The sequence below is a fragment of the Variovorax sp. Varisp85 genome (genome assembly GCF_047304045.1).
Classification (GTDB): domain Bacteria; phylum Pseudomonadota; class Gammaproteobacteria; order Burkholderiales; family Burkholderiaceae_C; genus Variovorax.
This window is the reverse complement of sequence record NZ_JBGLYN010000004.1, coordinates 1-55,542: the sequence shown is the minus strand read 5'-3', so window position 1 is coordinate 55,542 and position 55,542 is coordinate 1. Positions and strand designations below refer to the sequence as shown.

At 67.1% G+C, this 55,542-nt stretch carries 55 protein-coding genes and 1 pseudogene; 35 read left to right on the top strand and 21 right to left on the bottom strand.

From position 1 onward, the window contains the following. Positions 1-14 precede the first annotated feature (14 nt). From ACCC97_RS03155 to ACCC97_RS03095, 13 genes are all read right to left on the bottom strand, one after another. Positions 15-284, bottom strand: coding sequence for a helix-turn-helix domain-containing protein (locus tag ACCC97_RS03155; protein WP_007829247.1), 270 nt, complete (start codon positions 282-284; stop codon positions 15-17). Continuing rightward, a complete protein-coding gene (gene epsC, locus ACCC97_RS03150) occupies positions 281-1,192 on the bottom strand; it encodes a serine O-acetyltransferase EpsC (protein ID WP_007829248.1) in 912 nt (303 codons plus the stop codon). Before epsC ends, ACCC97_RS03155 begins: the two co-directional genes overlap by 4 nt. Before the next feature lie 34 nt (positions 1,193-1,226). Next, on the bottom strand, positions 1,227-1,706 hold the full coding sequence (locus tag ACCC97_RS03145; protein ID WP_007829249.1) for a rhodanese-like domain-containing protein: 480 nt from the start codon (positions 1,704-1,706) through the stop codon (positions 1,227-1,229). Positions 1,707-2,260: 554 nt separating this feature from the next. Further along, positions 2,261-2,476, bottom strand: coding sequence for a TOBE domain-containing protein (locus tag ACCC97_RS03140; RefSeq protein WP_007829250.1), 216 nt, complete (start codon positions 2,474-2,476; stop codon positions 2,261-2,263). 62 nt (positions 2,477-2,538) lie between these two features. Further along, a complete protein-coding gene (locus ACCC97_RS03135) occupies positions 2,539-3,825 on the bottom strand; it encodes an O-acetylhomoserine aminocarboxypropyltransferase/cysteine synthase family protein (RefSeq protein ID WP_413311604.1) in 1,287 nt (428 codons plus the stop codon). A gap of 151 nt (positions 3,826-3,976) precedes the next feature. Next, on the bottom strand, positions 3,977-4,807 hold the full coding sequence (locus ACCC97_RS03130; protein WP_007829253.1) for an ATP-binding cassette domain-containing protein: 831 nt from the start codon (positions 4,805-4,807) through the stop codon (positions 3,977-3,979). A gap of 3 nt (positions 4,808-4,810) precedes the next feature. After that, entirely contained in the window at positions 4,811-5,782 is a 972-nt protein-coding gene (locus ACCC97_RS03125; protein ID WP_413331557.1) for an aliphatic sulfonate ABC transporter substrate-binding protein, read from the bottom strand. A gap of 10 nt (positions 5,783-5,792) precedes the next feature. Beyond that, positions 5,793-6,638: an aliphatic sulfonate ABC transporter permease SsuC gene (gene ssuC, locus ACCC97_RS03120; RefSeq protein ID WP_007829255.1), complete on the bottom strand. Its 846-nt coding sequence runs from the start codon at positions 6,636-6,638 to the stop codon at positions 5,793-5,795. 121 nt (positions 6,639-6,759) lie between these two features. Further along, complete coding sequence (gene ssuD / locus ACCC97_RS03115) at positions 6,760-7,929, bottom strand: FMNH2-dependent alkanesulfonate monooxygenase (protein ID WP_007829256.1); 1,170 nt, start codon at positions 7,927-7,929, stop codon at positions 6,760-6,762. Further along, positions 7,929-8,891 carry a sulfonate ABC transporter substrate-binding protein gene (locus ACCC97_RS03110; protein WP_413311598.1) on the bottom strand — a complete coding sequence of 321 codons (963 nt, stop codon included), beginning with the start codon at positions 8,889-8,891 and terminating at the stop codon, positions 7,929-7,931. The genes ssuD and ACCC97_RS03110 overlap by 1 nt, the downstream gene beginning before the upstream one ends. 28 nt (positions 8,892-8,919) lie before the next feature. Next, complete coding sequence (locus ACCC97_RS03105; RefSeq protein WP_007829260.1) at positions 8,920-9,057, bottom strand: hypothetical protein; 138 nt, start codon at positions 9,055-9,057, stop codon at positions 8,920-8,922. A 125-nt stretch (positions 9,058-9,182) separates the two neighbouring features. Beyond that, complete coding sequence (gene ssuE, locus ACCC97_RS03100; RefSeq protein ID WP_007829262.1) at positions 9,183-9,767, bottom strand: NADPH-dependent FMN reductase; 585 nt, start codon at positions 9,765-9,767, stop codon at positions 9,183-9,185. Between the two features lie 101 nt (positions 9,768-9,868). Further along, on the bottom strand, positions 9,869-10,921 hold the full coding sequence (locus ACCC97_RS03095) for a sulfate ABC transporter substrate-binding protein (RefSeq protein WP_413331556.1): 1,053 nt from the start codon (positions 10,919-10,921) through the stop codon (positions 9,869-9,871). A 147-nt stretch (positions 10,922-11,068) separates the two neighbouring features. Here ACCC97_RS03095 and ACCC97_RS03090 point away from each other — a divergent pair, with 147 nt between their 5' ends. From ACCC97_RS03090 to ACCC97_RS03080, 3 genes are all read left to right on the top strand, one after another. Beyond that, on the top strand, positions 11,069-11,344 hold the full coding sequence (locus tag ACCC97_RS03090; RefSeq protein ID WP_007829266.1) for an oxidative damage protection protein: 276 nt from the start codon (positions 11,069-11,071) through the stop codon (positions 11,342-11,344). A gap of 16 nt (positions 11,345-11,360) precedes the next feature. Then, the gene (gene mnmC / locus ACCC97_RS03085; protein WP_413331555.1) at positions 11,361-13,202 is read left to right on the top strand and encodes an FAD-dependent 5-carboxymethylaminomethyl-2-thiouridine(34) oxidoreductase MnmC; all 1,842 of its coding nucleotides are present in this window, start codon (positions 11,361-11,363) and stop codon (positions 13,200-13,202) included. A 123-nt stretch (positions 13,203-13,325) separates the two neighbouring features. Then, the gene (locus ACCC97_RS03080; protein WP_007829270.1) at positions 13,326-14,225 is read left to right on the top strand and encodes a transglutaminase family protein; all 900 of its coding nucleotides are present in this window, start codon (positions 13,326-13,328) and stop codon (positions 14,223-14,225) included. A 34-nt stretch (positions 14,226-14,259) separates the two neighbouring features. On the opposite strand, the gene ACCC97_RS03075 is transcribed toward ACCC97_RS03080, so the two are convergent. Together ACCC97_RS03075 and ACCC97_RS03070 are read right to left on the bottom strand one after the other, a co-directional pair. After that, complete coding sequence (locus ACCC97_RS03075) at positions 14,260-15,750, bottom strand: ATP-binding protein (protein ID WP_413331554.1); 1,491 nt, start codon at positions 15,748-15,750, stop codon at positions 14,260-14,262. Continuing rightward, positions 15,747-16,472 (bottom strand): response regulator transcription factor, encoded by a 726-nt coding sequence (locus tag ACCC97_RS03070; protein WP_007829274.1) that lies wholly within the window; start codon positions 16,470-16,472, stop codon positions 15,747-15,749. Before ACCC97_RS03070 ends, ACCC97_RS03075 begins: the two co-directional genes overlap by 4 nt. Positions 16,473-16,569: 97 nt before the next feature. On the opposite strand from ACCC97_RS03070, the pseudogene ACCC97_RS03065 reads away from it, so the two are divergent. From ACCC97_RS03065 to msrA, 4 genes and pseudogenes are all read left to right on the top strand, one after another. Then, positions 16,570-17,211, top strand: a pseudogene (locus ACCC97_RS03065) (cytochrome b/b6 domain-containing protein); the annotation flags it as partial. Positions 17,212-17,356: 145 nt separating this feature from the next. Further along, positions 17,357-18,148, top strand: a complete 792-nt coding sequence (locus tag ACCC97_RS03060; protein WP_042674629.1) for a molybdopterin-dependent oxidoreductase — start codon at positions 17,357-17,359, stop codon at positions 18,146-18,148. A 105-nt stretch (positions 18,149-18,253) separates the two neighbouring features. Then, on the top strand, positions 18,254-18,490 hold the full coding sequence (locus ACCC97_RS03055; protein ID WP_007839323.1) for a pentapeptide MXKDX repeat protein: 237 nt from the start codon (positions 18,254-18,256) through the stop codon (positions 18,488-18,490). 95 nt (positions 18,491-18,585) lie between these two features. Next, positions 18,586-19,287 carry a peptide-methionine (S)-S-oxide reductase MsrA gene (msrA, locus tag ACCC97_RS03050; protein ID WP_413331553.1) on the top strand — a complete coding sequence of 234 codons (702 nt, stop codon included), beginning with the start codon at positions 18,586-18,588 and terminating at the stop codon, positions 19,285-19,287. A 6-nt stretch (positions 19,288-19,293) separates the two neighbouring features. Here the strand turns inward: msrA and ACCC97_RS03045 are convergent, their stop codons facing one another. The 3 genes from ACCC97_RS03045 to ACCC97_RS03035 are packed head-to-tail and all read right to left on the bottom strand — an operon-like array spanning position 19,294 to position 22,574. Next, the gene (locus ACCC97_RS03045) at positions 19,294-20,307 is read right to left on the bottom strand and encodes a class I fructose-bisphosphate aldolase (protein ID WP_413331552.1); all 1,014 of its coding nucleotides are present in this window, start codon (positions 20,305-20,307) and stop codon (positions 19,294-19,296) included. Positions 20,308-20,354: 47 nt separating this feature from the next. Continuing rightward, a complete protein-coding gene (locus ACCC97_RS03040; RefSeq protein WP_413331587.1) occupies positions 20,355-21,527 on the bottom strand; it encodes an NAD(P)/FAD-dependent oxidoreductase in 1,173 nt (390 codons plus the stop codon). A gap of 18 nt (positions 21,528-21,545) precedes the next feature. Beyond that, positions 21,546-22,574, bottom strand: coding sequence for an aldo/keto reductase (locus tag ACCC97_RS03035; RefSeq protein WP_413331551.1), 1,029 nt, complete (start codon positions 22,572-22,574; stop codon positions 21,546-21,548). A 258-nt stretch (positions 22,575-22,832) separates the two neighbouring features. Between ACCC97_RS03035 and ACCC97_RS03030 the strand changes: the two genes are divergently transcribed. From ACCC97_RS03030 to ACCC97_RS03015, 4 genes are all read left to right on the top strand, one after another. Next, positions 22,833-23,498 (top strand): N-acetylmuramoyl-L-alanine amidase, encoded by a 666-nt coding sequence (locus tag ACCC97_RS03030; RefSeq protein ID WP_007839317.1) that lies wholly within the window; start codon positions 22,833-22,835, stop codon positions 23,496-23,498. After that, positions 23,495-24,043 carry a hypothetical protein gene (locus ACCC97_RS03025; protein ID WP_413331550.1) on the top strand — a complete coding sequence of 183 codons (549 nt, stop codon included), beginning with the start codon at positions 23,495-23,497 and terminating at the stop codon, positions 24,041-24,043. The genes ACCC97_RS03030 and ACCC97_RS03025 overlap by 4 nt, the downstream gene beginning before the upstream one ends. A gap of 110 nt (positions 24,044-24,153) precedes the next feature. Then, the gene (locus tag ACCC97_RS03020) at positions 24,154-24,627 is read left to right on the top strand and encodes a GNAT family N-acetyltransferase (RefSeq protein ID WP_413331549.1); all 474 of its coding nucleotides are present in this window, start codon (positions 24,154-24,156) and stop codon (positions 24,625-24,627) included. Between the two features lie 113 nt (positions 24,628-24,740). Next, positions 24,741-25,187: an SRPBCC family protein gene (locus ACCC97_RS03015; RefSeq protein WP_413331548.1), complete on the top strand. Its 447-nt coding sequence runs from the start codon at positions 24,741-24,743 to the stop codon at positions 25,185-25,187. Positions 25,188-25,241: 54 nt separating this feature from the next. Here ACCC97_RS03015 and ACCC97_RS03010 read toward each other — a convergent pair whose 3' ends face one another. After that, on the bottom strand, positions 25,242-25,691 hold the full coding sequence (locus tag ACCC97_RS03010) for a MerR family DNA-binding protein (protein WP_413331547.1): 450 nt from the start codon (positions 25,689-25,691) through the stop codon (positions 25,242-25,244). Positions 25,692-26,027: 336 nt separating this feature from the next. Between ACCC97_RS03010 and ACCC97_RS03005 the strand changes: the two genes are divergently transcribed. The 15 genes from ACCC97_RS03005 to ACCC97_RS02935 all read left to right on the top strand — a co-directional run bounded on the left by ACCC97_RS03005 (position 26,028) and on the right by ACCC97_RS02935 (position 42,166). Next, positions 26,028-26,999 carry a MurR/RpiR family transcriptional regulator gene (locus tag ACCC97_RS03005; protein WP_413331546.1) on the top strand — a complete coding sequence of 324 codons (972 nt, stop codon included), beginning with the start codon at positions 26,028-26,030 and terminating at the stop codon, positions 26,997-26,999. Continuing rightward, entirely contained in the window at positions 26,996-27,955 is a 960-nt protein-coding gene (locus tag ACCC97_RS03000; RefSeq protein ID WP_413331545.1) for an isoaspartyl peptidase/L-asparaginase family protein, read from the top strand. Before ACCC97_RS03005 ends, ACCC97_RS03000 begins: the two co-directional genes overlap by 4 nt. Positions 27,956-27,996: 41 nt before the next feature. Beyond that, positions 27,997-29,874 carry a dipeptide ABC transporter ATP-binding protein gene (locus ACCC97_RS02995; RefSeq protein ID WP_413331543.1) on the top strand — a complete coding sequence of 626 codons (1,878 nt, stop codon included), beginning with the start codon at positions 27,997-27,999 and terminating at the stop codon, positions 29,872-29,874. A gap of 56 nt (positions 29,875-29,930) precedes the next feature. Further along, a complete protein-coding gene (gsiB, locus tag ACCC97_RS02990; protein WP_413331541.1) occupies positions 29,931-31,484 on the top strand; it encodes a glutathione ABC transporter substrate-binding protein GsiB in 1,554 nt (517 codons plus the stop codon). 79 nt (positions 31,485-31,563) lie between these two features. Next, a complete protein-coding gene (gene gsiC, locus ACCC97_RS02985; RefSeq protein ID WP_007839308.1) occupies positions 31,564-32,484 on the top strand; it encodes a glutathione ABC transporter permease GsiC in 921 nt (306 codons plus the stop codon). Positions 32,485-32,494: 10 nt separating this feature from the next. Continuing rightward, on the top strand, positions 32,495-33,415 hold the full coding sequence (gene gsiD, locus ACCC97_RS02980; protein ID WP_413311567.1) for a glutathione ABC transporter permease GsiD: 921 nt from the start codon (positions 32,495-32,497) through the stop codon (positions 33,413-33,415). A gap of 14 nt (positions 33,416-33,429) precedes the next feature. Further along, entirely contained in the window at positions 33,430-34,488 is a 1,059-nt protein-coding gene (locus tag ACCC97_RS02975; protein WP_413311565.1) for a P1 family peptidase, read from the top strand. A 16-nt stretch (positions 34,489-34,504) separates the two neighbouring features. After that, positions 34,505-35,323 carry a M55 family metallopeptidase gene (locus ACCC97_RS02970; protein ID WP_007839305.1) on the top strand — a complete coding sequence of 273 codons (819 nt, stop codon included), beginning with the start codon at positions 34,505-34,507 and terminating at the stop codon, positions 35,321-35,323. 268 nt (positions 35,324-35,591) lie between these two features. Further along, positions 35,592-37,370 (top strand): nitrite/sulfite reductase, encoded by a 1,779-nt coding sequence (locus tag ACCC97_RS02965; protein WP_007839304.1) that lies wholly within the window; start codon positions 35,592-35,594, stop codon positions 37,368-37,370. Beyond that, positions 37,367-37,762 carry a DUF934 domain-containing protein gene (locus ACCC97_RS02960; RefSeq protein WP_007839303.1) on the top strand — a complete coding sequence of 132 codons (396 nt, stop codon included), beginning with the start codon at positions 37,367-37,369 and terminating at the stop codon, positions 37,760-37,762. Before ACCC97_RS02965 ends, ACCC97_RS02960 begins: the two co-directional genes overlap by 4 nt. Positions 37,763-37,782: 20 nt before the next feature. Continuing rightward, a complete protein-coding gene (locus tag ACCC97_RS02955) occupies positions 37,783-38,403 on the top strand; it encodes a phosphoadenosine phosphosulfate reductase family protein (protein WP_007839299.1) in 621 nt (206 codons plus the stop codon). A 43-nt stretch (positions 38,404-38,446) separates the two neighbouring features. Beyond that, a complete protein-coding gene (cysD, locus tag ACCC97_RS02950) occupies positions 38,447-39,400 on the top strand; it encodes a sulfate adenylyltransferase subunit CysD (RefSeq protein ID WP_007839298.1) in 954 nt (317 codons plus the stop codon). Beyond that, positions 39,400-40,740: a sulfate adenylyltransferase subunit 1 gene (locus ACCC97_RS02945; RefSeq protein WP_413331540.1), complete on the top strand. Its 1,341-nt coding sequence runs from the start codon at positions 39,400-39,402 to the stop codon at positions 40,738-40,740. Before cysD ends, ACCC97_RS02945 begins: the two co-directional genes overlap by 1 nt. Before the next feature lie 41 nt (positions 40,741-40,781). Beyond that, complete coding sequence (gene fdxA, locus ACCC97_RS02940; protein WP_007839295.1) at positions 40,782-41,111, top strand: ferredoxin FdxA; 330 nt, start codon at positions 40,782-40,784, stop codon at positions 41,109-41,111. 2 nt (positions 41,112-41,113) lie between these two features. After that, entirely contained in the window at positions 41,114-42,166 is a 1,053-nt protein-coding gene (locus ACCC97_RS02935) for an NAD(P)/FAD-dependent oxidoreductase (RefSeq protein ID WP_413331539.1), read from the top strand. On the opposite strand, the gene ACCC97_RS02930 is transcribed toward ACCC97_RS02935, so the two are convergent. Next, positions 42,126-43,430, bottom strand: a complete 1,305-nt coding sequence (locus ACCC97_RS02930) for an aspartate aminotransferase family protein (protein WP_413331538.1) — start codon at positions 43,428-43,430, stop codon at positions 42,126-42,128. The genes ACCC97_RS02935 and ACCC97_RS02930 overlap by 41 nt on opposite strands. A 113-nt stretch (positions 43,431-43,543) precedes the next feature. Between ACCC97_RS02930 and ACCC97_RS02925 the strand changes: the two genes are divergently transcribed. Continuing rightward, positions 43,544-44,278, top strand: coding sequence for a TetR/AcrR family transcriptional regulator (locus ACCC97_RS02925; RefSeq protein WP_007839292.1), 735 nt, complete (start codon positions 43,544-43,546; stop codon positions 44,276-44,278). Between the two features lie 364 nt (positions 44,279-44,642). Beyond that, entirely contained in the window at positions 44,643-45,989 is a 1,347-nt protein-coding gene (locus tag ACCC97_RS02920; RefSeq protein ID WP_413331537.1) for a purine-cytosine permease family protein, read from the top strand. Here ACCC97_RS02920 and thiD read toward each other — a convergent pair. Beyond that, a complete protein-coding gene (gene thiD / locus ACCC97_RS02915) occupies positions 45,934-46,782 on the bottom strand; it encodes a bifunctional hydroxymethylpyrimidine kinase/phosphomethylpyrimidine kinase (protein WP_413331536.1) in 849 nt (282 codons plus the stop codon). The two genes, ACCC97_RS02920 and thiD, sit on opposite strands and share 56 nt — an antisense overlap. A 159-nt stretch (positions 46,783-46,941) precedes the next feature. Between thiD and ACCC97_RS02910 the strand changes: the two genes are divergently transcribed. The 7 genes from ACCC97_RS02910 to ACCC97_RS02880 all read left to right on the top strand — a co-directional run. After that, positions 46,942-48,915, top strand: coding sequence for a caspase family protein (locus ACCC97_RS02910; protein ID WP_413331535.1), 1,974 nt, complete (start codon positions 46,942-46,944; stop codon positions 48,913-48,915). 55 nt (positions 48,916-48,970) lie between these two features. After that, on the top strand, positions 48,971-49,528 hold the full coding sequence (locus ACCC97_RS02905) for a type VI secretion system tube protein Hcp (RefSeq protein ID WP_007833348.1): 558 nt from the start codon (positions 48,971-48,973) through the stop codon (positions 49,526-49,528). 28 nt (positions 49,529-49,556) lie between these two features. Further along, on the top strand, positions 49,557-50,375 hold the full coding sequence (locus tag ACCC97_RS02900) for a type VI secretion system accessory protein TagJ (protein WP_007833350.1): 819 nt from the start codon (positions 49,557-49,559) through the stop codon (positions 50,373-50,375). Further along, complete coding sequence (tssE, locus tag ACCC97_RS02895) at positions 50,368-50,880, top strand: type VI secretion system baseplate subunit TssE (protein WP_007833351.1); 513 nt, start codon at positions 50,368-50,370, stop codon at positions 50,878-50,880. The genes ACCC97_RS02900 and tssE overlap by 8 nt, the downstream gene beginning before the upstream one ends. Before the next feature lie 111 nt (positions 50,881-50,991). Further along, a complete protein-coding gene (tssF, locus tag ACCC97_RS02890; protein ID WP_413331534.1) occupies positions 50,992-52,884 on the top strand; it encodes a type VI secretion system baseplate subunit TssF in 1,893 nt (630 codons plus the stop codon). Next, positions 52,881-53,945, top strand: a complete 1,065-nt coding sequence (gene tssG / locus ACCC97_RS02885) for a type VI secretion system baseplate subunit TssG (protein WP_237726094.1) — start codon at positions 52,881-52,883, stop codon at positions 53,943-53,945. The genes tssF and tssG overlap by 4 nt, the downstream gene beginning before the upstream one ends. After that, the coding region (locus ACCC97_RS02880) for an AAA family ATPase (protein ID WP_413331533.1) at positions 53,942-55,542 on the top strand (1,601 nt) is incomplete at its 3' end. The genes tssG and ACCC97_RS02880, both read left to right, overlap by 4 nt.

Below are 55,542 nucleotides of genomic sequence, written 5' to 3'. Positions count from 1 at the left end.
CCACGGGTTTTCCCTCAACAGGCTATAGCCGCCAAGTTGATCCTTCGCGCAAGACGCGATTGTTCCAACTGCTCGCAGCGCATGAGCAGGCCGACCATGTTGATGCCGAGCGCGGTGGCCAGCTTCTGCGCGGTAACGATCGACGGGATGACGCGGCCGCGTTCGATCTCGCCCACGTAGGAGCGGTTCAGATCGGAGCGCTCGGCCAGCTCCTCCTGCGACCAGCCCTCGCCTTCGCGCAGCTGGCGGATGGTCACGCCGAAGTCTTCGACGAATGCTTTCATGCGCCACCCTTCGGTGCGTTCTGCAGGCTGGCCTGCGTGATGCTCGCACCCGGTTTCACGTCGTCGGTGATCCAGACGTTGCCGCCGATGACCGCGCCCTTGCCAAGCGTGACGCGGCCGAGAATGGTCGCGCCCGCGTAGATGACCACGTCGTCTTCCACCACCGGATGCCGCGGCAGCCCCTTCTGCAGGTTGCCCTCGGTGTCGATCGGAAAACGCTTGGCACCGAGCGTCACGGCCTGGTACAGCCGCACGCGCTTGCCGATGACCGCCGTCTCGCCGATCACGACGCCAGTGCCATGGTCGATGAAGAAGCCCGCGTCGATCTGCGCGCCCGGGTGGATGTCGATGCCCGTCTGCCCGTGCGCCAACTCGGCCACGATGCGTGCCAGCAGCGGCAGGCCGAGCTTGTAGAGTTCGTGCGCAAGGCGATGGTGGATCATCGCGAGCACGCCGGGGTAGCACAGCAGCACCTCGTCGACGCTGCGCGCGGCCGGGTCGCCCTGGTAGGCCGCGAGCACGTCGCTGTCGAGCAGGCGGCGCAGTCCGGGCAGCGCGTTCGCGAACCGGCGCACGGCCTCGGTGGCGATGTCATCGACCTCGTGCGCGGGGCGCGGCTCGTGGCGCGCGTTGTAGTTGAGTTCGAGCCGTGCCTGCGCCAGCAGCGCCTGCAGGGCCGCATCGAGCGTGTGGCCGACGTAGAAGTCTTCACTCTCGTGGCGCAGGTCCGGCGGGCCCAGCCGCATCGGAAAGAGCGCACCTTTCAGCGACTCGACGGTCTGCGCAAGCGCATCGCGCGACGGAAACTCGCGTGCGCCGGGCTCGCGCGAGCGGCGCTGCGAGTCGCGCCACTCGTCGCGCACGCTGTGCAGCGCACGCACGATGTCGCTCACTTCGAAATGGGCCATGTGTGTTTCTCCCTGGAAGATGTGCCTGGTGCGCTCAGTCCTGCACCCACGGCAGGCCGTGGAAGCGCCAACCGTCGGAGCCGCCGCGATGCTGCTGCGCATCGATCTCGCCCTCGAAGCCTTCGAGCACGTTGAACACCTGCGTGAAACCCGCCTTGGCAGCGGCCTCGGCCGCCAGCGCGGACCGCTTGCCGCTGCGGCACAACAGCAGCACCACGGCCTCCTTGCCGCCGTCCTTCGCAAGCCTGGCTTCGAGTTCGCGCACGAAGCGGGGGTTGCGCGTGAGCGCCGTACCGGTGGCCCACGCCACGTGCAGGCTCTCGCGCACATGGCCGACGAACTTGCGTTCTTCACCCGAGCGCACATCGACCAGCACGGCCAGGCCCTTCTGCACCAACTCCCAGGCCACCGGTGGCGTCACGCCGCCGGCGTAAGGCAAATTGCTTTCGGTGGCCTTGGCGCGCGCCTGTTCCAGTGCTTCGGGCAAGACGAGTTCTTCAACTTCCACTGACATGCTGTGCGGCTCCTGTTGTGCGTTGGATTCGCCTTGATGGCGATGGCCACCACTGTAGGAGCCCGGGGCGCAAGCTCAAACAACCGAAAAGTCGGTTCCTAACAACCAGACGTTGTATAGCCGCATGTCAGGCAGCGGCTCCCGCGGTGGCGGCGCGCACGGCCGGCGCGGTCTGATCCACGCTCTGCTTTCAGGAACACCGCCAGGTTCGAGTTGGGCGTTCGCCTCGAAGATGTTGATCCTCCCTGTGGGCTCAACTCCGATGACGATGATCTTTCCATTTCTGAAAGTCACGGAAGCGTCACCTGAACACGACATCGGAGCAATCCAGGAGATCCTTGTTCTCCCACACAGACCCACTGGAGGGTTCGACGACTTCGATCTTCTTTACTGAATCAAGCGGATACCGCTTGTCAGCCGCGTGGACCAGGGCGCCTGTTGCAGCTGCAACCAACGCCGCCATGCCCCGCAGATCGCTGCAAGCACACACCCTCGAAAACGAAAAAACCCGGCGCCAAAGCGGCGCCGGGTCATCGCAGATGCCCGAGGGTCCGTCAGAGCTTCGCGATCGAAACCTCGGTCGACTTCACGAGCGCGACCACGTCGGAGCCCACCTTCAGCTGCAGCTCGTCGACCGAGCGCGTGGTGATGACCGAGGTGACGATGCCCCAGGCGGTCTCGACGTCGACTTCGGAGACGACGTCGCCGCGGATGATCTCGCGGACCTTGCCCTTGAACTGGTTGCGCACGTTGATGGCTTGGATGGACATGATGTTTCTTTCTCTTTCAGGTTGAAGGAATGATCGGGATGGGTAAAACAGGAGCGATGCGATCACCTGGCCGCGGCCAAGGCCTGTTCGAGGTCGGCGATCAGGTCGTCGATGTGCTCGATGCCGACCGACAGGCGAACTGTGTCCTCCGTGACGCCGGCCTTGGCAAGCTCTTCGGGCGACAACTGCCGGTGCGTGGTCGATGCGGGGTGCGTGGCCAGCGAGCGCACGTCGCCGATGTTCACGAGGCGCGTGAAGAGCTTCAGCGCATCGAGGAACTTCGCCCCGCCCTCGCGACCGGCGCCGATGCCGAAGGTCAGCACGCCGCTGGAACGGCCGCCGAAGTACTTCTTCGCCAGCGCATGGTCGGCATGGTCTTCGAGCGCCGCGTAGTTCACCCAGTTGACGGCCTTGCTCTGCTTGAGGTGCTGCGCCACCGCCAGTGCATTGCTGCTGATGCGGTCCATGCGCAGCGCCAGCGTCTCGATGCCCTGCAGGATCAGGAAGGCGTTGAACGGCGAGATGGCCGCGCCCGTGTTGCGCAGCGGCACCACGCGTGCGCGGCCGATGTAGGCGGCCGCGCCCAGCGCCTCGGTGTAGACCACGCCGTGATAGCTCACGTCGGGTTCGTTCAAGCGCCTGAAGCGCTGCTTGTGCTCCGCCCACGGGAACTTGCCCGAATCGACGATGGCGCCGCCGATGCTGGTGCCGTGGCCCCCCAGGTACTTGGTGAGCGAATGCACCACGATGTCGGCGCCGTGCTCGATGGGTCGGCTCAGGTACGGCGACGGCACCGTGTTGTCGACGATCAGCGGCACGCCGTGGCGGTGCGCGATCTCGGCGATGGCCGCGATGTCGGTCACGTTGCCGGCCGGGTTGCCCAACGATTCGACGAACACCGCCTTGGTCTTCTCGTCGAACAGCTTATCGAAACTCGACGGATCGCGGTGGTCCGCGAAACGCGTGGTAATGCCGAACTGCGGCAGCGTGTGGGCGAACAGGTTGTAGGTGCCGCCATACAGCGCGGTGCTGCTGATGATGTTGTCGCCCGCCTCCGCGATGGTCTGGATCGCATAGGTCACGGCCGCCTGGCCCGAGGCCAGCGCGAGCGCCGCGATGCCGCCTTCCAGCGCGGCCACGCGCTGCTCCAGCACGTCCTGCGTCGGGTTGTTGATGCGGGTGTAGATGTTGCCCGGCACCTTCAGGTCGAACAGGTCGGCGCCGTGCTGCGCGCTGTCGAAGGCGTAGGCCACCGTCTGGTAGATCGGCGGCGCGACGGCGCGGGTGGTCGGCTCGGGCGAATAGCCGGCGTGCACCGACAGGGTTTCGAATTTCCAGTTCTGCGACATGCGGATCACCTTTCAGAGTTGAAGGAAAAAGCGAGCTGGCGGATTGAATTCATCCAGGAATACCGCGGAACCGGCTCTGCCGGGCCGCTGGTATTGCCCCCAGCGAGGGGGTTGGCGGCCACACGAAGTGGGCAAGCCTGGGGGGTGAACATCAAATTGCCCAGCGCAGGGCATGGGCCGGGGGCGTGAGCCAACTGGCATCGGTGCTTTGCGCGTCGGTCTCTTCGGACTTCTGCAGCACCCTGTCGAGGATTCGTTTTTCAATCGCCGCAAAGGCAGGGTCGCCCTGCGAGCGCGGACGGGCCAGCGCGATGTTCTCGTCGAGTGCGATGCGGCCGTCTTCGATCAGGATCACGCGATCGGCCAGCGCAACGGCTTCCTGCACGTCGTGCGTCACCAGCAGCGCGGTGAAGCGGTGGTGCTGCCACAGGTTCTCGATGAGGCGGTGCATCTCGATGCGCGTCAACGCATCCAGCGCGCCCAGCGGCTCGTCGAGCAGCAGCAGGCGCGGGTGGTGCACCAGCGCGCGCGCCAGTGCCACTCGCTGGCGCTGCCCGCCCGACAGGCGTGCAGGCCATTCGTTCTCGCGGTCGGCCAACCCGACTTGCGCGAGCACTTCCTTGCCGCGCGCCTTCGCATCGTTCGACAGGCCCAGCGTCACGTTGTCGAGCACGCGGCGCCAGGGAAGAAGGCGCGCCTCCTGGAACATGATGCGGGTGTCGTCGTGCAGCCCGTTCACGGCCTTGCCGTCGGTGTAGAGCCCGCCAGAGCTCGGTTCCTCCAGGCCCGCGACGAGCCGCAGCAGCGTGCTCTTGCCGCAGCCGCTGCGCCCGACGATGGCGATGAACTGACCCGGCTCGATGGTCAACCGGGTGTTGCGCAGCACTTCGCGCGCGCCATAGCGCTTGTGCAGGCCGCGCGCTTCGAGGCGCACGCCGCCGGCGATGGCCTGGGATTGGATGTCTTTCAGAACGGCACTCATGGGTCAGGCTCCAGGCTTGAACAGCGCCACATTCAGCGCATCGATCTTTCGGGGCAGCAGCTTTTCGGCGAAAAAGGCGTCGGCGATACGCTGCTGTTCGACCAGACCCTCGGGCGCCACCGGGCGCACCGCGTAGCTGCGGCGGGCGTTGGCCTGTTCGATGGTCGCGGCGTCGAGGCCCCACACCGGGGACAGCAATGCGGCCGCCTCCTTCGGGTTCTGCTTGACCCACCGGCCGGTCTTCTCCAGTTCGGCATAGACCACGCGCAGCACGTCGGGTCGCGCCTTCGCGAACCTGGTGCGCGCCAGGTAGTAGCGCTGGTACGACGCGATGCCCGTGCCGTCGGCCAACACGCGCACCTTCGACTGGCGCTGCGCGGCGGCGAGGAACGGATCCCACACCACCCAGGCGTCGATCGCGCCCTTCTCGAAGGCTGCACGGCCGTCGGCAGGCGTGAGGTAGGCGGGCTCGATGTCCTTGAACGACAGACCGGCATTGTCGAGCGCGGCGATCAGCAGGTAGTGCGCACCAGCCGCCTTGGCAAAACCGACCTTCTTGCCCTTCAGGTCGGCCACGATCTTGAGCGGCGAATCTTCACGCACGACGATGGCCTGCGCGGCGGGCGACGGCGCTTCCTGCGCGATGAAGGTCAGGTCGGCGCCTGCCGCCTGTGCGAACACGGGCACGGTGTCGGCCACGTCGGCGCTGATATCGAGGTTGTCGAGGTTCAGCGCTTCGAGCAGCGGCAGGCCGCTGGTGAACTCGTGCCAGCTCAGCGCGGCTTTGAGCGGCGCGAGCTGCTTCTCGAGCGCGCCCTGTGCCTTGAGCACGGCGATCAACGTCGACGACTTCTGGTAGCCGAGCCGCACGATGACCGGCCGCGCGGCCACGCCCTGTGCAAGCACCGTGCTGGCCCCCATTGCGCCCAGCGTGGCGATGGCCGCGCGTCGGGAGATGATGGACGAATGTGTCATGCCCTGGCCCTCACTTCGCCTTCTTCTGGTATCCGGGGTGCCAGCGCAGCCACCATTGCTCCAGCCCGCGCGCGAACAGGTCGGCCAGCTTGCCGAGCAGCGCGTACAGCAGGATGCCCACCAGCACGATGTCGGTCTGCAGAAACTCGCGGGCGTTCATCGTGAGGTAGCCGATGCCGGCCTGCGCCGAGATGGTCTCGGCCACGATCAGGATCACCCACATCAGGCCGAGCGAGAAGCGCAGGCCCACCAGGATCGACGACAGCGCCCCCGGCAGGATCACCTCGCGGTACAGCTGCCATCGCGACAGGCCATAGGTGCGGCCCATCTCGATCAGCTGCGGATCGACGTTGCGGATGCCGTGGAAGGTGTTGAGATAGATCGGGAAGAACACCGACACCGAGATCAGGAACAGCTTGGCCGATTCGTCAATGCCGAACCACAGGATCACCAGCGGGATCAGCGCGAGCGCCGGAATGTTGCGCACCATCTGGATGGTGGAGTCGAGCAGCGTCTCGGCGAACTTCACCGAGCCCGTCAGCAGGCCCAGCGCGAGCCCTGCCCCGCCGCCGATGGCGAGCCCCGCCAGCGCGCGGCCCGCGCTGACCTTCACGTGTGTCCACAGCTCGCCCGAGGCCGTGAGCGTCCATGCGGCCTTGACCACGTCGACCGGCGCCGGCAGCACGCGGGTGCTGAGCCAGCCCAGCGACGACGCGATCTGCCAGAACACGATGAGCCCGACGGGCACGAGCCACGGCACCAGCCGCTTCGCGACGTTGACGGCGAACCCTGCGAGCGTGCTGCCGGTGTTTTCCACCGGCGCCACGGCCGGCAGCTCCTGAACTTGTTCGGTCATGTGATTCCCTCTTTTCAAGAAACACCGTGGAGCCGGCTTTGCCGGGCCGCTGGTGTTGCCCCCTGCAAGGGGATTGGCGAAGCGACACGAAGTGCGCAAAGACTGGGGATGTGCGTCATTTCTAGCTTTGGGAAGCGAGGCGCGAGGGCGCGTCGAGATTGGCAACGACTTCGCCGAACGGGCCGCTCAGCGAGCCGCCGGCCAGCTGCGTCTTCGCCTTGCGCGAGAGCAGCGGGAACACCAGCTCGGCGAAGCGGTAAGCCTCTTCGAGGTGCGGATAGCCCGAGAGAATGAACTTGTCGAGGCCGAGCGCTGCGTACTCCTCGATGCGCGCCGCGACGGTCTTCGGGTCGCCCACCAGCGCGGTGCCGGCGCCACCGCGCACGAGGCCCACGCCGGCCCAGAGGTTGGGCGAAATCTCCAGTTCTGCACGCGAGCGCCTGGCGCCGCCCGCATGCAGCGCGGCCATGCGGCGCTGGCCTTCGGAGTCCATGCGCGCAAAGGCGGCCTGGGCGCGAATGACCGTCTCGTCGTCGACGCGGCTGATCAGTTCCTCGGCAGCCTTCCATGCGGCGTCTTCGGTCTCGCGCACGATCACGTGCAGGCGAATGCCGAACTCCACCGTCCGCCCTTTGCGCGCGGCACGGTTGCGCACGTCGGCGATCTTCCTGGCCACCTCCGCGGGCGGTTCGCCCCATGTGAGATAGGCATCGACCTGCTCGGCCGCAAGCTCGTGCGCGGCGGCCGACGAGCCGCCGAACCACACCGGTGGATGAGGGTTCTGCACCGGCGGATAGAGCAGCTTCGCGCCCTTCACGCTCAGGTGCCGGCCCTCGTAGTCGAAGGCCTGCCCGCCGTGGCTGCGCGCAAGAATCTCGCGCCAGATGCGGATGAACTCGGCCGACTGCTCGTAGCGCGATGCATGGTCGAGGTAGACACCATCGCCTTCGAGCTCGGTCTGGTCGCCGCCGGTCACGAGGTTCACGAGCACACGCCCGCCCGAGAGCCGGTCGAAGGTCGCGGCCATGCGCGCGGCCAGGCTGGGCTGATGCAGGCCGGGGCGCACCGCGACCAGGAACTTGAGCTTCTTCGTCGAGCCGATCAGGCTGGAGGCGATGACCCAAGGGTCTTCGCACGAACGGCCCGTCGGGATCAGCACGCCTTCGTAGCCGAGGTTGTCGGCCGCGCCGGCAATCTGCTGCAGGTAGGCCAGGTCGACGGGGCGCGCGCCTTCGCTCGTGCCGAGGTAGCGGCTGTCGCCGTGCGTGGGGAGGAACCAGAAGATCTGCATCACGCGATCCCCGCGCCGGCGGCTTCGAGCACGTTGATCTTTTTGGGGATCAGCTTCAGCGCGAAGAAGGTGTCGGCAATTTTTTGCTGCTCGCCCAGGATGGCTTTGGTGATGGGCGAGGTGCCGAAGGCCGTGCGGCCCTGCGCGAGGTCGGCCACCGGCTTGGGCAGGCCCCAGAGCGCAGCCAGCTCGGTGGCCAGTTCGTCCTTGTGGGCGGCGCCCCAGGTGTCGACCTTGTTGACCTCCTCGATCGCGATCGCGAGCACGTCGGCGTTCTTCGCGACGTAGTCGAGCGACGAGAAGTAGTAGCCGCGGTTGCCGACCACGCCGGTGGCGTCGGCCAGGATGCGCGCGTCGAGCGACTTCTGGGCCGCGGCCAGGAACGGATCCCAGATGACCCATGCGTCGACCGAGCCCTTCTCGAACGCGGCGCGCGCATCGGCCGGCGGCAGGTAGACAAGGTTGAGGTCCGCGTATGCGAGGCCGTGCTTTTCGGCCAGCTTGACGATGAAGTAGTGAACGTTCGAGCCCTTGTTGAGCACGATCTTCCTGCCCTTCAGATCTGCCACGGTCTTGATGGCGGAGCCCTTGGGCACCAGCACCGCCTCGGCCTGCGGACGCGGCACCGTCGCACCCACGTAGGCCAGCGGCGCACCGGCGGCCTGCGCGAAGATGGGCGGCGCCTCGCCCACGTCGCCGAAATCGATCGAGCCGACGTTCAGTGCTTCGAGCTGCACGGGGCCGGCCGTGAACTCGGTCCACTTCACGCTCACACCGAGCGGTGCCAGGCGCTTCTCGAGCGTGCCGCGGCCCTTGAGCAACGTGAGATAGCCCTTCTGGTGGCCGATGCGGAACTGGCGCGCGGGCGCCTGCGCCAATGCGGCGAACGAGGAAGGCAGCGCGATGGCGGCGGCAGCGCCCTGAATCAGGCGGCGGCGGGGAGCAGAAATCTGTTGTGTCATGGCAAGGCTTGTGTGGAATGCGCCGCGCTCAGGCGGCGGCAATGAAGCTCACGATCAGCGCGATGGCGCTGACGACGACGACGCTCACGGCGAGATCGCCCAGCGCGTGCCAGAGGGAGCGCGGCGTCGTGTCGAGCACGGAGTCTTCGGTGGCAACGGGGTTCATGCGGAGATTCCTTGGTGTTGCAAAACGTCGGGCAAAGGCTGTCCCGCACCGCGCGCAGGCGGTTCTCAAAACAGCGGGAATGAAGGGTGAGGTCGAGAAGCCGGACTCGCGACGAGTCCGCGCTTTCAGACGCTACATCGCACTCGGGAGAACGGCACCGGCTCGAAGCCGTGGGTCGCGGGCAGCTTCAGGCCTTCCGTGGCCAGCACCTCTGTGGCCTCGTTGAGCCGTTCGGCCAGGTCGGGGTGCACCTGGTAGGCGTTCTCTGGCGTCAGCGCAATCTGCGATTCGCTGGCGTAGACGCCCGGCAGGATGTGACGCGCCGCCAGCGACTGCAGCACGGGCCGCAATGCGTAGTCGAGCGCGAGCATGTGGTGCGGGCTGCCGCCAGTGGCCAGCGGCAGCACCGTCTTGCCCTTGAGCGCGTTCTGCGAGAGCAGGTCGAGGAAGACCTTGAGCACACCGCTGTAGGCCGCCTTGTAGACCGGCGTGGCCACCACGACAACGCGGGCCTCGGCCACCTTGGCAATCGCGTTCACGATGGCCGGATGGTTCCAGTCGGCCAGCAGCAGCGCCTGCGCCGGCAACTCGCGGATGGCGAGCCGCTCGATCCGCGCATGGCGCTGGGCCAGGCGCTCGCCCACCGCGTCGAGCAACGCGGTAGAGCGGGACGGGGTCGAGGGACTGCCGGCAATCAGGAGAACGGACACGGGAAGCTTTCGTTTTTGATCTTCGGAAATTCAGGGCGAGCCGGGCCACGGCGCTCGTCGAACGGCGCCCTGCACTGCCGGCTTGGCAGCGGGTTGGCTTCTTACTTCTGCCTGGTCGTATAGATCTGGTCGAAGGAGCCGCCGTCAGCGAAATGCTCCTTGTCGGCTTTCGCCCAGCCACCGAAGGCCTGGTCGATGGTCACCAGCGTGAGCTTGGGGAACTGCTTGTCGTACTTGGCCTTCGCCTTGTCCGACGTCGGGCGGTAGAAGTTGCGGCCGGCGATGTCCTGGCCTTCGTCGGAGTAAAGGTATTTCAGGTATTCCTCGGCCACGGCACGCGTGCGCTTCTTGTCGACGACCTTGTCGACCACCGACACGCTGGGCTCGGCCAGGATGGAGATCGACGGCACGACGATCTCGAACTTCTCGGGGCCGAATTCCTTCAGCGCCAGGAAGGCTTCGTTTTCCCAAGCCAGCAGCACGTCGCCCACGCCGCGCTGCACGAAGGTGATGGTCGAGCCGCGCGCACCGGTGTCGAGCACAGGCACGTTCTTGAACAGGCTGCCGATGTATTCCTTGGCCTTGGCGTCGCTGCCGTACTTGCGCTTGGCGAACTCCCATGCGGCCAGGTAGTTCCAGCGGGCGCCGCCCGAGGTCTTGGGGTTGGGGGTGATCACCTGTACGCCGGGCTTGATCAGGTCGTCCCAGTCCTTCAGGCCCTTGGGGTTGCCCTTCTTCACCAGGAACACGATGGTCGAGGTATAGGGAGCCGAGTTGTGCGGCAGGCGCTTCTGCCAGTCCGCGTTGACGAGGCCGCCATGCTTGACGATGGCATCGATGTCGCCGCCCAGCGCCAGCGTGGCCACGTCGGCGTCGATGCCGTCGATGATCGAGCGTGCCTGCTTGCCCGAGCCGCCGTGCGACTGCTTGACCGACACATCCTGGCCGGTCTTGGCCTTCCAGTACTTGGCGAAGGCCTGGTTGTAGTCCACGTAGAGCTCGCGCGTCGGGTCGTACGACACGTTCAGCAGCGTCACCGGACCCTTGGCCGCGGCAGGAACCTGCTGCGTGAACGCCGGCAACGCCGACAGGGCCATGGCACCGGCCGCACCGGCACCCAGGGAAAGCTTGATAAAGTTGCGGCGAAGGCTCATGGTGTCTTGCTCTAAAAAGGCATATCAATGAAGCTGCGTATTCTCAATACGACATATAGAAACTGGAACAACCAAGTTTTCAGTTCTAAATAGCCAAATCAACTAAGCAACCGCTTTCCCCACTTTTCCCGTTCAAAGGCAATCGAAATGGCACGCATGGTTCAGTGCATCAAGCTCGGCAAAGAGGCCGAAGGGCTCGACTTCCCGCCCTACCCAGGCGATCTGGGCAAGCGCCTGTGGGAAAACGTCAGCAAGGAAGCCTGGGCCGCCTGGCTCAAGCAGCAGACCATGCTGGTCAATGAAAACCGGCTGAACCTGGCCGACCTGCGCGCCCGCCAGTACCTGGCGCGGCAGATGGAAAAGCATTTCTTCGGCGAAGGCGCCGACGTGGCCCAGGGTTACGTACCCCCGTCGGGAAGCTGATCGCCGCCGCTGCGTCGTGAACGCAGAACCGGTGGCCTGGCGCGCCGACGGCGTGCCCCGAAGCGAACGCTTCGACGACATCTACCACACCGAAACCGGGGCCCTGGCGCAATCGCGCCATGTGTTCCTGGGCGGCTGCGGCCTGCCCGAAGCCTGGGCCGGACAGCCGCAATGGCTGATTCTCGAAACCGGCTTCGGGCTGGGCCTCAATTTCCTGACAACCTGGCAGGCGTGGCGCTCGGATTCGGCGCGGCCGCGCATGCTGCACTTCGTCTCGGTCGAGGCCCATCCGGTTTCACCCGACGATCTGCTGCGCGCGGCCGGCGCGTATCCCGAACTGGCGTCCCTCGCCGGCGAACTGGCCGCGCAGTGGCATGGGCTGCTGCCCGGCTTTCACCGGCTGGCGTTCGATGAGGGCCGCGTGCTGCTCACCCTCTGCATCGGCGACGTGCAGCCGATGCTGCGCGCTCAGCGCTTCGAGGCCGACAGCATCTTTCTGGACGGCTTCAGCCCGCAGCAGAACCCTGCAATGTGGTCGCAAGACACGCTCAAAGCGGTGTCTCGCTTCGCGCGGCAGGGCACGCGCATCGCCACCTGGACCATCGCACGGGCGGTGCGTGATGCGCTCGTGCAGTTCGGGTTCACGGTCGAGAAGCGCCAGGGCCTGCCGCCCAAGCGCGATTGCCTGCACGGCGTGTTCGCGCCCGCCTGGACGGTGCGCCGCCGCGGCCCCATGCCCGAGCGAATCGGCACGCCAGACCATTGCGCCGTCATTGGTGCCGGGCTTGCGGGCGCGGCCGTGGCGGCCAGCCTGGCGCGGCGCGGCTGGCAGGTCACGGTGCTGGATGCCGCCGAGCGGCCCGCATCAGGCGCTTCGGGGCTGCCCGTGGGCATGCTGGCGCCGCACGTGTCGCCTGACGACGCCCTGCTCTCGCGCCTCACGCGTGCCGGCATCCGCGCCACGTGGATCGAGCTGACGCGGCTGCTCGAAGAAGGCCGCGACTGGCGCGCCAGCGGCGTGCTGGAGCGCCGGCCCGATGGCGATGTGCGCGTTCCGGCCGGCTGGAACGACGACGGGCCCAACGAATCGTGGCCCGCGAATGGGGCGCAGTTGGCGGCGGTTGGCCTGCCGGTCGATGTGCCCGCCCTCTGGCACGCACGCGCCGCCTGGGTGCGGCCGCACCGGCTGATCGCCGCATGGCTGCGCCAGCCGGGCGTCGAGTTTCGCGGCGGATGCCAGGTGGCACGCCTGGAGCGCCGTGCGAACAGCTGGCAATTGTTCGACCCGGCCGGTGAGTTGCTGACAGACGCCGACCGCGTGGTCATTTGCGCAGGCTTCGAATCGGGCCGCTTCGCCCCCAAGCTGCCCCTGCAGCCGGTGCGCGGCCAGGTCGCCTGGGGCTACATGGCCGACGGCATCGAATTGCCCGCCACACCCCTGAACGGCGACGGCCATCTGGTCGCACGCGTGCCCGATGCCGAAGGCACCCCGATCTGGCTGGCCGGCGCGACCTTCGATCGCGACAGCACGGACCTCGCCCCGACCGCGGCCGACAGCGACTCCAACCGGGAGCGCCTTGCGCGGCTGCACCCGGCGTCGGCCGCTGCGCTGGCTCCATCGTTCGCGCACGGCAAGGTCCGCAGCTGGGTTGGCATCCGCTGCGCTTCGGGCGACCGGCGCCCGCTGGTCGGCCCGATCGGAGCGGAAGCACCGGGCCTCTGGGCCTGCACCGCATTGGGTTCGCGCGGCCTGAGCTTCGCTGCGCTGTGCGCCGAACTGCTGGCTGCGCAGTGGCATGCCGAGCCGCTGCCCCTGCCGGCCACGCTGGCCAAGGCGCTTGGAACGCAGCGGCTCTAGCCAGCGCCCTGCCCCGAAGCTGCCCGCTGTGGTCGATCCGGCAGTCCCCATAGGTGCGCCGATTTTGTGGCATGCGCCAGCGCAATCACCGCTTTGCCACGCGAACGCGTGAGAATGCGGCGCATGGCCATCCAGTACGACATCAAGCACACCACCGTCTACCGCTACAAGAAGCCGGTCACCTTCGGCCAGCACCGTGTGATGTTCCGCCCGCGCGACAGCCATGACCTGCGCGTGCTGGCCACCGACCTGCAGGTGAGCCCGCAGGCCTTCACCCGGCTCATTCAAGACCCGCATTCCAACTCCGTGGCGCTGGTGCAGCCGATGGGCGAGGCGACCGAGTTGCGCATCGTCTGCTCGTTCACCATCGAGCAGGTGCCGGCGCAGCAAGACCAGCTGGCGCTCGACCCGGCCGCCGAATTCCTGCCCTTTGCCTACTCGGTGCAGGAGCGTCTCGACCTCGAGCACTACCTGCGCCCGCACCACGACGACGACGCCCAGGGCACGCTGATCCGCTGGGCCCACCAGTTCCTGCACACCGACAAGCCCAACAGCACGCGCGAGGTGCTAGCACGCATGAACGCGCACATCGGCCAGAGTCTCGAATACAAGGCACGCGATGAGGAAGGCACGCAAACGCCGCTCGTCACGCTGGCGCTCGGCAGCGGCAGTTGCCGCGACTACGCGCTGCTGATGATGGAAGCCGCGCGGCGCCTGGGCATCGCGACGCGTTTCGTCTCGGGCTACATCTATGACGCCGCGCTCGACAACGCCGCGCAGGCCCAGGGCGAATCGATGACCGGTGCCGGCACCACGCATGCCTGGCTGCAGGCCTACCTGCCGGGCATCGGCTGGCTGGCCTTCGACCCGACCAACAATCTGATGGGCAGCGGCCAACTGATCCGCGTGGGCGTCACGCGCGACCCGGCGCAGGCGGCGCCGATCTCAGGCAGCTGGTATGGGGATGCCGAGGCCTATGAGGGCCTCGAAGCGACGGTGGTCGTCACGCGCCGCAAGGACTGAACGGGCATCGCCGGGGGCCGCCGGCGCTTGGGCCTCAGCCCCCCGCCGCCCCGCCCAACTGGAACCGGAACACCGCGCCCTTGTCGGGCTGCTGCACCAGCCGGATGTCGCTGCCGTGCAGCTGCAGGATTCGCTTCACGATCACGAGGCCCAGCCCGCCGCTGCTGGCGCTGTCGGTGCGCGAACCGTTCATGAACACCGGGCGCATGAACAGGGCCTTCTGCAGTTCACCCGGAATGCCCGGGCCCGTGTCGCTCACCTGCACCGTCACGCCCGCGTTCTCCGCCCGCAGCTGCACCACGATCTCGCCGCCCTCGGGCGTGTGGCGGATGGCGTTGTCCAGCAGGTTGGTCAGCACGCGCTCGATCATCCCGAGGTCGGCCGACACCACCGGCAGGCCCGGTGCGATGTCGGGCTCGAGGCGTTGATGGCGCGCTTCGGCCGCCAGCTCGAACTTCTGAAACACGTCCTGCACGAGGTCGGCCAGCGCGAAGTTCTCTTTCTCGGGCTTGACCACGCCGTATTCGAGCCGCGCCAGCTCGAACACCTCTTGCGCGAGCCGGCCGACCTTGCGGCTCTGGCCTAGCGCGATCTCCAGGTAGCGCCGTCGCTCTTCTTCACTGAGCGTGCCCGCCTTGAGCAGCAGGGTCTCGAGGTAGCCATGCAACGAAGTGAGCGGCGTGCGAAGGTCGTGCGAGATGTTGGCGAACAGCTCGCGGCGCTGCTGGTCCTGCAGCGTGAGCTCGCGCCATTGCTCTGCGATGCGGCGCGTCATCTGCGTGAAGGCCTGGCCCAGCTGGGCGATTTCGTCAGTGCCGTGGGAGAGGCGCTCCAGCGTGGGCGCTTCGCTTTCGAGTGAAGCGATGCCCTCGGTCTCGAAGCGCTTCACCGCCGCCGTCAGCTCGCGCAACGGCCGCGTGATGAGGCGAAAGGCCGCGAGGCCCGCGAGCAGCCCGAGCAGCGCCACCAGCCCCATCGACCAGAGCGTGGTGCGCAGCACGTTGTCGGCGCCCACGTTGGCGACCAGCGCGTCGTGGTCCTCGCCCTGCAGCACCACGTAGACGTAACCCGCATCGCGCCTGCCCATGCGCAGCGGCGCGGCGCTGAATACCTTGGAGGCTGTGAGGCTGCGCGGGTCGTCGCCCGCGATCGGCAGTGGCGCGCCCGACAGCAGCTTGCGGATCGGCCCCAGCGCGACCCTGTCGCGCTTCAGGTGCCCGGCCGGTGCGGCCTGCGCCTCGATGCGGCCGTCGAGTCCCAGCAGGTAGACCTCCACGCTCGGGTTGACGGCCATCAGCTTGTCGAACAGGTCCTTTACCGCTTCCTGGTCGAGGCCGCCCGGCTTCATCAGCTCGGAGTTTTCCGCGATGTGCGCCGCCAGCCCGGTCGACAGGCGCTGGACGACCTCCTGCTCGTGCATGCCGTTGGAGCGCACCTGCAGCCACACCGAGGCACCGCAGCACACCAGCAGCAGCACCGCGAACACGGCCGACAGCCGCCGCGACAGGGTGGCCCAGGCGATCACGCCACGTCCTCCCCGCTCCCGGTGGCCGACAACTTGTAGCCGCGCCCCCACACCGTGAGGATGCGCCGTGGCTCTGCCGGGTCGGCCTCCACCTTGGTGCGCAGCCGGTTGATGTGCGTGTTCACCGTGTGCTCGTAGCCATCGTGCTGGTAGCCCCAGACCTGGTTGAGCAGGTCGAGCCGCGAGAACACCTTGCCCGGGTTGCGCGCGAAGAAGTACAGCAGGTCGAACTCGCGCGGCGTGAGCTCGATGAGCCTGCCGTCCACGCGCACCTCGCGCGCCAGCGGCTCGATGCCGAGGTTGCCGAGCGTGAGGCTGCCGGACTCCATGCGTGCGTTGCGCGCCATCGCGTCGGTGCGCCGCAGCAGCGCCTTCACGCGGGCCACCAGCTCCAGCACCGAGAAAGGTTTGGCCAGGTAGTCGTCGGCGCCCAGTTCCAGCCCGAGGATGCGGTGCACCTCGCTCGACCGCGCGCTGATGATGATGATCGGTGTGTAACGTGTCATGGCGCGGGCACGGCGGCAGATTTCGAGGCCGTCGATGCCGGGCAGCATCAGGTCGAGCACCAGCGCGTCCCAGCTGCCGCGCTCCAGCTCGCGCAGGCCGGCATGGCCGTCGGCGGCGTGCTCGACCGCATAGCCTTCGTCGCGCAGGTGCATGCGCAGGAGTTCGGCGATATGGGCGTCGTCCTCGACGATCAGCACGCGTTTGGGGGTGTCCATGGCCTCGATTGTCCCGCCATCCGGGTTCTGGAGTTATCACGATTAATTGAACTTTGCGTGATGAATCGGCCATGGGGTGCGCCCAACAATCCACCCCATGAACAGCTCAGCCATCGCCCCTCCTGCCGACCCGGCCGCGGCGTCCGATCGCCGCCCGATCCATCCGCTGTGGATGCGCATCACGCACTGGCTCAACGCGCTGGCCGTGATGATCCTGGCGACGAGCGGCTGGCGCATCTACGACGCGTCGCCGTTCTTCCCGTTCACCATTCCGGCCGTCATCACGCTCGGCGGCTGGCTCGGCGGTGCGCTGCAGTGGCACTTCGCGGCGATGTGGCTGCTGGTGTTCAACGGCTTCGTGTACCTCGCCATCAACATCGCCAGCGGACGACTGGCGCGCAAGTTCTTTCCCGTGACGCCCCGCGGCGTCTGGCACGACGCGCTGGCCGCACTGAAAGGCCAGCTCTCGCATGCCGACCCGCGCCACTACAACAGCGTGCAGAAGCTGGCCTACCTGTTCGTGATGCTCGACCTGATCGTCATCGTGCTGTCGGGCCTGGTGCTGTGGAAGTCGGTGCAGTTCCCCGTGCTGCGCGAACTGATGGGCGGCTACGAGTTCGCGCGCCGCATCCATTTCTTCGCGATGGCGGCCATCGTCGCCTTCGTCGCCGTGCACCTCTTGATGGTCGCCCTGGTGCCCCGAACCCTGCTCACCATGATCCGCGGCCGCGCGCCGAAAACGGAGCTCTCCCCCAGCCTTCGCGCACTTCGTGTCGCTCCGTCAACCCCCTTCCGGGGGCAACACCAGCGGCCCGGCAAAGCCGGTTCCGCGGTGTCCCACGAAGAGACCGCGCAACTTACGCAACACAGCGCAGGAAAGTGACGTGAAGATCTTCAAAGCCCCCACCCTGAGCGGCATCGACGGTGACGCCGTGCTGCGCGAAGCCCGCACACTGATCGCGAAGCAGCTCGACCAGCCCTCGCGCCGCGCCTTCCTGCAGCGCTCGCTGACGCTCGGCGGCCTCTCGCTGCTCACGGGTTGCAGCCTCAGCGACAACGCGCAGGTGGAAGCCGCGCTCACGAAGATCTCGCGCTTCAACGACAAGGCGCAGGGCCTGATCTTCAGCCCGACGCAGCTTGCGCCGACCTACTCGGAAGCAGAGATCACGCGTCCCTTCCCCTTCAACGCCTACTACGGCGAGGACGAGGTGCGCGAGGTGGACGAGGCCAGCTACAAGCTCGAAGTGACCGGCATGGTTGCCGACAAGCACGCCTGGACGCTCACCGAACTGCGCGCCATGCCGCAGCAAGACCAGATCACCCGCCACATCTGCGTGGAAGGCTGGAGCGCCATCGGCAAATGGGGCGGCGTGCGCTTTGCCGACTTCCTGCGCCACATCGGCGCCGACACCACTGCCAAGTACGTCGGCTTCAGGTGCGCCGACGACTACTACACCAGCATCGACATGCCCACCGCGCTGCATCCGCAGACCTTGCTGACGCTCACCTACGACGGACAGCCCCTGCCGCCCAAGTACGGCTTTCCGATGAAGCTGCGCATGCCGACGAAGCTTGGCTACAAGAACCCGAAGCACATCAAGGCGATGTTCGTCACCAACACCTATTCCGGCGGCTACTGGGAAGACCAGGGCTACAACTGGTTCGGAGGGAGCTGAGGGGCTGCTGAAGCCGCTCGACTGCCGAAGAAAGCGCGAGGCCGTGTTCATTGAACCGAGCCGATCCTGAAAACGAAACTTCATCAACCACTAGGAAAATTCCAAATGAACAAGCTCACCGCAACCCTGCTCGCAACCTGCATGGCCTTCGCCGGCGCCTCGGCATTCGCCGCGGACGAAATGGTGAAAGACGGCATGGCCAAGGACGGCATGAAGAAAGACGCCATGTCGAAGGACGGCATGAAGAAGGACTCGATGGCCAAGGATTCGATGTCGAAGGACGGCATGAAGAAGGACGCCATGAAAAAGGACAGCATGGACAAGGACGAGATGAAGAAGTAAGCGCCTTCGCAACCGCCATTGACGCCCGGCAGATTCGGCGTCAATGTCGCGTCGGCCGGTTTCCCAGCCACTGAAAGCTCTCTCAAGGAACCCTCATGAAATCCCTTGCACTCACTGCCGGCACGCTGGCGGCTGCCGCCCTGGTCTGGTACGCGGTGCCCTCGTTCGCCGAAACCGCCCGCCGCGTGCCCGCGCCCACGGCCGACCTCGTGGCGCCGCCGGCCGCCAAGACCGAAACCGCCGTGTTCGCCGGTGGCTGCTTCTGGGGCGTGCAGGGCGTGTTCCAGCGCGTCAAGGGCGTGAGCAATGCGGTGTCGGGCTATGCCGGCGGCGATGCGAAGACGGCGCGCTACGACGAGGTCGGCTCCGGGCGCACCGGCCATGCCGAATCGGTGCGCATCACCTACGACCCGCAGCAGATCAGCTACGGCAAGCTGCTGCAGATCTACTTCTCGGTGGCGCACGACCCGACCGAGCTCAACCGGCAGGGGCCCGACACCGGCACGCAATACCGCTCCACCGTGTTCGCCGAGAACGCCGAGCAGGCCCGCATTGCCAGCGCCTACATCGCGCAGCTGAACCAGGCCAAGACCTTCGGCAAGCCGCTGGCCACCACCGTCGAGATGGCCAAGCCCTTCTACGTGGCCGAGGACTATCACCAGGACTACCTGACGCTGCATCCGAGCCAGCCCTACATCGCGATCAACGACATGCCGAAGCTCGACGAGCTGAAGAAGCTGTTCCCCGAGAGCTACAAGGCTACGCCTTCACTGGTGAAGGCGGCCAAGGCCAGCTAAGGCCGATTAAGGCGTTGTGGCTAGTGCCCCGCGGCGCGCAGCCTGGTTGGATCGGATGCGAAGCACCAGCGCCTGCTGCGCAGCGGACGCGTTGGCGGCATCGCCCTTCCATGCGTCGAGCGCGGGCTGCTGCACCGCACGGGAGAAAGAGAAGGCCAGCGCCCACGGCACGCGCGGCCTGAACCGGGCGTTCATTTCATTGAGGCGGGCGGAAGCCAGCTGCGCCGGCTGGCCACCCGAGAGAAACGCCACGCCGGGCACCGCGGCGGGCACTGTGCGCAGCAGGCAGGCGACCGTAGCCTCGGCCACCGCTTCGACCGAATCCTGCGTGGGCGCCTTCAGCCCAGGCAGCACCATGTTCGGCTTCAGCAGCATGCCTTCGAGCAGCACGCCCTGCGCGCGCAACTCGGCGAAGGTCCGGTGCAGCACCTCTTCGGTCACCTCGGCACATTGCGCCAAGGCATGGCCACCGTCCATCAGCACCTCCGGCTCGACGATGGGCACCAGCCCGGCCTCCTGGCACAGCGCCGCATAGCGTGCCAGGGCATGCGCGTTGACGTCGATGCATGCGCGCGTCGGCAAGCCGTCGCCGATGGCGATCACGCCGCGCCACTTGGCAAAACGCGCACCCATGCCAGCGTATTCGGCGAGGCGCTCGCGCAGGCCGTCGAGCCCTTCGGTAACGGTTTCGCCCGGATGTCCAGCCAGCGGCTTCGCTCCGGTGTCGACCTTGATGCCGGGGACGATGCCAGCGTCGGACAGCGCCTTCGCGAAGGGCACACCCGCATGGGTCTGCTGGCGGATCGTCTCGTCGAACAGGATCGCGCCGCTGATGCTGTCGGCCAGGCCCGGCGCGGTGACGATCAGTTCGCGCCATTCGCGCCGCGCCGCCTCGGTTTGCGGGATGCCGAGCGCGGCAAAGCGCTTGTTGCAGGTGGCGTTGCTCTCGTCCATCGCGAGCAGGCCCTTGTCGCCGGCGACGAGCGCGCGGGCGGTATCGATCAGCGTCTGTGCGGTCATGGGGCACCTCTTTTGCGGAAGATCGTACGCCCTCCCCCGGGCTCCGCCTAGATCACGTTCTTCTCCAGCAGCGGCCGGTTCTCCAGGATGCGCGCGAAAGACACCGGCGATAGATCGAGGCTGCGGTACTCGCCGAAGCGGATCAGTTCCGCAATGCCGCGCCCTGCGGCCGGGCACTGTTGCAGCCCATGGCCCGAGAAGCCATTGGCGAAGTACAGGTTGTCGCGCTCCGGGTGCAGGCCGAGGATGGCGTTGTGGTCGAACACGTTCATCTCGTAGTAGCCGGCCCACGCACCGGTCATGCGAATGGCCTCGAAGGCCGGCACGCGCTCGGCCAATGACGGCCAGATGAAGCTGTCGAAGGCTTCGTACTCGACGTCGAGCGGAACGTCGTCGTGGTCCTGGTCCTCGGGCGGCGCGAAGCCGCAGATGAACTGGCGGCCTTCGGGGCGCAGCCAGATGCCGGAGGTGTCGATCACCAGCGGGCAGCCCGGCAATGTCTCGGGGCACGAGAAGCTGAACACGCTGCGACGGCGGCCGCGCACCGGAAGATCGATGCCGGCCCATCCGGCGACCTGGGCGGCCCATGCGCCCGCGGCGTTGACGACAACCTCGGCTTCCAGGGTCTCGCCACGGTCCAGCTGCACACCCGTCACGGCGCGGCCGTTGCGGCGCAAACCCGTTGCATGAGCCTGCACATAACGCGTGCCTTGAGAGGCGGCCTTCTTGCGAAAGGCCTGCAGCAGGCTGTAGCCGTCGTACCAGCCCTCGCCCGAGAGGCCCAGCGACGCGAGCGCAATGCCCTCGGTCGAAATCCATGGAAAGCGCGCCTTCAGTTCGCCGGGCGTCATCAGCGCCACGTCCACCGCGTGCGCCTTCTGCATCGCATGGTTCTCGCGCAGCACGTCGACGCCAGCCGGCGAGGCCAGGTACAGGTAGCCGGGCTCGACCAGACCGATGTCGGGCACGTCGTCGCCCACGCGCAGGGTCTCGCCGAGCGCGCGGAAAAAGTCGATGCCGTAGAGCGACATCTCGATGTTGATGGCGGTCGAGAACTGCTGCCGTATCGAGCTCGCGGACAAGGCCGAGGACGCCTGCTTGTAAGAGAAGTCGCGCTCGACCACCGTGACCTCGAAGGGCTCCTCCTTCGGGTCCCGGGTCAGGAAATAGGCGATGGCGGAGCCGATCGCCCCGCCTCCGATGATCACCACACGACGCATACGGGGCCTCATGCCAGCCTAGACCGGATTCGGATTGCGCTCAAGAAAGCCCTGCTGATGCCAGTACGGATAAGCCCGCGTCGTCGCGCTGGCCGCATCGAGTTCCGCAACCTGCGCGGGTGTGAGGTTCCAGCCCACGGCGCCGAGGTTCTGGCGCAACTGCGCCTCGTCGCGCGCGCCCACCACCACGCTCGACACCGTCGGTCGCTGCAGCAGCCAGTTCAGCGCGACCTGCGGCACGGTCTTGCCCACTTCGGCGCCAACCTTTTCCAACGCCTCGACCACGCGGTAAAGCAGTTCGTCCGGCACCGGCGGGCCCATGTCCGCTGTCGCGTGCAGGCGGCTTTTGGCGGGCAGCGGCTGGCCGCGGCGGATCTTGCCCGTGAGCCGGCCCCATCCGAGCGGGCTCCACACCACGGCACCCACGCCCTGGTCTTGCGCGAGCGGCATCAGCTCCCATTCGTAGTCGCGGCCGACCAGCGAGTAGTAAGCCTGGTTCGCGACATAGCGCGCGAGGCCGTAGCGCTCTGAAGTGGCCAGCGATTTCATCAGGTGCCAGCCCGAGAAGTTCGACACGCCGATGTAGCGCAGCTTGCCCGCGCGCACGAGGTCGTCGAGCGTCGAAAGCGTTTCTTCCACCGGTGTGCTCGCGTCGAAGCCGTGCAGCTGGTAGAGGTCGATGTAGTCCGTGCCCAAGCGCTTGAGCGCGCCATCGACGGCCTGCACGAGATGGTGGCGCGACGAGCCCACGTCGTTCGGCCCTTCACCGCTGCGGAAGGTGGCCTTGGTAGAGATCAGCAGCCGGTCGCGCGGCCGGCCCTTGATCGCCTCGCCGAGCACCGATTCGGCGGCGCCGCCCGAGTAGACGTCGGCGCTGTCGAACATGTTGACGCCGGCGTCGATGCAGATGTCGATCAACTTGCGCGCCTCGGCCACGTCGGTGCTCCCCCAGGCGCTGAATAGCTCGCCCTTGCCTCCGAAGGTGCCGGTGCCAAAGCTCAACACGGGGACCTTGAGGCCCGATTTACCCAGATGACGGTATTCCAAAGTACTGCTCCTTCGTGTTTGCGGATTCGGGGAGAAAACCGACAAGCCGACCGGCTTGTCGTCACGCCATTCTTGGACGAAGCAGTGAACCCTGCAGGCCGGCGGACTTTGTGGAAATCGATCGGAATAAGTTGACAACCGTCACTGAATTCCCTGCTGTAGCATGCGCCGCGAAGCCGTGATCTGGGCCGTGAATTGATGGAAAGACACACCTTGGTGGAAATCGATAACTAAATAATTATTTTCAGGAGGACCCGCATGCTTGTCGAAATTGACGCGAACGGAATGATCAATCACGCGCGAGTCAGAAGTGCTCGCAGCCCCGAAATCGAAAGAGGCAGGCGGACCGGTGCGATCACCGGCATCGTCGTTCATCAAACCGATGCCGACACATCGGCATCCTCACTGAACAGCTACAAGCGGCCGAAGGCGAATGGCGCGCACTTTCTCATCGATACGGATGGGACCATCTATCAGACTGCGGCGATTTATCAGCGTACGAATCATGTGGGGCCGCTGAAGGCGAGATGCCTGGTGATGCGGACGTGCAAGTTGCGCGACTTTCCTGAGAAAGTGGGAGCCACGGCGATGCATCGCATTGAAATGCGCAAGGCACCTGGCGACCGGTATCCGAGCAACATGGAAGCCATAGGAATCGAGATGGTTGGCAGGGCAAGGCTGCCGGAAGGTTTCAAGCCAGAAACCCGGCACAGAAACTTGTCACCGGAAGAATTGCGAGGGGAAGCTGGCATCTTTCCCTCACCAACTGCCGCTCAAAATCAATCGCTCTCGTGGCTTGTCGACGTGCTTCAAGATTCCATGCAGATCGCCCCGGGAGAAATCTTTCGGCATCCCGATGCCAGCAGAAAGAATCCGACAGAGGCACAGGGCGCAAATTGGAATCTGTCTCTACCCACACCATGACCAAAGCCGGCATCCTCTTGCTCACGCTATTCACGGCGGCAACAACTGCTTCGACTTACGCGGCCGACAAACGATATCCGCTCTATTCCGTAGAGAAGATCGAAATCGTCGATCCCTCCAGCAGGTCTGCCTGGGAAGACAAAAACTTCCTGGACTGCTCCGATGTCATCCTGACCGAGGAAGATGTGCGGCACGCACTGAAGCACATGCGCAGGATCTCGAAGAAATCCTACTTCAGCGAGGATACGGAAAGGACAGGATGCTCGGGTGGTGCGTCAGTCACTTTCAGGAATGGAAAGATCATCGTCATCGGGATCGAACCTACGGGAAGAATCAATACCTTCGAGGCGAACGCCAAACTTGAACCTACCGCAGTTCCAGGCAGCTTCTACGACTGCGATCCTTGCAGGAAGCGCAAGATGGCTCTCCTGAAGGACGCGCTGTATCGAGCGCACGAGCGAGCGCTGAGGAAACTGGCGGCTGAAGGGAAGTTTCCGCCTGACGAGGTGGAGCGCCGGCTGAAGTGGTTCCGGGACAGCCGCTAACGGCCCTGACGCGCCCGCCAGGGCAACGACTCTCCCACCCCGCTGCGGCGGGGTTCTCCTTTTGGCCTCAGGGACACCATAAGATCCGGCGACCCAACGAAATCCTCCGCATGAACATTGCCCTCGAGCGCCCCGACCAGCCCGACGTCATCCAGCTCATCGACGACCTCGATGCGTACCAGAAGCCGCTGTATTCGCCCGAGAGCCACCATGGCATCGACATTGCGGCACTGTCGGCGATGCACGTGCTGTTCGCGGTGGCGCGCGACGAAGCGGGCACGGCCATCAGCTGCGGCGCCCTCGTCATGAACCCCGGCTACGGCGAACTCAAGCGCATGTATGTGCGCCCGCAAAACCGCGAGCAAGGCGTTGCGGCGAAGATGCTGAGCTTTCTCGAAGGCGAAGCCACGGCGCGCGGTTGCACCCTGTTCCGGCTAGAGACGGGCGTGAGCCAGCCAGAGGCGCTCGCGTTCTATGCGCGCGCGGGGTATGCGCGGCGCGAGCGCTTCGGCGACTATCCCGACGATCCGTTGAGCGTGTTCATGCAAAAGACGACGAATCGTGGCGCACGGTTCATCGATTGAGGCGTGAGGCGTTGACTCAGGGTTTTTCCTAATCCTGGGGCATGTCGAATCGCAACGGGCTCATCCGACGTAACCACAGAGGGTCGTCCTCTGTTCTTCAGGAGTAAGCAACCATGGCTACCAACATTGTTCGTCTGCACCGCGTCCTGCGCACCTCCCCCGACCGGCTCTATCGTGCCTTCGTGGAGGCCGGCGCGTTCGAGCGCTGGCTGCCGCCCTTCGGCTTCACCGGCAAGGTCCACACCATGGAGCCCGTGGTGGGCGGCGCCTGGCGCATGTCCTTCACCAACTTCGGCACCGGCCACAGCCACTCGTTCGGCGGCAAGTATCTGGAACTCGTTCCCGGCCAGCGCATTGCCTACGACGCCAGCTTCGACGATCCCCATCTTCCAGGCACGATGAAGACCACCGTGACCCTGACCGCGGTGTCCTGCGGCACCGACATGTCCGTCGTGCAGGAAGGCATCCCCGACGTGATTCCCGCCGAGATGTGCTACCTGGGCTGGCAGGAATCGCTGATTGCGCTGGCCCAACTGGTCGAGCCGAACATTCCGGGTTGAGGCACTTGCGCTTCGGAAGCGTTTGAAGGGCGGCGCGGCGTGCCCGCGCCGGCGTCACCCATGCCGCGCCTCACAGCCGGCAAATCCCTCGAGCCCGGCCAGTTCTTCCAGAATGGGGCACTCGGGACGCTCGTCACCTTCGCAGCAGTGGGCCAGGCGCTCCAGCAGGCGCTTCATGTGTGCGAGTTCTTCGATCCGCTGGGCCAGCTCCTCGGCTCGTTCGAGCGCGACGCGCTTCACATCGAAACTCGCGCGGCGCCCGTCTTGCCACAGCGCATGCAGCTCGACGACTTCCGCTGTGTCGAAACCCAGCGTGTGCGCCCGTCGTACGAACCGCAGTGTCGACACGGTTTGCTCGTCGTAGAGACGGCCGTCCGCGTCGGTGCCGTCGAGCAGTCCGAGCGATTCGCAGTCGTGCAGCAGTTGCGCGGACGCACCGGAGCGGGCAACCACGTCGGCAAGGGATAGGTGCGCCGCAGCAGTCGGCGCCGTGGGGTGTCCCATGGAGTTCTCCTTCGAACCAAAACGCAAAAGTCTCAGCCTTCACACCATGGCAGAGTCAAGCCGCCGCATGACCTTGGCGCGCAAGGGGGTCAGGCTCCGCTGAGTTCACTGCGAGTCGGGTTGAATTGCTCCGTTTCGCTTGCTCTAAGCGGCACGATGAGTTTTTCGAGACCTGCCCGCCTGGCTTGTCCACCCCGGGCAAACCCTCAAATGCCCCCTCTCTTCTGGCCCGGTATTTGCGTCTACGATCGGAAATGACAGAAAATTTTCTTATCTGTCATATATTTGTAAATTCATTTACATCACTAGCACCCTTCGAGGTGCATCGCCTGCCCCATGAGCACCAACGTCGACACCAATGGCACCACCGTGGCCCAGCGCATCGCGCAGGCGTTGCCGCGGCTGACGCGTTCGCACCGGCAGGTGGCCGACTTCGTGCTCGAGCACCCGCTGCAGGTTGCGACGCTGCCCATCGACGAGCTGGCAACCGCGGCGGGCGTATCGGTCGCCACGGCCAACCGCTTCGCGCGGGCGTTGGATTTCGACGGCTACGCCACCTTCCGCGCCGAACTCGTGCGCGGCTTCGAGTCGCTGGTGGCGCCGGTCGAACGGCTGCGCGGCAACCTGGAGCGCCCGACCACGGTCGCCGAGGTGTTCGCCACGGCGCTCGACGAGAGCCGCCGCAACATCGAGGCCACGCGCCAGTCGCTGGACTACGCGGCTTGCGAGGCCGCGGTGCAGCGCATCCTGAAGGCACGCTCGATCTACATCGGCGGCTTCGGCGCCAGCGCCTGGCTCGCGGGGCTGCTGCAACACGGCCTCGATGGCTCGTGCAGCGACGTGCGCATGCTCTCCAGCGTGAGCGGCATCACCCATGCGGCGCGCACGCTGATGCACGCGGGGCCGCAAGACCTGTTCATCGGCCTGACCTTTCCGCGCTACCTCACCGACACGGTGGCGCTGGCGCAGATCGCGCGCGGCCAGGGATGCGCGGTGCTCGCGCTGACCGACCGTCCCAGCTCGCCGCTCGCGCCGCTGGCCGACGTGGTGCTGTATTGCCAGACCGAAACCAGCTACCGCCCCAACTGCGAAACCAGCGTGCTCGCGCTGATCGAAGCGCTGACCAGCGCGGTCGCCCTGCGCGCGCCGGGCGCGGCGCAATCGGCCGGCCGCATCCTGCAGGCAGTGCGCCCGTGGCTGCACGGCGGACTGGGCCAGGGCCATGTGCGCGGCGAGGTCTCCATGCCATCCCTACCTGCCGCCGTCGCTTCCGACGCCGGCAGGAAAAAGAAGAAAGCTTCCCGATGAAGAACGTCACGCCCGTCATCGCCATCCACGGCGGCGCCGGCACCATCAGCGCCTCGACGACCAACCCCGAGCAGGCGCAGGCCTACCACGACGCGCTGCAGGCCATCGTGCGCGCCGCGCAGGCCGCGCTGCTCAAGGGCATGTCCGCGCTCGACGCCACCTGCCTGGCGGTCGAGATGCTCGAAGACTGCCCGCTCTTCAATGCCGGCTACGGCGCGGTGTTCACGCACGAGGAAACGCACGAGCTCGACGCGGCCGTGATGGACGGCGCCACGCTCGCCGCCGGCGCCATCGCCGGCGTGAGCCACGTGCGCCGCCCGGTGCGCGCCGCGCGCGCCGTGCTCGAGGACGGCGCTCACGTGCTGCTGGCCGGTGCGGGCGCCGAGGCCTTCGCGCGCGACCGCGGCCTGGAGATGGTCGAGCCCTTCTTCTTCTCGACCGACGCGCGCCGCCAGCAGCTGTACCGCGTGCGCGACACGGGCCGCGTGGTCACCGACCACGAAGGCGCCGCCATGACCAAGCCGCCGCTGGACGAAGACAAGAAGTTCGGCACCGTCGGCGCCGTGGCGCTCGACATCCACGGCCACCTGGCCGCCGCCACCTCCACCGGCGGCATGACCAACAAGCGCGTGGGCCGCGTCGGCGATACGCCGCTCATCGGCTCCGGCACCTACGCCGACGACCGCACGGCCGCTATTTCGTGCACCGGCAGCGGCGAAATGTTCATCCGCGTCGCAGCCGCGTACGACATCTGCGCGCGCATGGCCTACGGCGGCGCCACGCTCGAAGCGGCCACGCACGCCGTGGTGCACCAGTCGCTGCCCGCCATCGGAGGCACCGGCGGGCTGATCGCCGTCGACCGCCACGGCAACCTGAGCCTGGCCTTCAACACCGAAGGCATGTACCGAGGCCACGCGCGCGGCGACGAAGCGCCCCATACGGCCATCTTCGCCTGACGACGCACCAACGTACGCCCCCAATTTTTCTTCGCACTCCCATGTCCACCCCTGTCCTCGCCCTGCCGGACGGCCGCGTTCTCGCCGTCGACGACCTCACCGTTCGCTTCTCGACCTCCGAGCGCACGGTTGATGCCGTCAAGAAGCTGTCCTTCCACGTCGACCACGGCGAAACGCTCGCGGTAGTGGGCGAATCGGGCTCGGGCAAGTCGGTCACCTCGCTCGCGCTGATGCGGCTCGTGGAGCATGGCGGTGGGCGCATCCTCGATGGGCGCATGACCTTCCGCCGCCGCAACGGCGAAGTGCTCGACCTCGCGCAGGCACGCGACACCACGATGCGCAACATCCGCGGCGCGGACATCGCGATGATCTTCCAGGAGCCGATGACATCGCTGAACCCGGTGTTCACGGCCGGCGAGCAGATTGCCGAGGCCATCCGCATCCACCAGGGCAAGAGCGACTCGGCCGCGCGCGCGGAAGCCTTGCGCATGCTGGAGCTGGTGCGCATTCCTGAAGCGCGCAATGTGCTCGACCGCTTTCCGCACCAGCTGTCGGGCGGCATGCGCCAGCGCGTGATGATCGCAATGGCGCTGTCGTGCAAGCCGCAGCTGCTGATTGCCGACGAGCCGACCACCGCGCTCGACGTGACGATCCAGGCGCAGATCCTCCAGCTCATCCGCGAGCTGCAGAAAGAAATGCGCATGGGCGTTCTCTTCATCACGCACGACATGGGCGTGGTCGCCGAAATCGCCGACCGCGTGCTCGTGATGTACCGCGGCGACAAGGTGGAAGCCGGCAGTTCCGACACCGTGTTCGCGGCACCGCAGCACCCCTACACCAAGGCGCTGCTGTCGGCCGTGCCCAAGCTCGGCGCGATGCAGGGCACCGACCTGCCGGCCAAGTTCGAACTGCTGCGCACCGAGGCCAACGCCGACACCGTGCCCGCCGAAGCGCCCACGCAGCAAGACACGGTGCGCCAGGACACCGGCCCCATTCTTCGCGTGCGCGACCTCGTCACGCGCTTCGACGTGCGCAGCGGCATCTTCGGCCGCGTGAAGCGCCGAGTGCATGCGGTAGAAAAGATCAGCTTCGACCTGTACCCCGGCGAGACGCTGGCGCTGGTCGGCGAATCGGGCTGCGGCAAGTCGACCACTGGCCGCTCGCTGCTGCGCCTGGTCGAAAGCCAGAGCGGCGCGATCGAGTTCGGCGGCAAGAACATCCGCGAGCTGCCCACGCGCGAGCTGCAGGCGCTGCGCCGCAATATCCAGTTCATCTTCCAGGACCCATTCGCCTCGCTCGATCCGCGCGTGACGGTGGGCTTCTCGATCATGGAGCCGCTGCTCATCCACGGCATTGCCAAGGGCGCCGAGGCGCAGCAGCGCGTCGACTGGCTGCTGCAGAAGGTCGGCCTGCCGCCCGAGGTGGCGCAGCGCTACCCGCACGAGTTCTCGGGCGGCCAGCGGCAGCGCATTGCGATTGCACGCGCGCTCGCGCTCAACCCCAAGGTGGTGGTGGCCGACGAATCGGTGTCGGCGCTGGACGTGTCGATCCAGGCGCAGATCGTCAACCTGATGCTCGACCTGCAGCGCGAGTTGGGCGTGGCCTTCCTTTTCATCTCGCACGACATGGCGGTGGTGGAGCGCATCAGCCACCGCGTGGCCGTGATGTACCTGGGCCAGATCGTCGAGATCGGCCCTCGCCGCGCCGTCTTCGAGGCGCCGCAGCACGCCTACACCCGCAAGCTGATGGCAGCGGTACCGGTGGCCGACCCGTCGCGCCGCCACAAGCCGCGCGCGCTGCTCGAAGGCGAGATCCCCAGCCCGATCCGCGCGGTGGGCGACGAGCCCGAGGTGCCGCCGCTGGTGCAGGTCGCGCCCGGCCACTTCGTCGCACGGCACGCCATCGGCGGCGCTTTCTGATTTTTCAACCCGCAGGCCCTCCTGCTTTTTTCCTCGAACCGACTGGAGTTCTTTCCATGAAGCAATCTTCTTCCTCTCTGCGATGGGCATCGGCATTGCTGGGCCTGGCCGCGTTGGCCGCATCGGGCACGGCACTGGCCGCGAAAGACGTGGTGCTGTCGATCGCCGCGCAGCCCGAGACGCTGGACCCCTACAACACCAACACCACCCTGACCACCGCCGTCACCAAGACCTTCTATGAAGGCCTGTTCCAGTTCGACAAGGACCTGAAGGTGCAGAACGTGCTCGCCGAGAGCTACGACGTCTCGAAAGACGGCCTGGTCTACACCATCAAGCTGCGCAGCGGCGTCAAGTTCCACGACGGCACCGACTTCAACGCCGAAGCCGTCAAGGTCACGCTCGACCGCGTGCTCAACCAGGACAACAAGCTGCTGCGCTACAACCAGTTCAACCGCGTGGGCAAGGTCGAAGCGGTGAACCCCAGCACCGTGCGCATCACGCTGAAGGAGCCCTTCGGCCCCTTCATCAACTCGCTGGCCCACGCATCGGCCGCCATGATCTCGCCCACCGCGCTGAAGAAGTGGGGCAACAAGGACATCGCCTTCCACCCCGTGGGCACGGGCCCCTTCGAGTTCGTCGAGTGGAAGCAGACCGAAGCCGTCAAGGCCAAGAAGTTCGACGGCTACTGGAAGAAGGGCTACCCGAAGGTCGACAACGTCTCGTGGAAGCCGGTGCTCGAGAACAACACGCGCGCCGCGATGCTGCAGACCGGCGAAGCCGACTTCGCCTACCCCATTCCCTATGAGCAAGCCGACCTGCTGAAGAAGAGCGAGAAGCTCGAAGTGGTGGCCACGCCCTCGATCATCACGCGCTTCCTGGCATTCAACATGCTGCAGAAGCCCTACGACAACCCGAAGGTGCGCGAAGCCATCGGCTACGCCATCAACAAGGAAGCGCTGGCCAAGGTCGCGTTCGGCGGCTATGCCTTCCCGGCGCAGGGCGTGCTGCCCCAGGGCGTGAAGTACGCAGAGAAGATGGCCCCCATTCCCTACGACCTGAAGAAGGCCAAGGAGCTGATGAAGGAAGCCGGCTACCCCGACGGCTTCGAGTCGGTGCTGTGGAGCGCCTACAACAACACGACCTCGCAGAAGACGATCCAGTTCGTTCAGCAGCAGCTCGCGCAGATCGGCATCAAGCTGCAGGTGCAGGCGCTCGAAGTGGGCCAGCGCACCGAGCAGGTGGATGCATGGCCCGATCCGAAGACGGCCAAGGTCCGCATGTACTACACCGGCTGGTCGTCGTCGACCGGCGAGGCCGACTGGGGCCTGCGCCCGCTGTTCGCCTCGGAAGCCTGGGCGCCGAAGCTGAACAACATGTCGTTCTACAAGAGCGAGGTGGTCGACAGCTCGCTGGCCAAGGCGCTGGTGACCACGGACGAGAAGGAACGCGCCGCGCTATACAAGACCGCGCAGGAAGAGATCCGCAAGGACCTGCCGCGCGTGCCGATGATCACCGAGCAGAACCTGTCGGCGCACGCCAAGCGTCTCTCGGGCGTGTTCGTGATGCCTGACGGCAACATCAACATCGACGCGATCGCCACGTCGAACTGATCCCGGCTCCTCGTTTCCTGACTGACTGCCCGACGGGCGATGGCATGCCGCCATCGCCCGATCGCGGCAACCGCACCCCATGCTGAATTACTTCCTCAAACGACTGTTGGGCCTGATCCCCACGCTGCTCATCGTGGCGGTGCTGGTGTTCCTGTTCGTCCACATGCTGCCCGGCGACCCGGCGCGACTTGCCGCCGGCCAGGACGCCGACGAGCAGACCGTGGCCATGGTCCGCGCGGAGCTCGGGCTGGACAAGCCGCTGCCGCAGCAGTTCGTGAACTTCTTCTCCCACATGCTGCAGGGCGACTTCGGCACCTCCATCCGCACCCGGCGGCCGGTGTCGGCGGAGATCGGCGAACGCTTCTTCCCGACGGTGATGCTGACCATCACCAGCATGGTGTGGGCGGTGATCTTCGGCATGGGCATCGGCATCGTGTCGGCGGTGTACCGCAACAAATGGCCGGACCGGCTGGGCATGACGCTCGCCGTGTCGGGCATCTCTTTCCCCGCATTTGCACTCGGCATGCTGCTGATGCAGATCTTCTCGGTCCAGCTCGGCTGGCTGCCCACGGTGGGGGCCAGCAGCTGGAAGCACTACATCCTGCCCTCGATCACGCTGGGCGCGGCCGTGGCGGCCGTGATGGCGCGCTTCACGCGGGCCTCCTTCGTCGAGGTGATCCAGGAAGACTTCGTGCGCACCGCGCGCGCCAAGGGCGTGCACGAATCCAGCGTGGTGTTCAAGCACACGCTGCGCAACGCGCTGATCCCGGTGGTCACGATGATGGGCCTGCAGTTCGGCTTCCTGCTGGGCGGCTCGATCCTGGTCGAGGCCGTCTTCAACTGGCCGGGCCTCGGGCGCCTGCTGGTCGATGCCGTGCAGATGCGCGACTACCCCGTGATCCAGACGCTGGTGCTGCTGTTCTCGCTCGAATTCATTTTGATCAACCTGGTGGTGGACGTGCTCTACGGCTACATCAACCCCACCATCCGCTACAAGTGAGGCAGCCGACATGACGCAAGCCACCGGCGTGACCGCCGAATCGATCACTCCGCCCGTGGTGGCGGTTCAAACCGCGGGCAAGGTCCGCACGCCCTGGGGCGAATGCTGGCGCCGCTTCAAGAAGCAACCTGTGGGCATCGTCGCCGCGGTGTTCGTGCTGCTGCTGGTGTTCGTCGCGGTGTTCGCACCCTGGATCGTGCCCTTCGATCCGGAGAACTTCTTCGACTACGACATGCTCAACACCGGCCCCTCGGCCGCGCACTGGTTCGGCGTCGATCCACTCGGGCGCGACATCTTCAGCCGAATCCTGGCCGGCGCGCGCATCTCGCTGATGGCGGGCTTCCTGTCAGTGGTGCTGGGCGGCATCATCGGCACCGCCTTCGGCCTGCTGGCCGGCTACTACGAAGGCTGGTGGGACCGCATCGTGATGCGCATCTCCGACGTGCTGTTCGCCTTCCCCGGCATTCTTCTCGCGCTCGGCGTGGTCGCCATCCTGGGCAGCAGCATGACCAACGTGGTGGTGGCCGTGTCGGTGTTCAGCGTGCCGGCGTTCGCGCGGCTCGTGCGCGGCAACACGCTGGTGCTCAAGCAGCAGACCTACATCGAGGCCGAGCGCAGCATCGGCGCATCCGACTGGACCATCATCGTGCGGCACATCCTGCCGGGCACCATCTCCTCGATCGTGGTGTATTTCTCGATGCGCGTCGGCACGTCGATCATCACGGCGGCCAGCCTCTCCTTCCTGGGCATGGGCGCGCAGCCGCCGACGCCCGAATGGGGCGCGATGCTCAGCGAGGCCCGCGCCGACATGGTGACCTCGCCGCACGTGGCGCTGTTCCCCAGCCTGGCCATCTTCTTCACCGTGCTCGCCTTCAACCTGCTCGGCGATGCGCTTCGCGACGCGCTCGATCCGAAGATCGACCGCCAGTAGCCCGCTTTTTCTTCATGCCATCGACGACCTCCCTGCCCTTCATCGGCAACCTGCTCCAGGGCGCGCGCAATGCCATCACCGACGTCGCGGGCGTCACCGTGGGTCACCAGACGCTCAGCGACGGTGCCGTGCAGACCGGCGTGACGGTGATCCGGCCCCACGCGGGAGACCCGTTCCGCGACAAGGTGCCCGCGGCCGCCGTGGTGCTCAACGGCTTCGGCAAGAGCGTGGGGCTGGTGCAACTCGCCGAACTCGGCGTGCTCGAGACGCCAATCGCGCTGACCAACACCTTCTCGGTCGGCACGGTGGCCACGGCGCAGATCCGGCATTGCGTTGCGGCGAACCCCGAGAGCGGCCGGTCGCTGCCGACGGTAAACCCGCTGGTCTTCGAGTGCAACGACGGCTTCCTCAACGACATCCAACGGCTGGCTGTGACCGAGTCGGACTACCTGCGTGCGCTCGGCAACGCCGGCGTCGACTTCGCGCAAGGCTCGGTCGGCGCGGGACGCGGCATGTCGAGCTTCCAGCTCAAGGGCGGCATCGGGAGCGCATCGCGCCGCGTCTCGGCCCCCGACAGCGCGGTGCACACCGTCGGCGCACTGGTGCTGGCGAACTATGGGCGCCAGCCGCAACTGGTGCTGGCGGGGCATGCGGTCGGCGAGCGATTGGCGACGCAAGGCTCGGCCGAATGCAAGGAGCCTGAAAAGGGCTCGATCATCATCGTCGTCGCCACCGACGCGCCGCTCGATGCGCGCCAGTTGCGCCGCCTCGCGCTGCGCGCGGGCGCGGGGCTGGCCCGCACGGGCTCGGTCTTCGGGCACGGCAGCGGCGACATCGTGCTGGCTTTTTCCACCGCCTACACCGTGCCCGACCAGGTCGAGCGGCCGATGCCGGTCCTGGCGATGCTGCACGACGGGCTGCTCGACGGCCTCTTCCAGGCCGCGGCCGACAGCACCGAGCAGGCGATCATCCATGCGCTGTGGCGCGCCGAGGCCGTGACCGGCCGTGACGGCAACCACCGCGCCGCGCTGAGCGAACTCCTGCCCGCAGCCACCTTTTCTTCTCGAGCCTGACCTGATCGCACCGCCCATGAAAGTCCTGATCTCCACCGACATCGAAGGCGTCGCCGGCGTCTATCACTCCGAGCAAGTGCGCGCGGGCAACCCCGAGTACGAGCGTGCGCGCCTGTTGATGGCGCAGGAGGCCAACGCGGCGATTGCCGGTGCCTTCGACGCGGGTGCCACCGAAGTGCTGGTGAACGACTCGCACGGCGGCTTTCGCAACATGCCGCCCGACGTGCTCGACGCGCGCGCCCGCGTGGTGCAGGGCAAGCCGCGCTACCTGAGCATGGTGGCCGGGGTCGAGGAAGGCGTCGACGCGGTCTGCATGGTGGGCTATCACTCGCGCGCGCAGGGGCGCGGCATCCTGGCGCACACGATCAACAGCTTTGCCTTTGCAAGCATCTCGCTCGGCGGGCAGGAGTTGGGCGAAGCCGGGCTCTACGGCGCGCTGGCCGGGGAATATGGCGTGCCTGTAGTGATGGGCAGTGGAGACGACGTGTTCATTGCCGAGAACCGGCCGCTCTTTCCGCACGCGACCTTCGTCGAAACCAAGAAGGCCACGGGGTGCAACAGTGGCGTATCGCTGTCACCCGAGCAATCCCGACGAGCAATTCGCGCGGGCGTGGAAGAAGCGCTGGCCGCCCGCTCCCGGGCGAAGCCGCTCGTCTTCGAGGGCCCGCAGACCGTGACGCTGCGCGCCCAGTCGCCCGCGCTGGCCGACCTGTTCTGCCAGTGGCCGGCTTTCGAGCGCGTGGACGGCGTCACGCTTCGTTTCACCGCCGAGACGGTCGAAGCCGCGGTGCGCATGCTGAATTGCTGCTCGGCCATGTCGTCGATGCTGCGCTAAAGCATTACGCCCTCTTCCAGGGCGAACAGGAAAACAGGCCCGGGGACATCCCGGCCTCGCCGCGGGGCTTATCCTTGCCCATGCAGGGCACCCGCGCCCTTATCCGGAATAAGCATCCAACCGTCCCGCAACCCGCATGGATGCTGGGGAATAAGCTTATCCGCATAAGGCGCGAACCAAAAAATAGTTTGTTTCCATAAGGCCGGCTTTCAGAATCTCGGCTTCTTGCTGGGGCGATGGACGCACTGCACTTCAAGACACACGCACGATGTACCAATACACAGAATTCGACCGACAGTTCGTTCATCAACGAGCCGCCCAATTCCGAGACCAGCTCGAGCGCTGGCAAAAAGGCCGTCTTCACGAGGACGAGTTCCGCCCCCTTCGGCTGCAAAACGGCTGGTATGTCCAGCGCTACGCACCGATGCTGCGCGTGGCCGTGCCTTACGGCGAGCTCTCCAGCCGCCAGATCCGCGTGCTGGCCCGCATCGCCCGGGAGTACGACGAGCCCGAAGCCGAGGTCTACAAAAAGGCCGTCGAGACGCAGGGCCTGCTCGGCAGCCACAAGCTCCCGACCCACTACGCCCATTTCTCGACGCGCCAGAACGTCCAGTACAACTGGATTCCGCTCGCCAAGTCGGCCGACGTGATGGACCTGCTGGCTTCGGTCGACATGCACGGCATCCAGACCAGCGGCAACTGCATCCGCAACATCACGAGCGACGAGCGCGCCGGCATTGCCGTCGACGAAATCGCCGATCCGCGCCCGTTCGCGGAAATCATGCGGCAGTGGAGCACGCTGCACCCCGAGTTCGCGTTCCTGCCGCGCAAGTTCAAGATCGCCATCACCGGCGCCACCGAAGACCGCGCCGCGACCGGCTGGCACGACGTGGGCCTGCACATCGTGAAGAACGAGGCCGGCGAAATCGGCTTCCGCGTGCAGGTGGGCGGCGGCATGGGCCGCACCCCCATCATCGGCACCGTGCTGCGCGAGTTCCTGCCGTGGCAACAGATCATGAATTACCTCGAAGCAGTGATTCGTGTGTACAACCGCTATGGCCGCCGCGACAACATCTACAAGGCGCGCATCAAGATCCTGGTGAAGGCCGAGGGCCAGCGCTACATCGACGACGTCGACGCCGAGTACAAGCAGATCCTCGAGCACGACGGCGCGCCGCACACCATCACGCAGGAAGAGTACGACCGCGTGGCCGCATCCTTCGTGCCGCCGACGCTCGCCACCCGCGTGCTGCAAAGCGCCGAGAAGACCGACGCCGAGCTGCGCGCCCAGGCCGCCGACGACGTCATGTTCGCCCGCTGGCTGGCGCGCAACGTGGCGCCACACAAGAACCCCGCGCTGCGCGCCGTGACGCTGTCGTTCAAGCGCCTGAAGCAGGCGCCCGGCGATGCCTCGGCCGACCAGCTCGACACGCTCGCGCAATTGGCCGACCGCTTCTCGGCCGGCGAAGCCCGCGTGACGCACGACCAGAACGTCGTGCTGCCCTGGGTGCATGCCGAAGACCTGCATGCGCTGTGGCTTGCCGCCCGCGCTGCCGGCTTTGCCAGCGCCAACGTGCACCTGCTGACCGACATGATCGCCTGCCCCGGCGGCGACTTCTGCGCGCTGGCCAATGCGCGCTCCATTCCCATCGCCGAAGCGATCACCGAGCGCTATCAGGACCTCGACGAGCTCGACGACCTGGGCGAGATCGACCTGCACATCAGCGGCTGCATCAACTCGTGCGGCCACCACCACAGCGGCCACATCGGCATCCTGGGCGTCGACAAGGACGGCAAGGAGTGGTACCAGGTCACCCTCGGCGGCTCCGACGGCTCCGCGCTCAGCGGTACGCCGCAGGCCGGCAAGGCGGTCGGCCCCTCGTTCTCGGCGGCCGAAGTGCCGGGCGTGATCGAGGCCGTGCTCACCGCGTACCGCGACACCCGCGAGAGCGGCGAGAACTTCATCGACACGCTGCGCCGTGTGGGCCATGACCCGTTCAAGGCCGCGGCCAACGGTGCGCGTTTCAAGGTGGAGGAAGCAGCATGAAGAAGAACCTGAACATCCTGGCCGCCGAAGAACATGTGGACGACGGCGACCCGAAAGTGCTGCAGTTGCCGAACGATGCAGACCCGCTCGCCATCGAGGTGTGCCTGGAAGACATCGAGCGCATCGACCTGAACTTTCCGAAGTTCACCGACGGCCGCGCCTACAGCCAGGCCTTCCTGCTGCGCCGCCGCCTGGGCTTCAAGGGCGACATCCGCGCCACCGGCGACGTGCTGATCGACCAGCTGGTGCAGATGGAACGCACCGGCTTCTCCAGCGCCGTGCTCAAGGAAGGCGTGGACGCCTCCGACGCGCAGCGCCAGTTCGACCGCTTCGCCGCGTTCTACCAGGGCGATGCGGTGAAGACCGCGCCGCACTTCGTGGCCGGCGCCTGAACCCCGAGAGACCTTCAGCCATGAGCATGGACCTCACCAAAATCAACGCCGAACTCGGCCGCAACGCCGAGGGCCTGGTGGACTGGGCGATCGGCCTGGGGCAGCCCACCATCGTCACCACCAACTTCCGCCCGTTCGAGGCGGTGATCCTGCACATGGTCACGCGCGCCAAGCGGGATGTTCCCGTGGTCTGGATGGACAACGGCTACAACACCGAGGCCACCTACCGCTTTGCCGACGAGGTGACGAAGCAACTGGGCCTGGACCTGCACATCTACCTGCCGCGCCGCTCGCGTGCGCATCGCGAAGCGGTGGAAGGCCCGACGCCGGCGCTCGACGATCCGCGCCATGCCGCCTTCACGGAAGAAGTGAAGCTCGAGCCCTTTGCCCGCGCGCTGCGCGAGACGGCACCCAAGGTCTGGTTCACCGCGCTGCGGGCCACCGATACGGCCGTGCGTGCGCAGATGGACCCGGTCAGCGTCAATCCGGACGGCCTCATCAAGGTCGCGCCGCTGCTGCACTGGTCGTCCAAGGAGCTGTACGAGTACTGCGAGGCGCATGGCCTGCCGAACAACTTCGATTACGTGGACCCGACCAAGGGCGAAGACAACCGCGAGTGCGGATTGCATCTTGCGCACTGAGAGCCAAGGTCTCACCGATTCACCGCATCCAGCATCCCCTCCGATGAACGCCCGTACCGAAACCGAACTGCTGCAGCCGCCCATGCACTCTCCCGCGCGCCTGTCCAACACGCACCTCGATGCACTCGAAGAAGAAACCGTCTTCATCCTGCGCGAGGTCGCGGCCGCCTTCGAGCGGCCCACCCTGCTGTTCTCGGGCGGCAAGGATTCGCTGGTGCTGCTGAAGTGCGCGGAAAAGGCCTTTGGCGCCGGCCGCATTCCCTATCCGCTGCTGATGATCGACACCGGCCACAACTTCCCCGAAGTGACCGACTACCGCGACCAGCGCGCGAAGGAGCTGGGCGCCGAACTGATCGTGCGCAGCGTCGAAGACTCGATGAAGCGCGGCACCGTGCGCCTCGCGCACCCCGGCGAATCGCGCAATGCGCACCAGTCGGTGACGCTGCTCGAAGCCATCGAGGAGTTCCGCTTCGACGCGCTGATCGGCGGCGCCCGTCGCGACGAGGAAAAGGCCCGCGCCAAGGAGCGCATCTTTTCGCACCGCGACTCCTTCGGCCAATGGCAGCCCAAGGACCAGCGCCCCGAGCTGTGGACGCTGTTCAACACGCGCCTCGCTCCCGGCGAGCACTTCCGCGTGTTCCCGATCTCGAACTGGACCGAGCTCGATGTGTGGCAATACATCGAGCGCGAACACGTCGGCCTGCCGTCGATCTACTACACGCACAAGCGTGAAGTGGTCGAGCGCCGCGGCCTGCTGGTGCCGGTGACCGGGCTGACCCCGGCGCGCGACGGCGAAACCGTGCAGGTGCGCGACGTGCGCTTCCGCACCGTGGGCGACATCACGACCACCTGCCCGGTCGAGAGCCTCGCGGCCGATGCGGGCGACGTGGTGCTCGAAACACTGTCGGTCGACGTGAGCGAACGCGGCGCCACCCGGATGGACGACATGACCTCCGAAGCATCTATGGAAAAACGCAAGAAAGACGGTTACTTCTGATGAGCGCGACGACGACAGCCTCCCCCCAAGAACTCGCCGCTCACGGCGACACCGGCACCGCTCTGCGCTTCATCACCTGCGGCTCGGTCGACGATGGCAAGAGCACACTCATCGGCCGCCTGCTGGTCGACAGCAAGACCGTGCTGCAGGACCAGCTCGCCGGCGTGCAGCGCGGCGGCGAGACCGACCTCGCCCTCCTGACCGACGGCCTCTCGGCCGAGCGCGAACAGGGCATCACGATCGACGTGGCCTACCGCTACTTCTCGACCGCCAAGCGCAAGTTCATCATCGGCGACGCGCCGGGCCATGAGCAGTACACGCGCAACATGGTCACGGCCGCCTCGGCCGCCGACGCCGCCGTGGTGCTGGTCGATGCGACCAAGCTGGCCTGGGCCGCCGAGGTCGAAGACGGCACGGTCGTCAAGCGCGAGCTGCTGCCGCAGACGCGCCGCCACTCGCTGCTGTGCCACCTGCTGCGCGTTCAGTCGATCGTGTTCGCGGTCAACAAGCTCGACGCCATCGACGACGCCGGACTCGCCTTCGAGCGCATCTCGGCCGCGCTGAACGCTTTTGCCGAAGCGGCCGGCGTGCAGGTCGCGGCCATCGTGCCGATCTCCGCGCTCAAGGGCTGGAACGTGGCCACGCGCCATGCCGACTGGGTCGGCTACGAAGGTCCGAGCCTGCTGGAGTTGCTCGAGGAACTGCCCGTGACGGTGCAGGACGAGGCCGTGCCTTTCGCCTTTCCGGTGCAGTGGGTCGAGAAGTTCTCGGCCTCCGCCGACACCTCGCAAGGCCGCCGCGTGTTCTGGGGCCGCGTCGCCTCGGGCCATGTGGAACCCGGACAGCGCGTGACCGTGCTGCCGAGCAACCAGACCGCCACGGTCGCGCAGGTGCTGAGCCATACGCGCCAGCCGAAGTCGGTGCATGCGGGCCACAGCGCCGGCATCGTGCTCGACCGCGAGGTCGACGTGTCGCGTGGCGACTGGCTGCTGGCGCCCGAGGCCTTCGAGCCGGTGCGCGAGATCACGGCCACCGTGGCCTGGCTCGACGACGAGCCGCTGGTCGCGGGCCGTGTGTACTGGGCGCTGCAGGGCCACCGCTGGGTCAAGGCCAAGGTGGCGCGCATCGTCGATCGCGTGAACATCACGACGCTCGAATCGGAGCCGGCAACGCAGCTGGAAGCCAACGCCATCGGCGACGTGGTGCTCGTGCTGCAGCAGCCGCTGGCCGTGCTGCCCTTCACGCAATCGCGTGCACTGGGCTCGCTGGTGCTGGTCGATACCGCCTCCCACAAGACCGCTGCTGCCGTGCTCGTGCAGCCTGCCGCCGCAAGGGCCTAAAATCAGGGGTTTTCCCCGATCAAACTGACGTTAAAAGACAAATGACCCACGTCGTCTCCGAAGCCTGCATCCGCTGCAAATACACCGACTGCGTGGACGTTTGCCCCGTCGACTGCTTCCGCGAAGGTCCCAACATGCTGGTGATCGATCCGGACGAGTGCATCGACTGCGCGGTCTGCATCCCCGAGTGCCCGGTCAACGCGATCTACGCCGAGGAAGATCTGCCGGCCAACCAGATCGCCTTCATCAAGATCAACGCCGAGCTGGCCCTGGCCGACGGCTGGAAGAGCATCACCAAGCGCAAGCCGGCGCTGCCTGACGCTGAAGAGTGGAAAGACAAGACCGACAAGGTCGGGGAGCTGGTGCGCTGAGCATGCAAGCCGCCCCGATCGAAACCGACGCCCTCATCATCGGCGCCGGTCCGGTCGGGCTGTTCCAGGCCTTCCAGCTCGGCCTGCTCGAGATCTCCTGCCACATCGTCGATGCGCTGCCCGCCGCAGGCGGCCAGTGCGTGGCGCTCTACGGCAGCAAGCCGATCTACGACATTCCCGGCACGCCGGTCACCAGCGGCCGCGGCCTCGCGCAATCGCTGCTGGAGCAGATTGCGCCCTTCAAGCCCCAATTCCATTTCGGCGAGCAGGTGGCCACGCTCGAAAGGCAGGCCGACGAACGGCTGCTGCTGACCACCTCGGCGGGCAGCGCTTTCCTGGCCAAGACAGTGTTCATCGCGGCCGGCGTGGGGGCCTTCGTGCCCAAGCGCATCGCCATCGAGGGCATTGCGCAATTCGAGGGCGCATCGCTTTTCTATCACCCCGATTCGCTGGAGCGCTTTGGCGGCCAGACCGTGGTGGTCAACGGCGGTGACGACATCGCGCTCGAAACCGCCATCGCGCTCACGGCCGTTGCGAAGCAGGTCACGCTGGTCCACCGCCGCGATGGCTTCCAGGCCGACGAAACCACCGTTGCCTCAATGCGAGCCCTCGTGGCCGCGGGCAAGCTGGCCTTCCAGGTCGGCCAACCGACCGCATTCGACGGCAAGCAACTGCAGCTCACCACGCCCGATGCAACGACCGTCGATCTGCCGCTCGACGCGCTGATCGCCTGCCTGGGCATCTCCCCGCGCCTCGGCCCCATCGCCGACTGGGGCCTGGAACTCGAGCGCAAGCAGGTGCCCGTCGACACCGAGAAGTACGAAACCCGCGAGCGCGGCGTGTTCGCGGTAGGCGACATCAACACCTACCCGGGCAAGAAAAAACTCATCGTCTGCGGCTTCCACGAAGCCACGCTGGCGGCCTGGGGCGCCACGGCCATCGTCTTTCCGGGCAAAGCCGTGCCGCTGCAGTACACGACCACCAGCACGCGGCTGCACGAGCTGCTGGGCGTGGCTACTGCCCGCGAGGCAACAGCGCGCGGTACTCGCCGATGAAGCTGCCGATGGCGGCAACGTAGCGGTCGATGTCCGCATCGGTCAAGGGCAGCGACAGCACGACAAAGCCGCGCGGCGAGGCATAGATGCCCTGCTCCAGCAGGTGGAAGAACAGCAGCTGCCGAAGCCGTCCGTCGACCGCCGCCAGGTCGTCCACGCGGCGCACCTCGCCGCGCAGGAAATGCGCGTTCATCAGCGACCCCACGCCGGTGAACTGCATGGCCACATCCTCCGCCGCGCACAACGCATTGAGCCGCGCGCGCATCGCCTCGCCGCGCCCGGCCAGCGCGGCGGCCGCCTGGGGCGTGAACAGCTTCGTAAGCCCGGCATGGCCGGCCGCCATCGTCATCACGTTGTTGTTGAAGGTGCCCGAATGCGAGAGCGGCCCGGTGCGCGGGTCGAACAGCGCCATCACGCCGGCCCGCCCGCCGAAGGCGCCGAAGGACATGCCGCCGCCGATGTACTTGCCCAGCGTGGTCAGGTCCGACCGGATGCCCAGCCTGTTCGCCAGTCCGTGCGGCGCGAGGCGCGAGGTCATCACCTCGTCGAAGACCAGCAATGCGCCGACGCGCGTGGCCGACTCACGCAATGCCTGCAGGAAGTCGAGACGCCCCGGAATACAGCCGCTCGCCCCCTGCATCGGCTCGGCCAGAACAGCGGCGATCTCGGTGCCGTGCCTTTCGATCTGCTCGCGCGCTGCCTGCGTGTCGTTGTAGGGCAGCACCAGGAAGTCGAACGGCACGGTGGTCGGCAACGGCCTGGCGCCGAAACCCAGTACGCCGCCGTGGTAGCCGCCCGAGAACACCACGATCTTGCGGCGTCCCGTGAAATGCAGAGCCGCCGTCAACGCCATCAGGTTCGCTTCGGTTCCCGAGTTGGTGAAGCGCAGCTGCTCGATCTGCGGAAAGCGCTCGCAGATGAGCCTTGCGAGCCGGCCTTCGAGCAGGTTGTGGCCCGTAAGGTTGATGCCGCTTTGCATCGCCTCGACGACGGCGTCGCGTATCTCGGGCGCCGAATGGCCATAGACGCCTGCCGTGTACTCGGCGATGAAGTCGGCATAGCGGTGGCCGTCGGCATCCCACAGCGCCGCGCCTTCGCCCCGGGCAATGGTGAGCGGAAACGGCGCATAGAACAGCACCGAGCGGCTATTGGCACCGGGCATGTAGCGCGCCTGTTCCTCGAACTGGCTGCGGCTGGCCGGGTTGCTGTCGGTGAAGCGCTGGTGCGCCCCTGCAAGGGCGCGGTCGGTGGCGGCATGGGTCATGGCTATGTCCTTCGGATGGCGAGGCGCTCGCCTCTTGCAGCGAATTTAATTGATCAATGCTCAATTAATATTGTTTATACAGTCAACCAAGCTGCAGCACAATGGCTGCAGCCATGACGAAGAAATCGCCACCCAAGCCCCGCACCGCCGGCCGCCCCGCCGGCGGTGGCGGCCTGACGAAGCAACGCATCGCCGAGGAGGCACTGGCGCAGATCGACGAATTCGGCCTCGGCGCCTTCAGCATGCGCGAGGTTGCGGCGCGGCTCGATGTCTACCCGGCCACGGTGCACTGGCACGTAAGCACGCGCGAGGCGCTGCTGGCCGAAGTGGCGGCCATCGTCATGGCCGAAGTCGCGCCGCCGCCCGGCAAGCTGGCCTGGAAGGACTGGATCGCCGAACTGTTCCGGCGCTGCCGCGCCGCCGTGCGCCGCCATCCGAACGTGGCGCAGCTGCTGGGCGCGCAACTGGTGTCGAACGGCAGCCTGCCGATGGCGTTGGTCGAGGGCGTGCTGGCCGCGCTGACCGAAGCCGGCTTCGAGGGCGAACCGCTGCTGGAGGCCTACAACTGCGTGATCGCGGCGATGCTGGGATTCCTCACGATGGAGTTCTCGCCCCTGCCCGCCGACAACACGCAGGCCTGGGCCGAGGAGTTGCGCGAGCGCGTGCACACGATCCGCCCGCTCGACCATCCGGTGCTCACGCGCAACCTGCCGCTGCTGGCCAACAAGGCGTTCATCGTGCGATGGGACAACGGCACGGCGGTGCCGCTCGACGGCAGCTTCGAGCGGCACATCCAGATCACCATCGACGGGCTCGAGGCCTCCGCGCGGCGGATCGAGGCGGCGTAGGCCCCGCGGTTCGCGCAGCGCCTCAACGATGGCGGTGGCATCGACCGGCGCTTCTGCGGGTTTACCCCCTGGAATGGCACGCCCGTCGTCGCGGGCTTCCCCGCAGCGGATAAACTCCGCCCTGCGCCGCGGCTCGCCACGGTGCAATTGCTAGGGGTGCTGGGCGGCTTGCCGTCCGGCTGAGAAAGTCCCTTTGAACCTGTCCGGTGGTTTCACCGGGGGTCCGCATCGTTTCCGACGACGCGGGCTCGAGGCAATCCTCGCGCAGGGAAGCTGGTCCGGTGGCCTCTCACGTTCTCTCGCGTGACGGCTGCGCCGCTCGGGCCCCGCCCACCTGCCAAACCTTTTGCACTGGAGCAAATGGATGGCAAACGATGACACCGCTACCGGCGCCAACGAAGCGCTGACGCCGCTGCCTGCATCCCAGCGCGTGTTCGGCTGGCACGACCACGCCTCGCTCTGGTTCAGCCTCGGCGTGGGCCTGCTGGTGATGCAGATCGGCGCCTACCTGGTGCCGGCCGTGGGCACGCGCGACGCGGCCATTGCCATCGTGCTCGGCTCCTGCGTCGGCGCCGGCCTGCTGGCCTGGACCGCGCGGCTGGGCTGCGAGAGCGGCCTAGCCAGCGCCGGCCTGATGCACGCCACCTACGGCAGCGCCTTCGCGCGGCTGCCGGTGCTGCTCAACATCGTGCAGCTGGTGGGCTGGACCACTTTCGAACTCGTCGTCATGCGCGAAGGCACGCAGGCCATCGGCCAGTCGGTGGTCGGCCCTTCGCTCGGCACCGCCTGGGGCGGCGTGCTGACCACGCTGCTCTGGGGCGCGGTGCTGCTGGCGCTGCTTGCAGGGTCGATGGTCAAGCTGGTGCGGCGCTTCGTGAGCCGCTTCGGCCTGCCGCTGGTGGTGCTGTCGCTGATCTGGCTCACATGGCAATTCGCGACGCGGCTACAGGCCAAGGGCCTGGACGCCTTCTGGGCACGCCCGGGTGACGGCACGATGGGCATGTTCGGCGCGCTCGACCTCGTGATCGCGATGCCGGTCTCGTGGCTGCCGCTGGTGGCCGATTACGCGCGGCACGGCCGGCGCAGTGCGACCGGCAAGGGCGGCCTGGGCAGCCTGGGCAGCGCCTTCAGCGGCACCTGGATCGGCTATGCGCTCGCCAACATCTGGTGCTACGCACTGGGCGTGATGGTGGTGAGCGTGGCCGAGCCCGGCACGGGTCTGGTCACCGCGCTGCTGCTGGCACAGGGCGGGCTGGTGGCGCTGGGGCTGATCCTGATCGATGAACTCGACAACGCGTATGGCGATGTCTATTCGGGCTCGGTCTCCACGCACAGCCTGCTGCCGCGATGGAGCGTGAAACGCTGGGGCCTGCTGCTGGCCGCGCTGTGCATCGCATTGGCTCTGGTGCTGCCAATGCACACGCTGGAGCCCTTCCTGCTGCTGTTGAGCTCGGTGTTCGTGCCGCTCTACGGCGTGATCATCGGGCGGCTGGGCGGCGGCCAGTCGGTGTCGCCGGCCGGCACGCGGCAGCTCGATTTCGGCGCGGCGCTGATCTGGATCGCGGGCATCGCGGCGTACCACGCGCTGGCCAGGTGGGCGCCGCAGTTCGGCTCTGCGCTGCCCACGCTGGCGGCGACTTTTGTTCTCGCCTGGCTCAGCCGGCCTTCACCGGCAAACGGTGCGTCGGCACTGGCGCAAAGCCGTGGTTGAGGGGGCCATGACCCGCACCGACCTTCACATTCGCACCGGCGGCCATCGCGCCGAGGATGTAGGCACGCGCCTGTTCGACCGCCTCGGGCAGCGCCGCGCCCAATGCAAGATGCGCGGCGATGGCGGAAGACAGCGTGCACCCCGTGCCATGCAGGTTGCGGCTGGCAATGCGCCGGGAGGCCAGCCGCTTGCGCTCGCCGCCGGTTTGCAGCAGCACGTCGACCACGTCTTCGCCCGGCAGATGGCCGCCCTTGAGCAGCACGGCCTTTGCACCGAGCGCGAGCAGTTCGTCGGCGGCGCCGTCGAGCGCATCGACGCCATCGATGGCATGGCCGATCAGCAAGGCGGCTTCATCAAGGTTGGGCGTGACGACCACGGCGCGCGGAAACAGTTCGCGCACCAGCACCTGCACCGTCTCGGCCGCGATCAGGCGGTCGCCGCTGGTGGCCACCATCACGGGGTCGAGCACCACGTTCTTCAATTGATAGCGGTCGATGGCCCAGGCCACCACCTCGACCACCTCGGGTGCATGCAGCATGCCGAGCTTGACGGCATCGACGCCGATGTCTTCCACCACCGCCTGGATCTGCGCCTTGAGGAAATCGGGCGGCACGCCGTGGATGCCCGAGACGCCGAGCGTGTTCTGTGCGGTGAGCGCGGTGATGGCCGTCATGCCGTAGCAGCCGAGCGCCGCGAAGGTCTTGAGGTCGGCCTGGATGCCGGCGCCGCCGCCGCTGTCGGAGCCGGCGATGGAGAGCACGCGTGCGTAGCGCTGGGTGGGTGCGGAGGTCATGCCGAAAATTATCGGCGACTCTTCTTCTCCCTCCCCTTCCGGGGGAGGGCCGGGGTGGGGGCACGCGGCGTATCCGATGGGCGCTCTGCCCGCCCCCATCCCAGCCTTCCCCCAAAGAGGGAAGGAACAACACAACTTCGCGTTCTGCAGGTGCTGCTCGTGCTGTGGCTGCTCGCCTGCTGCACCCTTGCTTTCGCCACCCCGCGCGCGCTGCTCGTCGGCGTCTCCGAACTCGCCAACCAGCCGCAGGCGCTGTGGCTGCAAGCGCCGCGCAACGACGTGATGCTGATGCGCGATGCGCTGCTCAAGCAGGGCTTCGCGGCGTCCGACATCGCCATGCTCGCCGATGGCGTGAATGGCGCCGCATTGCCCGAATCGCAGGCCATCCACGAGGCTCTTGCCAAGTTGCTTGCGCAGTCGGGAAGCGGCGACTTCGTGCTGCTGTACTTCTCCGGCCACGGCACCCGGCTGCGCGACATCGCCAAGCGCTACCAGGAGCCCGATGGCCTCTCCGAGAACTTCCTCGCGCGCGACGTGCGCGGCACGCTGGGCAGCGACAACGTGCTCACGGGCGACCTGCGCGACGCCGACTTCGATGCATGGATCCAGTCCTTCCTCGCGAAGAACGTGTTCGTGGCCTCGGTGTTCGACACCTGCTCTGCCAACTCCATGACGCGCGGCACCGCCGATGCACCCGCCACCGCCGAAGGCCCGAGCGACGACGAGGTGCGCTGGCGCGGCCTGCGCGCGACCCAACTGACTGGCGGTGCAGCGCCGGTACGGCCCCTGACGCCGCCCATACCGGCCGAAGCCGTGCCGCGCGCCCGCTACGTCGCCTTCTTCGCCTCCGAGAGCCACCAGATCACGCCCGAGCTGCGCCTGCCCCGCAAGGCGCGCAACGCCCGGCCGCAGGGCCTGCTGACCTGGGCCATGGTCGAGGCGCTGTCGCGCAAGCCCGCCACCTGGCGCGACCTGTTCGACGGCGTGCTCGCGCTGTACCCGCCGGTCATCGACGAACTCGCACAGCGCTTTCCCACGCGCGAGCTGCCGTCCCCGGTGGCCGAAGGCAACCTCGATGCGCCGCTGTTCGCCAACGGCGGCGCGCCCGCGTCCACGCGCCCCGTGTGGCGCGCGCAGCGCAGCGGCGACAGCCTGGCCATCAAGGCCGGCCTGCTCGATGGCCTTGCACAACAGCAGGAGCTGCGTGTGATCGCGACGCTCGACGACGGCGCCGTGCGCAGCGCGCCGGCCACGGTGGCGCAGATCAAGCTCGGCGGCGCGTGGCTCGCTGTACCCGCGGCGTTGAAGGACGTGTCGGGCAGCGCGTTCTGGAGCGTCACGCCCATGACCGAGCCGGCCGCCACCGCCTTGCGCGTGCGCGCCGACAAGCCCTTGCCCGCCGGCCTCAGCCTCGACTATCCGGCGGCGATCCGCCGGGCCGACGACGCAGCCACCGCCGACGTGCGCTGGACCGACCTCGGCCCCCCGGGACAGCGCCTCGAGCTGCTCGCGCCGATGCTCGGCGCGACGGTTTCCACCGTGGTGCTGCCCGACACCGCTGCCCTGCGCCGCCGCCTGCAGGCCCTGGCGCAGCTCAAGTGGCTCGCGCAGCTGCAGGCCTATGGCAAGGACGGCCAGCTCGACGGCTTCGATGCGACGCTCGAGGTCTGGAGCGCCGATCGGCTGCTGCGCAGCGTGCCCGTCGTTCAGGCTGCAGCCATGCTGCCATCGCCGCGCGCCGGGGAGCGCGTGCGCCTGACCGTGCGCAACACCAGCGGCCGCTCGCTCGACCTCGTCATCGCCGGCATCGATGCGCGCGGCAACCTGCAGTCGGTCTACCCCGACGAGCTCGGCGAAACCAACCGCTTCAAGCGCGGCACGACCGAGCAGCCCTCGGTCAAGCGCTTCGACCTGCCCTGGCTCGACGCCGCCGGCGATGCGCGCCTGCTGGTCATGGCCGTGCCCGCCACGCCCTACAGCGCGCCACGCCTGTTCGGCGTGGCTTACGCACAGGCCGAGGTGTCGGAAGTGCGCGTGCGCGGCGGCCAGCCGCCGGCCGAGAGTGGCGAGCGGCAGGTGTTCGCGGCCTTGCTGCGCAGAAGCGGCGCTGCGGACGGCGGAGCCCGGCCATGAAGCCGGCGCATGCGATTTCGGTTCAACCTTTTTTCTTTCGCACCCCGGAGGTGATATGGCATTTCTCGACGACGGCTCCTGGAGCCCTGAAGACGCCCGGCAGTTCTACGACCTGATCGGCACCGGCTCCGCGGAAACCGACCTTGTCATGCTGATCGAGAACAAGGGCGCGCCCGTCGAAGCCGAGCTCGACCGCTCCTTCGACGACGGCAAGGCGCGGCTGAACATCGGCGGCTACTACTGGTCGGTGCAGGTGCCCGAGTCGTCCAGCCAGAACCAGGTCGTGCCCAACAACCTGATCGTCGCGCGCCGCAGCGACGCGGCCACCGCCACGCTCGCCAGCCTGCTGCGCACGCAGGAGAAAGACCTGAAGGTCGTCATCAGCGCCTTCAAGGCCGGCGGCGACGAGCGCTCGCCTGATGCGCAGTCGACCTTCGAGCTGGTGCTGGAGAACGCCCGCATCTGCCGGCTGGTGCTCAACTCCGGCGGCCACTGGGGCGTGCCCTCGGAGCTGGTCTCCATCAGCTACCGCACGGTGAAGGTCAAGTCGGCGCCGCAGAAGACCACCGGCTTGCGCGGCGCGGTGCGCGAATGCCAGTTCACCCGCGCCTGAACGCCGCCACATCCAGGAGCCGCACACCATGACGACCGCCGCCGAACTCCTCAAGGCCGCCGACCCGGCCGCCGCCCTCAAGGCCCTGAGCGACGACGTGCGCGCCAGGCCCGCGGACAGCAAGCACCGTGTCTTCATGGCGCAGCTGCTGTGCGTGCTCGGCCAATGGGAGCGCGCGCTGAACCAGCTCAGCGTGGCGGCCGAACTCGACGCGCTCGCCGTGCCCATGAAGCAGGTCTACGGCGAGGCCGTGCGCTGCGAGGGCCTGCGCGCCGAAGTGTTCGCCGGCACGCGCACGCCGATGATCTTCGGCCAGCCCGACGAGTGGCTGGCGCTGCTCATCGAGTCGCTGCTGCGCCAGGGCCGCGGAGAAAGCGAGCTGGCCGAGGACCTGCGCCAGCGCGCCTTCGACGGTGCGCCCGCCATCAGCGGCACCATCGACGGCGCGCCCTTCGAGTGGCTCGCCGATGCCGACATGCGCCTGGGGCCGGTGCTCGAAGCCTTCGTCAACGGCAAGTACTACTGGATTCCGTACGCGCGCCTCGCGCACATCAAGATCGAGCCGCCCGAGGACCTGCGCGACTGCGTGTGGATGCCCGCGCACCTGCAGTTCGAGAACGGCGGCGAAACGCTTGCGCTGATTCCCACGCGCTACGAAGGCACCGAGAAGACCGAGGACGGCGAGCTGCTTCTTGCGCGCAAGACCGAGTGGCGCGAACTGCGCCCCGAGGTCTGGGCCGGCCATGGCCAGCGCGTGCTCGGCAGCGACGCGGGCGAGTACGCGCTGATGGACGTGCGCGAGATCCTGTTCACGCCCGAGGGCGGCGAAAGCAGCGCCGGTGGCTGAACTCACCGCGCAGGAGCGGCTGCAGCCTTCGTTGCTCGACCGCCTCGTCGACAACGCGCCCGACGAGAAGCGCGAGAGCGACGAGAAGCGCACGCTGACCAAGCAGGCGCTGCGCCAGGCCGTGCTGCGCGACCTCGGCTGGCTGTTCAACGCCACCGGCTACGGCCTTGCGATGGACGACAGGCAGTACCCGAATGCCGCACGCTCGGTCATCAACTACGGATTGCCTATGCTGTCTGGCCAGTTCACCTCGTCGGTGCAGCGTGTCAGCATGGAACAGGCTTTGAAGAACGCAATCCTGCAGTTCGAGCCGCGCATTTTGTCCCGCACACTCGAAGTGGAACTCGTCATGGAAGGCCCGGCACTGGACTCCCACAACAGCATCGGCCTGCAGATCCGCGGCATGCTGTGGGCGCAGCCGGTACCGCTCGAGTTCCTGATGCGAAGCCGCGTAGACCTGGAAGAAGGACGCATCGAGATCGTGGACATGGCGCAGAAGTTATGAGCCCCCCGGCTTTTCACTGCGCTGCGCTTCGTGTAATTCGCCACCCCCCGAGGGGGAGGCGCGGCCCGCCTTGGGGCGGCCCGGCGGCGGCCGCCTTCCCGGAGTGAAGAGATGGACCCCAGGCTGCTGAGTCTGTACGAACAGGAACTGCGCTACTTCCGCGAAAGCTCTGCCGAGTTCGCGCGCGCGTTCCCGAAGATCGCGCATCGACTTGGCATCGAGGGCCAGGAGGTGGCCGACCCTTACGTGGAGCGGCTCATCGAGGCCACCGCGTTCCTGTCGGCGCGCGTGGGCCTGAAGCTCGACGCCGAGTACCCGCGCTTCACGGGCCATTTGCTCGACATCGTCTATCCGCACTTCCTCGCGCCGACGCCGGCGATGGTGATCGTGTCCTTCGTGCCCGACCCCGACGACGCGAACCTCGCGACCGGCCCGAGCCTGCCGCGCGGCAGCGGCCTGCGTGCGCGGCAGGCCGTGGGGCAGAACACGCATTGCGAGTTCCGCACGGCCAGCGCGCTGCGCGTGTGGCCCATCGAGATACAACGTGCGCAGTACTTCACCTACGCCCCCGACCTGCCGCTCAACACGCACCCGCAGTCGCGCGCCATCCGCGGCGGCCTGCGCATCGCGCTGCGCGCCACGGCCGGCCTGAACTTCAGCCAGATCGCGCTCGACGACCTCGTGCTGCACTTCGGAGGCGCCGAAGACGTGGCCTGGCAGCTGCACGAATGCGCGCTGGGCCAGCCCGTCGGCGTGCTGGTGCGGCCGCTGGCACCGAGCGGTGCCTTGCAGGGCGCGGCACAGAGCCTGCCCGCCAGCGCCATCGGCGCGGTCGGCTTCGAGGACGACGAGGCGCTGCTGCCCGCCACTGCCACCGGTTTCTCGGGCTTTCGCCTGCTGCAGGAGTACTTCGCGTTTGCGCAGCGCTTCCAGTTCGTGCGCATCGGCGGGCTCGAGGCGCTGCTGGCCACGATGCCGGTGACCGATGTCGAGATCGTGCTGCTGTTCTCGCGCGGCGGCGCGGCGCTCGAAAAGCTCGTGAGCGCCGACAACGTGCATCTGCATTGCGTGCCCGCCGTCAACCTTTTCACCAAGCGGCTCGACCGCGTGGCCATGACCGAGGGCGTGAGCCAGTTCCACCTCGTGCCCGACCGCACGCGGCCGCAGGACTTCGAGGTGCACACCGTCACCGAGGTCATCGGCCATGGCGCGCCCGGTGCCGATGCGGCGGCGGTCGAGCAGCCGTTCAGGCCCTTCTACTCGGCCTTCCACGGCAGCCGCACGAGCCACCCGGCCTACTTCACCACCACGCGCGAGCCGCGCATGCTGTCGGTGCGCCAGCGCACCGAGGGCAATCGCAGCAGCCACATTGGCTCCGAGGTCTACATGCAGATCGTCGATCCGCAGCAGGCGCCGTATGCGGCCACGCTGCGGCAGCTGGCGGTGACCGCGCTGTGCACCAACCGCGACCTGCCGCTGCTCATGCCGCTGGGCCGCGAGAACGACTTCGACTGCGTCGATTCCTTCCCCGTGCAGCGCGTGCGCATGGTGCGCGGGCCGTCGCGGCCGGTGTCGCCGGTGGTGAGCCAGGGGCTGGGGTGGCGCGTGGTCGACCACCTCGCGCTCAACTACCTGTCGCTGTCCGACAGCACGCCGGAGCAGGGCGCCGCCGCATTGCGCGAGACGCTGATGCTCTATGCCGTGCATGCCGACGAGATGCGCCAGGGCCAGGTGCGCGGGCTGCTGTCGGTGAAATGCAAGCCCGTCGCGCGCAGGCTGCCGCTCAAGGGGCCGATCGCCTTCGGGCGCGGGCTCGAAGTAACGCTCGAAGTCGACAAGGACGCCTTCCACGGCCACAGCGCGTTCCTGTTCGGCGCTGTGCTCGCGCGCTTCCTGTCGCGCCATGTAGAGGTGAATCATTTCGTCGAAACCGTGCTGCGCATCGCAGGCAAGGGCGAGACCATGCGCTGGAGGCCGCTGTGCGGGACGCGCCAGATTCTGTGAATGCGCGGGTCGACGCCGCACTGCGCGAGTGGTCGGCGCAGCCGTGGGCCTTCGACTATTTCGCGGTGATGCGGCGGCTCGAATCGGTCGCGAAGACCACGCCGCGCTGGGGCCGCGCCCTGCTGCCGAACGCCGAACCGGTGCGTGTGGGACAGGAGCCTTCGCTGTCGTTCGCTCCCGCGAGCTTCAGCCGCTTCGAGCCCGCCACTGCGCATTCACCGCCACGCTTGCGCCAGCAGTTCTTCGGCTACATCGGCCCCAACGGCCCGCTGCCGGTGCACCTGAGCGACTTCATCCGCGAGCGCAGCCTGAACCACGGCGACCCGACGTGGCTGGCCTTTCTCGACAGCTTCTCGCACCGCTTCTCGCTGCACTTCTATCGCGCCTGGGCGCAGTCGCGGCCGGCCGTGGCGCTCGACCGGCCGGGCGAGGACCGCTTCCGCCTGCAGATCGGCGCGCTGATCGGCATCGGCACGCCGGGCCGCGTGGACCGCGACGAGATCCATGACGACGCGCGCCTGCATTTCTCGGGCTGGCTCGCGCGCCGCGTGCACAACGTGGAGGGCGTGGAGTCGGTGCTGTGCAGCTACTTCGGCGTGCCCGTGAAGCTGGAGCGCTGGGTCGGCCACTGGATGAGCCTGCCGGCCGGAGAGCTCACGCGGCTGGGGCAGGGCGAGAGTTCGCGCTCGATGGGCATGGGCGCCATGCTCGGCACCCGCGCCTGGGACCGCCAGCACCGCGTGCGGCTGCACCTGGGGCCGCTCACGCTCGACCAGTACCGCATGTTCCTGCCGATCGGCAACGCACGGCCCGTGCTGCAGCGCTGGATGCAGCAGCTGCTGGGCGACGAGCTGGAGTGGGACGCCGAACTCGTGCTCGAAAAGACGCAGGTGCCGCTCACGCGCCTCGGCGATGCGAAGGGCAACGGGCCGCGCCTGGGCTGGGTCTCGTGGCTCGGGCAGCGCACACGTTCGCGCGACGCAGCGGACGTGCGCATCGGCAGCCAGCCTTTCAATCAACCCATCTTCATTCGTTCAGAAGAGATACGGAGTCCCTCATGAGTGAAATCAGCCGCACCGCCCTTTTCGGCAAGCTCAACGCGCTGGCCTACAAGGCCATCGAGGGCGCCACCGTGTTCTGCAAGATGAGGGGCAATCCGTACGTGGAGCTGGAGCACTGGTTCGCCCAGCTGCTGCAGGCGCAGGACTCCGACCTGCACCGCGTGATCCAGCATTACGGGCTCGACGTGTCGGTCATCGCGAAAGACATGACCACCGCGCTCGACCGCCTGCCGCGCGGCGCCACCGCCATCAGCGACTTTTCGCCGCACATCGAGAACGCCATCGAGCGTGCGTGGACCTACGCCACGCTGCAGTTCGGCGAGGCACAGGTGCGCACCGGCTACCTGCTGGTGGGCATGCTGAAGACGCAGAGCCTGCGCAACCCGCTGTTCGGCTTGTCGAAGCAGTTCGAGAAGGTCAAGGTCGAAGACCTGGCGGACAACTTCGCCAAGATCTGCGATGCCTCGCCCGAAGCGCAGATGCGCGCGCAGGACGGCACCGGCATGGGCAGCGGCGCACCCGGCGAAGACTCGGGCGCGATGGCGCCAGCCGCCATGGGCAAGGGCGATGCGCTGAAGAAGTTCGCGGTCGACCTCACCGAGAAGGCGAAGAAGGGCGAGATGGATCCGGTGACCGGGCGCGACGAGGAGATCCGCCAGATCGTCGACATCCTCATGCGCCGCCGCCAGAACAACCCGCTGCTGACCGGCGAGGCGGGCGTCGGCAAGACGGCCGTGGTCGAGGGCTTCGCGCAGAGGCTCGCGCGTGGCGACGTGCCGCCGCAGCTGAAGGACGTGAAGCTGCTCACGCTCGACATCGGCCTGCTGCAGGCCGGTGCGAGCATGAAGGGCGAGTTCGAGCAGCGGTTGCGGCAGGTGATCGACGAGGTGCAGAGCTCGCCCACGCCCATCATCCTGTTCATCGACGAGATCCACACGCTGGTGGGCGCGGGCGGCGCGGCCGGCACCGGCGACGCGGCCAACCTGCTGAAGCCCGCGCTCGCGCGCGGCAACCTGCGCACCATCGGCGCCACCACCTGGGCCGAGTACAAGAAATACATCGAGAAAGACCCGGCGCTCACCCGCCGCTTCCAGGTGGTGCAGGTGCCCGAGCCCGACGAGACCAAGGCGATCCTGATGCTGCGCGGCGTGGCCAGCGTGCTCGAGAAGCACCACCGCGTGCAGCTGCTCGACGAGGCCATCGAGGCGGCTGTGAAGCTGAGCCACCGCTACATTCCCGCGCGCCAGCTGCCCGACAAGGCCGTGAGCCTGCTCGACACCGCCTGCGCGCGCGTGGCCGTGTCGCAGCACGCGACGCCGCCCGAGGTGGAAGACTGCATGCGCCGCATCGAGGGGCTCACGGTCGAGCAGGAAATCATCGGCCGCGAGGAAGCCATCGGCATCGATGTGACCAAGCGCGCGGCGCAGGTAGCGGGGCTGCTCGACGAATCGAAGACCCAGCTCGAAGGGCTCAATGCGCGGTGGAAGGAAGAGAAGGGACTGGTCGACCGGCTGCTGGAGCTGCGCAGCAAGCTGCGCGCGGGCAACAAGCCGGTGGACTCTTCACTCCCTCCCCCGCTGGGGGAGGGTGGGGGTGG

What these genes read in the sequence shown, in the direction of transcription:
- ACCC97_RS03040 (WP_413331587.1), bottom strand. Translation starts at nt 21,527, where the DNA reads ATGCGTCGTGTGGTGATCATCGGAGGCGGGGCGATCGGCTCCGCCATC.
- ACCC97_RS02955 (WP_007839299.1), top strand. Translation starts at nt 37,783, where the DNA reads ATGAGCATGGACCTCACCAAAATCAACGCCGAACTCGGCCGCAACGCC.
- ACCC97_RS03000 (WP_413331545.1), top strand. Translation starts at nt 26,996, where the DNA reads ATGAAGAACGTCACGCCCGTCATCGCCATCCACGGCGGCGCCGGCACC.
- ACCC97_RS03090 (WP_007829266.1), top strand. Translation starts at nt 11,069, where the DNA reads ATGGCACGCATGGTTCAGTGCATCAAGCTCGGCAAAGAGGCCGAAGGG.
- ACCC97_RS03140 (WP_007829250.1), bottom strand. Translation starts at nt 2,476, where the DNA reads ATGTCCATCCAAGCCATCAACGTGCGCAACCAGTTCAAGGGCAAGGTC.
- ACCC97_RS02995 (WP_413331543.1), top strand. Translation starts at nt 27,997, where the DNA reads ATGTCCACCCCTGTCCTCGCCCTGCCGGACGGCCGCGTTCTCGCCGTC.
- ACCC97_RS03135 (WP_413311604.1), bottom strand. Translation starts at nt 3,825, where the DNA reads ATGTCGCAGAACTGGAAATTCGAAACCCTGTCGGTGCACGCCGGCTAT.
- ACCC97_RS03005 (WP_413331546.1), top strand. Translation starts at nt 26,028, where the DNA reads ATGAGCACCAACGTCGACACCAATGGCACCACCGTGGCCCAGCGCATC.
- ACCC97_RS02925 (WP_007839292.1), top strand. Translation starts at nt 43,544, where the DNA reads ATGACGAAGAAATCGCCACCCAAGCCCCGCACCGCCGGCCGCCCCGCC.
- cysD (WP_007839298.1), top strand. Translation starts at nt 38,447, where the DNA reads ATGAACGCCCGTACCGAAACCGAACTGCTGCAGCCGCCCATGCACTCT.
- ACCC97_RS03080 (WP_007829270.1), top strand. Translation starts at nt 13,326, where the DNA reads ATGGCCATCCAGTACGACATCAAGCACACCACCGTCTACCGCTACAAG.
- ACCC97_RS02945 (WP_413331540.1), top strand. Translation starts at nt 39,400, where the DNA reads ATGAGCGCGACGACGACAGCCTCCCCCCAAGAACTCGCCGCTCACGGC.
- ACCC97_RS02900 (WP_007833350.1), top strand. Translation starts at nt 49,557, where the DNA reads ATGACGACCGCCGCCGAACTCCTCAAGGCCGCCGACCCGGCCGCCGCC.
- ACCC97_RS03015 (WP_413331548.1), top strand. Translation starts at nt 24,741, where the DNA reads ATGGCTACCAACATTGTTCGTCTGCACCGCGTCCTGCGCACCTCCCCC.
- gsiD (WP_413311567.1), top strand. Translation starts at nt 32,495, where the DNA reads ATGACGCAAGCCACCGGCGTGACCGCCGAATCGATCACTCCGCCCGTG.
- fdxA (WP_007839295.1), top strand. Translation starts at nt 40,782, where the DNA reads ATGACCCACGTCGTCTCCGAAGCCTGCATCCGCTGCAAATACACCGAC.
- ACCC97_RS03145 (WP_007829249.1), bottom strand. Translation starts at nt 1,706, where the DNA reads ATGTCAGTGGAAGTTGAAGAACTCGTCTTGCCCGAAGCACTGGAACAG.
- ACCC97_RS03130 (WP_007829253.1), bottom strand. Translation starts at nt 4,807, where the DNA reads ATGAGTGCCGTTCTGAAAGACATCCAATCCCAGGCCATCGCCGGCGGC.
- ACCC97_RS02920 (WP_413331537.1), top strand. Translation starts at nt 44,643, where the DNA reads ATGGCAAACGATGACACCGCTACCGGCGCCAACGAAGCGCTGACGCCG.
- ACCC97_RS02935 (WP_413331539.1), top strand. Translation starts at nt 41,114, where the DNA reads ATGCAAGCCGCCCCGATCGAAACCGACGCCCTCATCATCGGCGCCGGT.
- thiD (WP_413331536.1), bottom strand. Translation starts at nt 46,782, where the DNA reads ATGACCTCCGCACCCACCCAGCGCTACGCACGCGTGCTCTCCATCGCC.
- ACCC97_RS03055 (WP_007839323.1), top strand. Translation starts at nt 18,254, where the DNA reads ATGAACAAGCTCACCGCAACCCTGCTCGCAACCTGCATGGCCTTCGCC.
- ACCC97_RS03125 (WP_413331557.1), bottom strand. Translation starts at nt 5,782, where the DNA reads ATGACACATTCGTCCATCATCTCCCGACGCGCGGCCATCGCCACGCTG.
- ssuD (WP_007829256.1), bottom strand. Translation starts at nt 7,929, where the DNA reads ATGCAGATCTTCTGGTTCCTCCCCACGCACGGCGACAGCCGCTACCTC.
- epsC (WP_007829248.1), bottom strand. Translation starts at nt 1,192, where the DNA reads ATGGCCCATTTCGAAGTGAGCGACATCGTGCGTGCGCTGCACAGCGTG.
- ACCC97_RS03095 (WP_413331556.1), bottom strand. Translation starts at nt 10,921, where the DNA reads ATGAGCCTTCGCCGCAACTTTATCAAGCTTTCCCTGGGTGCCGGTGCG.
- ACCC97_RS03110 (WP_413311598.1), bottom strand. Translation starts at nt 8,891, where the DNA reads ATGACACAACAGATTTCTGCTCCCCGCCGCCGCCTGATTCAGGGCGCT.
- ACCC97_RS02965 (WP_007839304.1), top strand. Translation starts at nt 35,592, where the DNA reads ATGTACCAATACACAGAATTCGACCGACAGTTCGTTCATCAACGAGCC.
- ssuC (WP_007829255.1), bottom strand. Translation starts at nt 6,638, where the DNA reads ATGACCGAACAAGTTCAGGAGCTGCCGGCCGTGGCGCCGGTGGAAAAC.
- ACCC97_RS02960 (WP_007839303.1), top strand. Translation starts at nt 37,367, where the DNA reads ATGAAGAAGAACCTGAACATCCTGGCCGCCGAAGAACATGTGGACGAC.
- ACCC97_RS03070 (WP_007829274.1), bottom strand. Translation starts at nt 16,472, where the DNA reads ATGGACACCCCCAAACGCGTGCTGATCGTCGAGGACGACGCCCATATC.
- ACCC97_RS03025 (WP_413331550.1), top strand. Translation starts at nt 23,495, where the DNA reads ATGACCAAAGCCGGCATCCTCTTGCTCACGCTATTCACGGCGGCAACA.
- ACCC97_RS02975 (WP_413311565.1), top strand. Translation starts at nt 33,430, where the DNA reads ATGCCATCGACGACCTCCCTGCCCTTCATCGGCAACCTGCTCCAGGGC.
- ACCC97_RS02970 (WP_007839305.1), top strand. Translation starts at nt 34,505, where the DNA reads ATGAAAGTCCTGATCTCCACCGACATCGAAGGCGTCGCCGGCGTCTAT.
- tssF (WP_413331534.1), top strand. Translation starts at nt 50,992, where the DNA reads ATGGACCCCAGGCTGCTGAGTCTGTACGAACAGGAACTGCGCTACTTC.
- msrA (WP_413331553.1), top strand. Translation starts at nt 18,586, where the DNA reads ATGAAATCCCTTGCACTCACTGCCGGCACGCTGGCGGCTGCCGCCCTG.
- gsiC (WP_007839308.1), top strand. Translation starts at nt 31,564, where the DNA reads ATGCTGAATTACTTCCTCAAACGACTGTTGGGCCTGATCCCCACGCTG.
- ACCC97_RS03105 (WP_007829260.1), bottom strand. Translation starts at nt 9,057, where the DNA reads ATGAACCCCGTTGCCACCGAAGACTCCGTGCTCGACACGACGCCGCGC.
- gsiB (WP_413331541.1), top strand. Translation starts at nt 29,931, where the DNA reads ATGAAGCAATCTTCTTCCTCTCTGCGATGGGCATCGGCATTGCTGGGC.
- ACCC97_RS03010 (WP_413331547.1), bottom strand. Translation starts at nt 25,691, where the DNA reads ATGGGACACCCCACGGCGCCGACTGCTGCGGCGCACCTATCCCTTGCC.
- ACCC97_RS03045 (WP_413331552.1), bottom strand. Translation starts at nt 20,307, where the DNA reads ATGACCGCACAGACGCTGATCGATACCGCCCGCGCGCTCGTCGCCGGC.
- ACCC97_RS02905 (WP_007833348.1), top strand. Translation starts at nt 48,971, where the DNA reads ATGGCATTTCTCGACGACGGCTCCTGGAGCCCTGAAGACGCCCGGCAG.
- ACCC97_RS02930 (WP_413331538.1), bottom strand. Translation starts at nt 43,430, where the DNA reads ATGACCCATGCCGCCACCGACCGCGCCCTTGCAGGGGCGCACCAGCGC.
- ACCC97_RS03030 (WP_007839317.1), top strand. Translation starts at nt 22,833, where the DNA reads ATGCTTGTCGAAATTGACGCGAACGGAATGATCAATCACGCGCGAGTC.
- ACCC97_RS03155 (WP_007829247.1), bottom strand. Translation starts at nt 284, where the DNA reads ATGAAAGCATTCGTCGAAGACTTCGGCGTGACCATCCGCCAGCTGCGC.
- ACCC97_RS03020 (WP_413331549.1), top strand. Translation starts at nt 24,154, where the DNA reads ATGAACATTGCCCTCGAGCGCCCCGACCAGCCCGACGTCATCCAGCTC.